Origin of the sequence: Staphylococcus simulans (genome assembly GCF_047037175.1) — a bacterium.
GTDB lineage: Bacteria > Bacillota > Bacilli > Staphylococcales > Staphylococcaceae > Staphylococcus > Staphylococcus simulans_C.
This window is the reverse complement of record NZ_CP178241.1, coordinates 173,015-230,685: the sequence shown is the minus strand read 5'-3', so window position 1 is coordinate 230,685 and position 57,671 is coordinate 173,015. Positions and strand designations below refer to the sequence as shown.

Genomic DNA, 57,671 nt, shown 5'->3' with positions numbered 1-57,671 from the left:
ATCTCTAAATTGAACCAAAACAAAGACATTCAGTGGCATCAAATTAAATCATCCATCATCGAAACATTACAACCTTACTTGTTTGAAAAAACAGCACGTAAACCGATGATTTTACCTGTAATTATGAAGGTTAATGAAAATGGTGAACAAATCGTTCCGACGAAAAAACCAAAATCAGCTAAACCTAAACGTTCTAATAAAAAACCAAACCAAAATCAAAACCAATCATCAAAACAACATAACAGTAAAGAAAATCATAAACATGCGACAAATAAACGCCCTTCTAACAATGGTCAGAAAGCGCGCAAACCTAGAAACCATAAGCCGCACCAAAGAAGAGAAGGCACCGCAAAACCAAAACAACAAGAAGAAAAGTCTAAACAAGACTAAGCTTCCAAACTATAAAATCAGCTATAAGCAAGCATAATAAAAGCACATTCCGTGAAGGAATGTGCTTTTATTTGTATAAGGTTGTGTTAGTGGACGAGTTTTTTCTCGAAGCGATTTAAGTCGTTATCATGTCCAATCATAATCAAGATATCGCCAAGTTCAATATTCATATTCGGATCTGGAGAAATAATTACATCTTTATCTCGCTTAATCGCGATGATATTGATACCGAAGTTTGCGCGGATATCTAAATCAACAATCGTTTGACCAGCAATACGTTCATTGGCTTTAGCTTCAACAATTGAATATTCATCCGCAAGTTCCAAGTAATCCAAAACACTGGCACTCGCGATATTATGCGCAATTCTGCGTCCCATATCTCGTTCAGGATGGACGACTAAGTCTGCACCGATTTTATTTAAAATCTTCGCATGGTAATCGTTTTGGGCTTTCGCAATTACCTTTTTAACCCCTAATTCTTTAAGAATCAGTGTAGTTAAGGTACTTGTTTGAATGTTTTCACCAATTGCGACAATCACTTGGTCAAAGTTACGAATCCCTAAACTTTTCATAACAGCTTCATCTGTTGTATCAGCCACGACCGCATGTGTCGCAATTTCACTATATTCATTTACGCGTGCTTCACTTAAGTCGATAGCCATGACATCCATGCCTAATGCATTTAATTCTCGGACGATACTGCCGCCGAAACGACCTAATCCTATCACAACGAATTCTTTTTCCATATCTCTTACAACCTCCGCAAAATAAAAGTGAGATAAGGCTCTGAGCAATCATAGTTGCCTATGATTGTGCCTCACCTCACCTTAGACTTAATATTAATGATAACCCTCATCATTCTTCCCTTCAACATAATCTTTATTGAAGATGAATAATCTCATTAAAAAGATGAGTGCCGGAATCAGCATGAATAATCCTACAAATGCGACAATCGTTAAGGCCCAAGCCATCGCATCATCTGTTTTGTGAATGTTTCCATTGATAAACGGATACAAGATGTACGGCCATTTACTTAAACCATAACCAGCTACAGCTGTTGCCATTTGAATAATCACAAATATAAATGCTGTTCCAGGTGATTTTTTAATTATAGATAATATCCAAGCTACTAACAAGCATAATATACTAATCAAGAACAGCCACCAATATTGATTGACCGCAATGTCAAAGTGCTGCTTGTTTTGTGCACGTAATGTGATGAAAGTAAATAATGACACTAAAGCCATTGGCGGACCCCAGAATATAAACCACATGCGAATAATATTATAAGCTTTCATATTTTCAGCTTTACGTGCGTAATACGCAAGGAATCCTGATGATATATACATCACTGAGATTAGTGCTAAGAAGACAACGGCCCAAGCAAATGGACTAAAGAATAAATCTGCCCAATTTAAATCAACACCTGTACCTGAGCTTGTCTTATGAATATAGCCGCCTTCTGAGATAACAAGTCCCATACTTAATGCCGCTGGAATAAATAATCCAGATACACTATGAAGAACAAGCCAAGATAACTTTGAATCCGGTCCATAGTTCTGGAACGCATAGAAACTACCACGTATAGTCAGTAGAATTAACGCAATAGAACCCGGTACCAAAAGTACAGTACCATAATAGTACGCGAAATCCGGGAAGAATCCGACAATACCAACTGTAAAGAATACTAAGAATACGTTTGTAACTTCCCAAATCGGATTCAAATAGCGTCCGATAAGCGGTACTAAGGTACTTTCAGTTCCTCTTAATTTCGATTGTAAAATGAAGATTCCTGCACCAAAGTCAATTGAAGCAATAACAATATACAAGAATAAGAATAGATAAAGGACTACCATTCCAAATGCTGTAATACTCATGATGCTTCACCTCGGCTCTCTTCTAATTTTTCCACATCTTTATACGGCGGGTTATTCTTGAACATACGAATTAATACATAAGTTGCTGTGAATATGATGATGAAATAAACTACACCGAATGCGATCGTAACGCCAGGTAAACCACCTGCACGTGTTGCTGCCTCAGAGACTCTCATGTAACCTCTTAAGATCCAAGGTTGACGGCCCATTTCTGTTAAGAACCATCCGAACTCAATCGCAAGCATTGCGGCAGGACCTGTTAATAATATGCCATAAAGCAAGATTTTATGTGTTGAGAACTTGCGCCATTTCTTAACTAATCGTGTTAATACATAAATACCTGATACAACGAAGCAGAAGATACCGCTAGTTACCATCAAGTCAAAGAAGTAATGGACAATTAATGGCGGTTGTTCATTTTTAGGGAATTCATTCAACCCTTGCACTTCTGTATTGATATTATTATCAGATAAGAAGCTTAAGAGTGCCGGTATTTTAATAGCGCCATGCACTTCTTGGTTTTTCTCATCTAAGACACCAAACAGAACTAAATCCGCGCGTTTTTCAGTATCATAATGCCATTCATAAGCAGCTAATTTTTCAGGCTGTTCTTGATGTAAGAACTTCGCTGATAAATCTCCTGCAAGCATAGAACCTAAGGTAAAGATTAAACCAACAGTCATCGTTAATTTCAAAGCTTTCTTATGATAATCTCTGTCTTGTTCAAATTTATTCTTCAAGAGTTTAAATGCAGCAATTGCCGCTAAAATAAAGGCCATTGTCATAATGGCTGTGGTAATCACGTGGAAAGCTCTGACACCAAATGAGGAGTTGAACATTGCGGCAACTGGATCAACGTGAATCATTTTGCCGTTTTTCAATTGGAATCCTTCAGGTGTATTCATAAATGAGTTGACTGAAGTAATAAAGAACGCTGATACCGTACCGCCTAATACTACCGGAATACCCATAATTAAGTGCGTCCATTTATTTTTGAATCGTTTCCAAGTGTAGAAATAAATACTAAGGAATATCGCTTCGAAGAAGAAAGCGAAGACTTCCATGAAGAGCGGTAATGCTATCACGTGACCTGCAATCTTCATAAATTCTGGCCAAAGCAATGACAACTGTAATTCAATAATGGTACCTGTTACAACACCAACCGCAACAGTTACCGCATAACCTTTGGCCCACCTTTTCGCTAATGTGATATATTTAGCATCATTTCTCTTAATCCCAAGAAATTCAGCAATTACGAACATAAGTGGCATCCCCACACCAATTGTCGCAAAGATAATATGCACAGCTAAGGTCATGGCAGTTAAAAATCTGCTCAGTTCTACTGCTTCCATAATATCACCCTATTTTTCTCTATATTTTTATTTCTGTCCATTGCCCGCACACTCTAGTTGAAATATGAAAAAATGAATCAAACAGCATCGTCTTACATTTAAAACATTCAATTTCAAAAATTGACTTGATTTTTAACTTTTCCTTTAATAAAGTAAACACATCAAAGAAAAGTAAAGGAAGATGAAACCATGACGAATGTAGTTATTTATACACAAAACGATTGTCCTCCGTGTCAGTTCGTGAAAAATTATCTCGATCATCATCAAATCTCATATACTGAGAAAAACATTTCCAATTCACAATATCGCAATGAAATGATTGATTTTGATGCATTTTCAACGCCATTTATCTTAATCGGTGAGACACCTATGTATCAAGTCGACATAGATAAAATCAACACGCTGCTTCACCTTGATCAAAACTAATTTAAAATTGAATGCACTCTATTTTCATTTACCATTAAGTTAAAGGGTCTAAACAATTCTGCTATCGGGTTTATAGACATAGTACCTTATATGTTACGCTCTCATATGCTAGTTTACAATCATTCTAATCAAGGTTTTCATTATATTTGTATAGAATTTAAATAACTGTCACAAATTCGTAAAAATGAACACTTTATAAGTAGTAATTAAATACAAACAAGTTAAATAGCACATCAAATGTTTTGTAAATGATCGCAAATAAATAAAACCGTGATGAACAAGAATCAGAGATTCATTTCATCACGGTTTTATTCATATTTCTAGTATTGATTATGCACGTTTCGTATAGTCTTCAACTAATGCGACAACTTCTTCAGAAGTTGCACAATCTACTGCTTTCGCTGCGAGTTCTTTCATTTGCGCTTCGCCTAAGCTTCTGATTAAGCGACGTGCTTTAAGGATTGATGTTGCACTCATAGAGAACTCATCTAATCCAAGACCTAACAATAATGGAATTGCAGTTTGGTCTCCGGCCATTTCGCCACACATACCTGTCCATTTACCTTCAGCATGAGACGCTTCGATAACACGGTGAATCAAGCGTAAAATAGCTGGGTTGTATGGTTGGTATAAATAAGACACACGTTCTGACATACGGTCAGCTGCCATTGTATATTGAATTAAGTCATTTGTTCCAATACTAAAGAAGTCTACTTCTTTCGCAAAGACGTCAGCAAGAGATGCTGTTGATGGAATTTCAACCATGATACCTAATTCGATATCATCTGAAACCTCAACGCCTTCATTTTTAAGGTTTTGACGTTCTTCTTCTAATAATGCTTTCGCATCACGGAATTCTTGAATTGTCGCAACCATTGGGAACATAATGTTTAATTTTCCGTATACTGATGCACGTAATAACGCACGTAATTGCGGTCGGAAAATTTCTGGTTGTGCTAAGCACAAGCGGATTGCACGATAACCTAAGAATGGGTTCATTTCTTCAGGCAAGTCTAAATATGGTAATTCTTTATCTCCACCAATATCTAATGTACGAACAACTACGCGTTTACCTTTCATTGCTTCAAGGACCGCTTTGTAAGCCTCAAATTGTTCGTCTTCAGTTGGCATTTGATCTCTACCCATATATAGGAATTCAGTACGATATAATCCGATACCTTCTGCACCGTTTTCGACAACACCAGGTAAATCGTTTGGTGTACCGATATTTGCAGCTAATTCTACATGATGGCCATCTTCTGTTACAGATTCAGCATCACGTAATTTTTGTAATTCTTGTTTATCTTTGAAGAAGTTATCACGTTTCTCTTGATATTGTGCCACTACTTCGTCACTTGGATTGACAATAACATCGCCTGTCATACCATCTACAATAATGATGTCGCCTGCTTCAACTTCCTCAGTAATCGTTTTAGTACCAACGACTGCTGGGATTTCTAATGAACGGCTCATAATTGCTGAGTGAGATGTTCTGCCTCCAATGTTAGTTACAAACCCTTGCACATATTGTTTATTCAATTGTGCAGTATCTGAAGGTGTCAAGTCATTCCCGATAATAACGACACTTTCATCAATGATACTTGGATTTGGTAAATCCACACCTAAGATGTGTGCTAATACACGTTTAGAAACGTCGCGGATATCAGCTGCACGTTCTGCCATGTATTCATTGTCCATTGATTCAAATATTGTGATAAATTGATTTGAAACATCTGTTAACGCTTGAGCAGCATTAACATTTTCATTTTTAATTTTGTCTTCAATAGGTTGGATAAGTTCTGGATCTTCAAGCACTAATAAATGTGCATCGAAAATAGCTGCTTTATCTGCACCTAGTTGTTTTTCGGCATTATTTCTGATTTTAGTCAATTCAACTTTTGATGTGTTAAGTGCGCCGTTAAATTTTGCAACTTCAGCTTCTGTGTCAGTCACTGTTCCGTTATCAAACGATAGGTCAGGTTCTACTAACAGATAAGCTTTTGCAATTGCGACACCGTCAGATGCCGCAATCCCTCTAATATTTTTAGTCATATTAGTTAGTTAAACCTTCTTTAGTTAAAACATCAGTGATAGCTTGAATTGCATCAGCTTCGTCGCTTCCGTCAGCATAGATAGTAATGTCAGCATCTTTACCTACACCTAAGCTCATAACACCCATAATTGATTTTAAGTTGACTTTTTTACCGTTGTATTCAAGTTGAATATCTGAATCAAATTTTGAAGCAGTTTGTACAAGCATTGTAGCTGGACGAGCATGAATACCTGTTTCGTCGATGATAGTGTATGATTGTTGTTCCATAATAATCTTTCTCCTTCGCATCCATTAATTGGTGAGTGACTCACCTGAACATTATTACACCTTAACATTACCAAAAAATGAAGGTAAATTCAATTTGTTTAACCCATACAGGGCCGTGATTTTAGCGTTTTTGTGAAAATATGCACAATTATTTGGCAACTTAATTGTTCAGTAATTTTTTGGCAACGCTTTCACATTTTTCGATATGTTCGTTACCCATTTTTTTCATGAAATAATAGCTGATTGATGCAGCGATTGCTTGACCGACAACTGGGAACCATCTCGTTTGTTTCGCAGCTGTACGTTTTGCTACATCTTTAACCACCATTTTTAAAATACCTTTTGAAACGGTGCGTCCGATAAATTGGCTCCCTTGAATAGATGCCGCAACGAAAATGCGTTCTTTCAAGTCATCACTCATGCGATTGACTTCTTTATGATCTAAACCGTAGATTTTATTTATATCTTCGATAATATCTTTCATCAGCTTTAAATCGACACCGAAATCCAATCCCGGAATCGGAACGATACTAGCTGAAGAGGAAAGCAATGCTTTCTTTCTCACGAGCTCTTCAGCACGTTCACGTCGTTTATTTAAATCTTCAATACTTGTAGGTAAATGTCCTTTTCCGACAACTGGGTCAATTTTCAATACTTTATTACCAATTTTATCGGTAGATTTTTTAATAAATTTATCTTTAAACCCCATGTTAGTCCTCCTCGTAGATTACTTCTTCCACTTTCTCTGATACCCGAACAAAGACTACTTTTAAATATTTTGATGGTTTATAGTGCGGATGTGTTTTGAAATCTTTTGGAAGCCCCATAGCTTCAATAATTTCAAAATCAACATCTTGTGCATCTAATGTCTTTTTAATCATATTTTTAAACGCTTTAGATGTTAATGCACTAGAATTTGTACTTAAAATCAATGTACCCCCATCATTTAAAATAGGTAAAGCTTCTTCAATCAACTTATGATAGTCTTTTTGGACCGTAAAGACTTTTTTCTTATTGCGCGCAAAACTTGGCGGGTCAATAACAATTGTGTCATAAACAATATTATGTCTCGCCGCATAATGATAAAAGTCAAATGTATCCATCACGTAAATGTATTGTGTTTTCGGGTCTATACCATTTACCCCAAAGTTCTCCTCTGTCAAACCTCTAGAACGATTCGCTAGGTCGACACTTGTTGTTTCTTTTGCTGTTTGTGCCGCAATCACAGAAAATGCACCAGTATAACTGAATAAATTCAAGACACTGCGATCTTGTGCATAGACATCTCGTAATTTTTTACGTACTTCTTTTTGGTCTAAGAATATCCCTGTCATCGGACCATCATCTAAATCTACATTATAGAATGTAAAGTTTTCTTCAATGATAATTGGAAATTCCGGTGCTTCCCCTGTTACAAAACCGCTAGATACTTCACTGTCTTTAAAACGTGTCTTCTCAAAAATTGACGTATAAGGAAAGACCGCTTCAACAGCTTTCAAAACATCATCTCTGAACGCGTAAATTCCTTTTGAATACCATTGAATTAATAAATGTTTATCATAATAGTCGATCGTTAAACCTCCGACACCGTCTCCTTCTGCATTAAACAATCTAAATGCATTCGTACCATCAATGTCAAAGTAATATTGACGATATGCTAAAGCATCTTCAAATAAAGCTTCGAAAAAACTTTGATTAATAGCCGCTTCAGCATCATAACTTAATACCCAGCCTAACCCTTTATGTTGGCGTCCAACATAAGCCGTCGCGATGTATTTGCCATCATCAGTGACAATATGAAAAATATCACCATCTTCTAAATGGCTATGTTCATAAATATCTTCTTCATCCACTAAAGGATACTGATTTAAATATTTTTGTTCTTTACCTTTATTTAATATTGCAGTCTTCATATTATTATTCCGCCTTCTATGTGTAGTTACTTTTATCTTAACGTATCAGACGCTTCCTTTCTAAAAAGAACGTCTTAAATCCATTAAAAAAAGCTGAGAAACTAAGTTTCTCAGCCTTTACGTGATTCTGCATTAACCGGTGTGCGTAATTGAATAATAAATGCAATCGTGATGGCCACAAGCATAATCAATAAGATTGGTGTAATGAAGATGGATAACAACAATCCATGAATCATGATGTTGATAAACTCTGTAAGCAATTTAAAGAATAAAATGCTGACCATAAACAACTGCACATAATACATTTTACCGCGTAAGAAATGCGTCAGTGTTGTGATAATATAAGCGATAATCACAAGCAATAACAAGAAGAGTGTAATCCACTCTATCACATAAGATGTTTGTGATAATTCCCAATCCCCTGACATAAACAGGGCGTTACGGTTATTTAACTCTAACAACGTAAATAGGAATAAAATCGCACCACAAATCAATTCAATGATGCCTGGTTTAATCCATTTCGGGCGACGCATCCAATTTGGAAAATCATCTTCTTGCAGATTCACTTTATCTTTGATTGATTTTTTAATGCTATCTCTTTTTCTTCTGATTTTTTCTAAATCAATACTTCTGCGTGTTCGATATGTTAATTCTTGCGTACGCTCTTGGAATTCACGCAATTGTTCTTTCGTTTGACTGATTGTGCCATTCTTATCCGTACGTGAATACAACATTTCTTCGCCTAGTTCTGCTTTTGTTAACGGCAACGATCTTCTAAGGAATAAGAAATTCCAAATCGACATTTGACCTAAGCACCACATCACAAGGAAGAATGCATTGACACTTAAAATATCAATTAACGCAATCTCATGACTTTCAATTCTTCCGTATAACGAAATTTGAGAAATTAAATAGCTGAATCCGTACGTACAGATAATCCATAAATAATGTTCTTTCTGATGCGCACTGTTCAACTCATCCTTGTACACAATGTAACCAATATGCACTATGAACGGAATCACGAATACAATCGCAAAGAAACCGTAAACTTGAGTCATAAAGACAATTGTGACGAGAAAGAAAAAGATTCCTATTATAAGGAAGAAAATTGAGATATCATAATCATATTTTGTAGTCATAAATAATAAGTAGCCAATCCACAGCAATGCAACACCAAATAAGATAATCAAAATGGCACTGACCACTGGAAAATGACCAATAAATTGACTCATAATCCGTATTATTTCAACAAAGAAAGCATTGATGAAATCCCACACATTACTAATATGTATGTCAACCTTGCTTCCTTTAGCAAGTTTATGGATAAATGATAAATTGAGTAAGACAATGATTCCAATGAAAAGTGAAACAATGCCAATAATCAAACTATAAATGATTTCAGCGTGCTTCTTTATATACGACATGTTTTTCACCTCATAGTTATTATATATGAACAATTCCATTGTGTCTTTAAAAATTAAAGCAAATCATTCTATGGTAGTATATTAGACTCAGACGCTATGCTCAATCCTTAAGACACAATTTAACTTAAACTTAATATGAACTTGCCATTTCCATACCCTTTCTGTTGTACTTAAATCTAAAACCACCTTGACAGAAACTATGAAAAAGCATACATTTAGTATAAATCTAATAAAGAAATACACTAGGGGTGTTTCGAACTGAGATGAAGCCATGAGCTTCAAACCCTTCGAACCTGATCTAGCTGAGACTAGCGTAGGAAAGTGTACTGATTAAACTGGTTTGTAAATTCAGGGTAGAACCAGGTTATTCTAATGCTCATTTTCACGCTGCTTGCTAGACAAGTTTGCGTGTTTTTTTTGTTTTTATAGGAGGAATTGACATCATGTCTAAAGGACTTAAGCTTTCAGATATCTTAGTTACTGTCTTAATCGCAGTCATCTTTGCTATCATTTACAACATTTGGAATCTCGTGTACAAAGCCATGCAAGTGAGTGGTTTACACATAGAGGAATTATCATACGGAATGTGGTTTGCTGCAGCAGTTGTCGCATACTTAATCATTCCTAAAGCCGGTATTGCCTTGTTAGCTGAATTTGCTGCAGGTGCCGGTGAAACAATTGTAATGGGACAATTTGATATCGCAACCATTATTTACGGCTTACTACAAGGTTTAGCTTGTGAGATTATTTTTGCGATTTTCCGTTATAAATCACGTACTTTAATGGTTGCTGTACTTGCTGGTTTAGCAGCCGCTTTAATTACATTCCCTATTGACTTCTACTACGGCTATTTAGGTGAAGTTGCGGGTTGGAACTTATTCTTATATGTATTCTTCCGTTGTATCAGCGGGATTGTACTTGCTGGGATTTTCCCATATTTTCTTGTCAAAGCTTTGGATCAAACAGGGGTTACAAAATTATTCCGCCCTGCTTCTAAAAAGGATTATGACAACTTGTAAGGAGACATAAACGTGTTACTTGCTCAAAATTTACGACTGAAATACCCAAATGCACCAGATAAAATATTTGATGGTTTAGATATAGAAATACCTGATAAGCAAAAGGTCTTATTACTCGGCCCTTCAGGCTGCGGTAAAAGTACTTTATTAAATGTATTAAGCGGCATTGTGCCAAATTTAATCGAACTTCCAATGAAATATGATGCATTGGAAGTCGATTTAAATAGCGGCGTCATCTTCCAAGACCCAGACACACAATTTTGTATGCCGAAGGTTTATGAAGAACTCGCATTTGTCTTAGAAAATAAGCAAGTGCCGAGAAAAGAGATGGATGCTTTAATTCAACAAGCATTAGCTTCTGTCGACTTAGAAGTTGGACCGAAACAAACGGTACATCAATTAAGTGGCGGGATGAAACAAAAACTGGCGATTGCAGAAACGGTACTTCAAGAAGCAGATACTTTATTCTTAGATGAACCGACTGCCATGTTAGATGTCGATGCGACAGAAGATTTATGGAATCAAATTAAAGACATGTGGCAAGACCAAACAGTTTTAATTGTAGAACACAAAGTAGAACATATTTGGGAACATGTTGATCGTGTCATCTTAATGAATCATCACGGAAATATTATTGCGGATAATACACCAGACGTCATTTTAAAACAACATGAAGATTTATTAACAGAATATGGTGTTTGGCATCCCAATGCTTGGAAACATGCGCCACAAGCGACATTGTCACCAAATAAAGACATTTCACCGCGCTTCAAGTATATAAACGGTGAAGTGATACGCGGTAAGAAAACACTAATACAAGTGCCTGAACTTGCGATTGGTGATGGTGAGTGGATTACCATTACAGGGAAAAACGGTGCAGGCAAAACCACGTTGCTTGAATCAATGATGCAGTTGATTAAATACCGTGGGGATATGTCATATGATGGCAAGGCGCTTCATAAAATTAAAGAAGCCGCCCAACATATGTACTTGGTCTATCAAAATCCAGAACTGCAATTTATTACGAATTCAGTTTATGAAGAAATTTTCATCAACTTCAGCGGTGATACTGCGAAAGCTGAAACGGAAAAACTTATCGCCCTTTTAAACTTAGAAGCTGTACACGACCATCACCCGTTCGAACTCTCTATGGGTCAAAAACGTCGCTTAAGTGTCGCAACTGCATTAAGTTCACGTGCAGACATTATCTTGTTGGATGAGCCGACATTTGGTTTAGACAGTCACAATACATTTAATTTATTAGACCTCTTCCAACAACGCGTTGCACAAGGTCAAACGATTATTATGGTAACACATGATCCAAACATCATTGAACGCTATCCAACAAGACGCATTGAATTACGCGACCATTTATTATGTGAAGAAGTGTTATTTGAAATGGAAGGTGAAACAAATGTATGAAGCATGGAAAAAGTATTTCACCTTCGTAGATGAAGTTAATATCATTACGAAATTAGGCTTAGGTATTTTCTTATTCTTCTTTGTGATTTTCATTCACAACTTTGATGTGATGATTTACTTAACCGCTTTGATGTTTTTATTCTTAATCATTTTCGGCGGGATGAAACTGAAAGTGACTGCCCTATTTGTGCTCTATACGGTCATCTTCAGTCTCATTTCTGCACTCTTCATGATTTTCTATGGAGATGGCACACATACGCTATTTAAATTAGGCTTTATCCATATCACGACAGAAAGTTTAGTTAGAGGACTACATTTATCTATGCGTACAGATACGGTAACCTTCTTGGGCATAGCCATAGCCTTTACGTCGCAGATTGTGATGATTTTCTATAGCTTGATGCAGCACCTACGTGTGAAACCAAAAGTTGCGTATGCCTTTATGGCCGCAATCAGAATGGTACCGTTGATTATCAGTTCATTTATTCAATTACGTAAATCATTGAAAATGCGTTATCGCATGGTTGATAAATCTAACTATCGTGGCTTCAAACGTATTAAACACTTAATCATTCCATTATTAAGTCAAAACATACGTAAAGCACATCAACTGTCAGTCGCAATGGAGAAAAAAGGATTTAAAGATGGCAAAAGAACCTATTATTACTATGCACCCTTTAGTTATCGTGATTTCTTATTTATCTTATTATTTGCGGCGATTTTAATTATTTCTGTAATGTTAGCTCATTATTTACCAATTACAGGAATAACTGACGTACGTGGTTGACACAAGCCGTTATAGTTCTTAAAATTTTCATCGGGCTGTGGTAGTCGAGCTGCAGCCCAACCAATATTTACATTTTCATTCATCCATATTTTTCCCAGCAGTAAACGGTCACCGATTCAACCGTTTGCTGCATTTTTTATACTTAACTCTTATCATTTGATTAAATCAAAAGTGTTATACATGTTATAATTAAAATAATCAGATTCACACAGAAAGATTGGGGGCAAAGTTTCATGAAAAAACGTAATGATGCATACGAAAAAGGCTATCAACAAGCCGTTAAAGAAATTGAGACCATGTCAAAACTTAAAAATAAAAAGCGCCGTTTAAACAACTACATTAAAAAACGTAAAAGAGCATGGAAATGGCGTCAAATATTCAATAAACATAGTTCACGCTTTATCGCAGGCTATAAACAAGCCTATATTGATATGGCGAAATCAATCCCTGAAGAGTAAGGAAGTCATCGCTTCCTTGCTTTTTTATTTTCTACACCTTACACATTCGTGATTAAAGGCACACCACTTAACAATAACTCATTTTATGTATTTTCACTGCATACCAAAAAACAGCCACTACACAATGTAGGGCTGTTTTTAAGACAATGTATATTTAATTATGCTTCATGTTTGATTGCTTTATCACTGATGTCACGACGATAGAATAAACCTTCACTGTCAATAGCATCTGCTTTTTTATAAGCATTCGCTTTGGCTTCTTTAACTGTTTTTCCCTCACCGATGACTAAGATAACACGACCGCCAGAAGTGACGTAATCGTCGCCTTCTTTTTTCAAACCGCTGACAAATGTTTGTCCATCTAATTCAAAGCCGCTGACTTTCACACCTTTTTCGTATGAACCAGGATAGCCTTTAGATGCTAACATCACACCTACAACTGCATCGTCTTTCCATTTGTATTCGATTGGTCGACGTGCTTCTAAGTCTAAGATATGTTGCATTAGGTCGCTTTCCATACGTGTTAATAATACTTGCGCTTCTGGATCACCGAAACGTGCATTGAACTCGATAACTTTCGGTCCTTCATCAGTTAAGATCGCACCGATATAAAGCACACCGAAGAATGGATAACCTTCTTCTTGCATGGCTTTCGCAATCGGTTGTGCAATTTCATCATTTGTACGTTTTAGTACATCTTCTGAAATATGAGGGACTGGGCAATACGCACCCATACCACCTGTATTTGGACCTTTATCACCATCATACGCACGTTTATGGTCTTGCGCGATTGTATCGAAAGGTACCGCATAATCACCGTTTACAAACGTCATCACAGAGTATTCTTCACCCTCTAAGAATTCTTCAAAGACAATTTTACCTTGTTCTTCAGGATAAAGTGTTTCCACTGCTTCTTTCGCTTCATCACGTGTCATCGCAATGATAACACCTTTACCTGCCGCAAGTCCGTCTTTCTTCAAGACAACAGGAATCTTACAATCTTCCACATAGTTTAAAGCTTCAGATTTAGAATTCACTTCTACATATTCCGCAGTTGGAATATCATATTTCTCCATGATACGTTTCGCAAATGATTTAGAGCCTTCAATTTGTGCAGCTTTCGCACCTGGACCGAAGACTTTAACACCTGCTTCACGTAATTTATCACCTAAACCTTCAGTTAAAGGTTGTTCTGGACCGATGACTGCCCATTCAACATCATGATCTACCGCAAATTTTACAATTTCATCATGTGCAGTTTCAGCAATTTCACCGTGCACTTCAGCGACAGTTTCCATTGCTGCATTTCCAGGAATTGCATACACTTGGTCAACAAGTTCAGATTGATTTAATTTGTGCGCAAGGACGTGTTCACGTCCTCCGCCTCCGATTACTAATACTTTCATCTTTAGCATTTTCCTCCTGAATGATTAATGTTTGAAGTGACGTACACCTGTCATTACCATCGCAATGCCGTGTTTGTCTGCCATATCAATAGAGTCTTGGTCTTTAATAGAACCACCTGGTTGGATGATTGCTTTGATACCTGCTTTCGCAGCTAATTCTACTGTGTCATCCATTGGGAAGAAACCATCTGAAACTAATGCTACATTGTCATTCATTTCAATCGCACGTTCAATTGCGATTTCTGCAGAACCGACACGGTTCATTTGACCCGCACCGATACCCACTGTTTGATGGTCGTTACTTAAGATGACTGCGTTACTTTTAACAGCCGCAACAACTTTCCAACCTAATTCCATTGCTTTCCATTGTGCTTCAGTTGGTTCAACTTTAGTCACAACTTTCATATCATCACGAGAAATTGTTTTTGTATCTTTATCTTGAACTAAATAACCGCCAGATACAGATACAAATTCTTGCTCATCATGATCAAGTGTCATATCCACTTCTAATAAACGGATATTTTTCTTTTGAGTCAAGATTTCAAGTGCTTCTTCAGTGAATGAAGGTGCAATGACAACTTCTAAGAAGATTGAATGTAATTTTTCAGCAAGTTCTTTTGATACTGGACGGTTCACCGCAACAATACCGCCAAAGATAGATTGGCTATCTGCTTCATACGCATTTTGATACGCTTCTTCGATAGATTCACCAACACCAACACCACATGGGTTCATATGTTTAACCGCTACTGCTGCTGGTTCTTCGAATTTCTTAACTAGTGCTAATGTCGCATCAGCATCTTTAATGTTGTTGAAGCTTAATTGTTTCCCGTGTAATTGTTTAGCGCCTGCAATCGTATTGTTCGCATCTGATGTACGTACAAAATAAGCTGTTTGTTGTGGGTTTTCACCATAACGTAAAGGTTCTTTATTTTCTTTGAAGAAGTTTACAATCGCATTATCGTAATCATTTGTATGTTCAAATACTTTGATCATTAATGATTTACGGAATGCTTCGTCTAATGTGTTGTTTTTAAGGTGTTCAATCACTGTGTCATAATCCGTTGGATCTACAACTGTTGTAACGTGTTTGAAGTTTTTCGCAGCTGCACGCAACATTGTTGGTCCACCGATATCGATGTTTTCAATCGCATCCATTTCAGTCACGTCCGGATTTGCGACAGTTTCTTTAAATGGATATAGGTTAACGACAACCATGTCGATAAGATCGATGCCTTTTTCTTTTAATTGTTGTAAATGTTCAGGTTTGTCGCGATCAGCTAAAATACCGCCATGCACTGCTGGGTGAAGTGTTTTTACACGACCGTCCATGATTTCATCAAATTGCGTCAAATCAGAAACAGATTTAACAGGAACGCCCGCTTCATCTAGCGCACGCTTTGTGCCGCCTGTAGAATACAATTCATAGTCTAATTCAACTAATGATTTCGCGAAGTCTACAATGCCAGTTTTGTCTGATACACTTAAAATTACTTTTTTCATGTTAGAAATTGCCCCTCTTATCGAATAATTTTTGCGATGACTCTAGGATAAAGTTCATATTCTAAATTTTTAATACGTTCTTCTAGTTGTGCTTTGGTATCATCCGGATAGATGTCACATTGACTTTGTTCAATGATTTCACCTGTATCCATTCCACTGTCTACATAATGAACAGTAGAACCTGTTACTTTATCGCCGCTTTCAAAAGCTTGGCCAATTGCGTCAATCCCTTTGTATTTAGGTAATAAAGCTGGATGAATGTTTAAAATACGGCCTTCATACGCATTCAATAAATCTGGACCGATTAAACGCATATAGCCTGCAAGTACAATCCATTCCACTTCTTCTTCTTTCAACAATTCTAATAAGCGTTGTTCATAATCACTTTTAGAGACAAATGTTTTAGGAAGTGTGACGTGTACAGGGATATTTAACTTCTCTGCACGTTCAATCGCGAACGCATCGTCGTGATCGACATAAAGTGCTGTGATTTCAATATTGTCTAGTCTGCCGTCTTGAACACGTTGTGCAATGTTTTCAAAGTTGCTGCCAGAACCTGACGCAAAGATCGCTACTTTAGTCACGCTTTAACCCCCGTTAATTCGATTGGTTCTTCTTTGCCTTCAACAATTTTGCCAATGTTGAACGCTTCAACATTTTGACCTTTTAAGATTTCTAATGTTTTTTCAGCATCTGCTTCATCTACAACTAATGTGAAACCAATACCCATATTGAAGATATTGTACATTTCTTCAGTCGCGATGCTGCCAGCTTCTTGTAACCAATCGAACACTTTAGGTGTGTTGAATGATTGTACATCAATTTCTGCTGTTACACCTTCTGGTAAAGCACGTGGAATATTCTCATAGAAACCGCCGCCTGTGATATGTGTCATCGCATGCAATTTCACTTGTTCTTTGACAGCTAATACAGGTTTAACATATAAACGTGTCGGTTCTAAGAAAGTATCTAAGTAAGTACGGCCATTGTCGAATTCAGCGTTTAAATCCACACCTGATTCATTAATTAAATGACGGACTAGGCTGTAACCATTTGAATGAATACCGCTAGAAGCTAAACCGATAATCACTTGTCCTGGTTTAACTGTTGAACCATCGATATATTCATCTTTTTCAACTGCGCCTACTGCAAAACCAGCTAAGTCATATTCGCCTTCATGGTACATTTCGCCCATTTCAGCTGTTTCTCCGCCGATTAAAGCAGTATTTGTTTCTTCACAACCATCGCTGACACCTTTAACAATTTGTTCGATAACTTCAGGTACAACTTTGTTTGTTGCGATGTAGTCAAGGAAATAAAGCGGTTCTGCACCTGTTGTTAAAATATCGTTTACACACATTGCCACTGCATCGATACCGATTGTGTCATGTTTATCATGATCTATCGCAAGTTTTAACTTTGTACCTACACCATCTGTACCAGATACTAAGACAGGTTTTTGCATGTTTAATTGTGATAAATCAAACGCTGCACCGAAACCTCCTAGTCCACCTAGTACTTCTTTACGCATTGTACGTTGCACATGGCTTTTCATACGCTCAACTGCTTCATATCCAGCATGAATATCCACACCGGCATTTTTATAAGAATCTGCTGCCACAGCTTTACACTCCTCTTCTTTTAAGTTCTTTAACTTCTGGTAATTGATGATCTACAATTTCAATTGGATAATTGCCTGTAAAGCAAGCGTCACACTCGCCTTTTGAGTCAAATTCTTTAAACACTTCATGCATGCCTTCAACAGATAAATATGTTAATGAGTCTGCACCGATCATGTCTTTGATTTCATCGACACTATGTTGTGCTGCCATTAATTCTGCATGTGTAGATACATCGATACCGTAATAACATGGATCCACTAATGGTGGTGAAGAAATACCCATATGTACTTCTTTCGCACCTGCAGATTTTAAAGCTTTCACAATATATTTACTTGTCGTACCACGCACAATAGAGTCATCAATGACAACGACACGTTTGCCTTCAATGACGTCTCTGATTGGTGAATGTTTCATACGTACTTGTTTTTCACGGACACTTTGATCTGGCGTGATAAACGTACGGCCGATATAACGGTTTTTAAGTAAACATTGTTCATTTGGAATGCCTGTATATTCAGAGAAACCTTTAGCAGCTTGTAAAGATGAATCCGGAACACCGATAACAATATCAGCATCAATGCCCATCTCGCTTGCTAGTTTCTTACCTAAGGCTTTACGCACATTATAGATAGAGTGCTTATGGAACTCTGAATCAGGACGTGCAAAGTAAACATATTCCATTGAACACATATTATGATGAATTTGATTGGTATACGTATCATAATCGATATCTTGATCACCGCTGAATGTGATTAATTCACCCGGTTCAATATCACGAATGTATGTTGCGCCAATTGCTTGGAATGCACATGTTTCACTTGCAACACAATACGCACCATCCACTTCACCTAACATTAATGGACGTACGCCATTATTATCTCTAACCGCAGCAAGTTGTTTCGTATTCAACATTACACAGCTGAAAGCACCTTTGACTTGGTTCAACGCTGCTTTTTGGTTTGATTTAATATTTGGAGATTTGCCTCTAATAAGTAAATGCGCTAATACTTCTGAATCACTTGTCGTTTGGAACACACTGCCTTCAGATTCTAAAGCCTTACGAATTTGAACAGCATTCGTTAAGTTACCATTATGCGCAAGTCCTAAATCACCTTTTGAGTGTTTAAATAAGAACGGCTGCACATTGGCAATTTCACTCGCACCTGTTGTCGCATAACGTACATGCCCAATTGCATGTTGATAGCCTTGTAGTGATTCTAATTGTGCATCTGATATCGCTTCAGTTAATAAACCCATGCCGCGTGCCCCAAACAGCGATTCGCCGTTTGAGCACACAATACCAGCACCTTCTTGTCCACGGTGTTGCAAACTATGCAATGCCATGTAAGTTAAAGTTGCCGCATGGGGGTGATTCCAAATTCCAAAGACTCCACATTCTTCATTTAATCCGCGGATGTCATACATTGAGGAATTGCTCCTTCCCACATTTCGTTTAACGTCGACACGTTTTCTTCTACAGTAGTTTGACCATTTGATACTTTGAACTTGCCATCCTCAGTGATTGTTCCGATTTCTTGTGCATTAGGAATATCTAATGATTGTCCTGCTTTCACTGCAACAATATAACGTCCTTGTGATTCACTGAATAATTGTGCATCAGTTACGTCTAATGTTGCATCTACACCTAAACCGTAGTGTGCACTGATTCTAGCTAATGAAATCAATAAGCCGCCTTTACCGACAGTTTGTACATGTGATGCTTTGCCGCTTCTGATTGCCGCTTTGATTTGTTCGCCTTTTTCAACTTCGTTTGATAAGTCAAGTGCTTCTGATTCGTGGTTGACTTTACCATATAATAATTTTTCAATTTGGCTGCCGCCGAAGTCATCGCGTGTTTCACCCACAACATATAATTTGTCGCCTGCATGTGGATGGAAATCATTTAAGTAATCGATATCTTCGATTAAGCCGACCATACCTACAACTGGTGTTGGGAAGATTGAAGTACCTTTAGTTTCGTTATAAAGTGAAACGTTACCTGAAACAACTGGTGTTTTCAACACTTCACATGCTTCTGCCATACCTTTTGTAGAGTCAGTTAATTGTTGATAGATTTCTTTTTTCTCTGGTGAACCATAGTTCAAGCAGTCAGTCATTGCAAGTGGTGTTGCACCAACAGCAATTAAGTTGCGGTAGGCTTCAGCAACGACCATTTTACCGCCTTCGTATGGTTGGTTGAATACATAACGTGCTTCACCGTCGATTGTTGAAGCAACCGCTTTGTTTGTACCCTCAACACGTACTACAGAGGCTTGTAAACCAGGTTTAATTACTGTGTTTGCACCTACTTGTTGATCGTATTGTTCGTATAAATAACGTTTAGATGCAATAGTTGGGTGTGTCAATAATTTATGGAATACATCTTTCACATCTACATTGCTGTAGTCGTTTTTAGATGTATTATATTCTTTTGCTTCACCTTCTAAGATATAAACAGGCGCTTCATCTGCTAATGGTTCTACAGGAATATCAGCATAAACTTCACCATCGTAAGTTAATACGAAACGATCTGTATCCGTAACTTCACCAATAATAGCACTGTCTAATTCACGTTTATCGAATAAGTCTAAGAATTTTTGTTCTGTACCTTTTTCAACTACAAGCAACATACGTTCTTGTGTTTCTGAAAGCATCATTTCATATGGAGAGATACCTTCTTCACGTACTGGAACTTGTTCTAAGCGCATGTGTAAACCACTGCCGCCTTTTGCTGCCATTTCTGAAGAAGATGATGTTAAACCAGCTGCACCCATATCTTGGATACCGACTAATTCTGGGTAAGTGATGGCTTCAAGTGTCGCTTCCATCAATTTTTTACCTACGAATGGGTCACCGATTTGTACTGAAGGACGTTTGCTTTCGCTTTCTTCACTTAATTCTTCTGATGCGAATGTTGCACCATGGATACCGTCTCGGCCTGTTTTTAAGCCAACATAAATGACTGAGTTGCCAACACCTTTCGCAGTACCTTTTTGAATTTTGTCATGATCAATGATACCCACGCACATTGCGTTAACTAATGGGTTGCCATCATAACGTTCATCAAATTCAATTTCACCAGCAGTTGTTGGAATACCGATACAGTTACCATATCCGCCGATACCCGCTACAACGCCGCGTAATAATGTACGGTTTTGGATTTCGTCTAATTCACCAAAACGTAAGCTGTTTAATAAGTTGATTGGACGTGCACCGATTGACACGATGTCACGAATGATACCGCCGACACCTGTTGCTGCACCTTGGTAAGGTTCAATCGCAGATGGGTGGTTATGTGATTCAACTTTGAATACAACCGCTTGGTTATCACCGATATCTACAACACCAGCACCTTCACCAGGTCCCATTAAGACATGTTCCCCTGTTGTCGGGAATTGTTTCAAGAATGGTTTAGAGTGTTTGTATGAACAGTGTTCACTCCACATTACAGAGAAAATACCAATTTCAGTAAAGTTTGGTTGACGACCTAAAATGTCAACTACTTTATCATATTCAGCATCTGTTAATCCCATATCACGGTATAAATGTTCTGATTTAATTTCTTCAATACTTGGTTCAATAAACTTAGGCATTTTGTTCCCTCCAACTATTTACCATTGACTCAAATAATTTCACGCCATCGTCTGTTCCTAAAATTGATTCTAATGCACGTTCTGGGTGAGGCATCATACCGCACACATTACCTTTTTCGTTCACAATACCAGCGATATCGTCATAAGAACCATTAGGGTTATCTGCATATTTCAAGATAATTTGATTATTAGCTTCTAAAGCTTCGTACATTTCTTTTGTGCAATAGTAGTTACCTTCACCATGTGCTACTGGATATACTACTGTTTCACCTTCAGCATATGCTTTTGTGAAAGGTGTGTTATTATTGACAACTTTCAACGCTTCATTACGGCTGACGAACAAGTGTGAATCGTTGTGTAATAATGCGCCTGGTAATAAACCGATTTCTGTTAAGATTTGGAATCCGTTACAAACACCTAATACAGGTTTGCCTTCATCTGCAAAACGTTTAACTTCTTTGATAACCGGTGCAACACTTGCCATCGCACCTGAACGTAAGTAGTCACCAAAAGAGAAGCCTCCAGGAATTAATACGCCGTCAAATCCTTCTAAAGATGTCACACGGTAATCAACATACTCTGCGTCTACACCTGTTTTCAAAGCTGCGTTCAGCATATCTCTGTCACAGTTTGATCCAGGGAATACAAGTACTGCGAATTTCATTATGCATTCTCCTTTTCGTCAACTACTTTATAGCTGTACTCTTCAATGACTGTGTTAGCAAATAATTTCTCACTTAATGTTGTAACGATATTATGAACCGCTTCATCTGTTGCTTCGTCCACTGTCATGTATAGTAATTTACCTACACGGATATCATTTACTTGGTTGTAGCCTAAGTCATGTACGGCACGGTTAAGTGCTTGTCCTTGTGTATCTAATACCTGTGGTTGTAATGTGATGTGCAATTCGATAGTTTTCATTATTTAAGATCCTCCAGTTTATTTAAGAAAGTTTGATATGTTTCGATAATTGAACCGCGGTCTTCACGGTATACGTCTTTGTCAAAGTTAGTGTCACTGTCTTTTTCCCAAATACGGCAAGTATCTGGAGAAATTTCATCTGCTAAAAGAATTTGACCCTCTTTTGTGCGGCCGAATTCCACTTTGAAATCAACTAAACGCAAGTTGATGCTGTCTAGCAATTCAACTAATGCGCGATTGACTTCTAATACCATTTGTTTTAATTGTTCAATTTCATCATGTGTTGCGATGTGTAATAATTTCACATGGTCTTCTGTTACTAAAGGGTCATTTAAATCATCATTTTTATAGAAAAATTCTACAAGCGGTTTTTCAAATTCACGGCCTTTGTCAAAACATAAACGTCTTGTGATAGAACCCGCCGCAATATTACGTTCGACCACTTCCAATGGAATAATTTCTACTGCTTGAACCAATTGTTCAGTTTCAGATGTTTGTTTAATAAAATGGCTGTTAATGCCTTTTTCTTTAAGGTGTTCAAAAATGATAGAAGTGATTTTGTTGTTTAAACGTCCTTTGCCGTCAATGTGGTCTTTTTTTGCACCGTTGCCGGCAGTCACTTCATCTTTGTATTCCACACGTAATACGCCGTCTTCGTCTGTTGAGAAAATTCGTTTCGCTTTACCTTCGTATAATAATGACATTATTTTGCTCCTCCTCTAAAGGTTGCCAACATGTCTTGTTCAGTTTTATCAATGTCATCAGTTAAAACTGTCATGTGACCCATTTTTCGTGCTGGTTTTCTAGATGCTTTGCCATAAATATGAACGTGCCATTCAGGATGATCACCGAAGTCATCTTCGAGTAAATCTAAATCTTTGCCAAGCAAGTTCATCATGACAGCGGGTTTTAAAATTTCAATGCGTTCTGGTAATTTTTGGCCAGTGACTGCAAGGATGTGTGTATCAAATTGTGAAAAGTCACAAGCTTCAATAGAATAATGGCCAGAATTGTGAGGTCTTGGTGCAATTTCGTTTACATAGAGATGGTTATCTTTATCGATAAAGAACTCTACTGTAAAGGTACCCACAAAATGCACTTTTTCTTTAATCTTATCTACTTCTGTGCGCGCTTCTGCTTCTTTATCAGAACGTGCAGGCACGATTGTTTTAAATAAGACTTGGTTGCGATGTTCGTTTTCTTGTAATGGGAAATAAACGATTTGACCGCCATTTCCGATTGTTACAGTTAATGACACTTCTTTATAAAGGTCTAAGAACTTTTCAGCGACACATTCTTGTACTTCGATTAATGATTCAGCTTCTGCTAAATCTTCTTTAGAACGTACAAGCACTTGACCTTTTCCGTCATAACCGCCGAAACGTGTTTTCACCATAAATGGATAACCTAATTTTTCAACAGCATGCTCTAAATCTTCAGCATTTGTAATTTGTGCATACGGTACGATTTTTGTACCTGCTGATTCAAGCGTTTGTTTTTCTGTTAAACGGTCTTGCAATAAATGAATGGCTTGATAGCCTTGAGGAACATTAAATTCTTTTGTGAGTGTTTCTAATTGATCTGCAGCAATGTTTTCAAATTCATATGTTACAACATCAGAAGCTTCACCAAGTTGTCTTAATGCATCTAGGTCATCGTAAGCTGCATTAATAAATTCATGTGCTACATATTGACATGGTGCTTCTTTGTCCGGATCTAAAACAATGACTCTAAAGCCCATTTTTTGAGCGGATTGCGCCATCATTTTACCAAGTTGTCCGCCGCCAATAATACCGACAGTTGATCCAAACTTTAATTTACTGAAGTTCACTTTGCATCTCTCCTACTTTATCTACTAGTGATTGTTGATAAGCTTCTAACTTTTCTCTCACTTCATCGCTTTGAATACTTAAGATTCTCGCTGCAAGGATTCCAGCATTTTTCGCTCCTGCTTTACCAATTGCAGTTGTCGCAACTGGAATTCCGCCAGGCATTTGGACGATTGAAAGTAATGAATCTAATCCTTTCAAACTCTTAGATTCAATCGGAACGCCGATGACTGGTAATGTCGTCATTGATGCAACCATACCAGGCAAGTGTGCGGCACCGCCTGCACCTGCAATAATTACGTCATACCCGTTTAATCTTGCTTCTGTCGCAAAATCAAACATTAGTTTTGGTGTACGATGAGCTGAAACTACTTTCTTATCGTACGGGATTCCAAATTGATCTAACATCTGACAACTTTCTGACATCATACCCCAGTCAGACGAGCTGCCCATAATAACTGCCACTTTCAAATTGAACACCCTTTCAATTATTTGAAATTTTAATCTAGTAAGTTGTATATTACAGATATAGCATAACAAATCAAGTCATGCTTTTTCAATCAAAAATCGAACTTTCACATGAAAATTCAATTAAAATTACGGATTTTAATGGTAAATTGTTGTTTTACACTTCAAAACGCCAATGAAAGTTCGAAAATTATTAGGAGGAATTTACACATGGTTGCAAAAATTTTAGATGGCAAACAAATTGCTAAAGATTATCGTCAAGGATTGCAAGATCAAGTTGAGGCGTTAAAAAAAGAGGGCTATACGCCAAAACTTTCTGTTATTCTTGTCGGTAACGACGGCGCAAGCATGAGCTATGTAAGATCAAAAAAGAAAGCTGCTGAAAAAATCGGCATGATTTCTGAAATCGTTCATTTAGAAGAAACAGCTACAGAAGAAGAAGTATTAAATGAATTAGAACGCTTAAACAACGATGACTCTGTGAGCGGAATTTTGGTTCAAGTACCACTTCCAAAACAAGTCAGCGAACAAAAAGTGCTAGAAACAATCAACCCAGCAAAAGACGTTGACGGTTTCAACCCAGCAAACATCGGTAAATTGTATATTGATGAACAAACATTCGTACCTTGTACACCACTTGGTATTATGGAATTATTGAAAAATGCAGATATTGATTTAGAAGGTAAAGAAGCAGTCGTTATCGGACGTTCACACATCGTTGGACAACCTGTTTCAAAATTATTACTTCAAGAAAATGCGACAGTTACAATTTTACACTCACGTTCAAAAGACATGAGCAAACACCTTAAAAATGCAGATGTTATTGTCAGCGCTGTAGGTCGTCCTGGTTTAGTAACTAAAGATGACGTTAAAGAAGGCGCAGTTGTCATCGATGTTGGTAACACACCAGATGAAAACGGCAAACTTAAAGGTGACGTTGAATACGACGAAGTAAAAGAAATCGCTGGCGCAATCACACCTGTACCAGGCGGTGTTGGCCCAATGACAATTACAATGGTGTTAAACAATACGTTATTAGCTGAAAAAATGCGCAGAGGCTTAAAATAAGACGCATATTTCAGTAAAGCTATACTGAGGGATATCTAATAAGAAAGCGGTCGGCTTGCTTACATGTGTAAGTAGATGCCGACCGCTCTTTTTTATACCGTTAATAATGAATTTGAAAGTACGAACAATCTTTAGATTACCAAATGATTTGTTCGATTGTATCATCATCTAATGTTTTGACGATTTCTGTCACTAACTCTACCGCTTTCAAATAATCTTGTTTATGCATGACAGAAACGTTTGAATGCATATATCTAAGTGGCACACCTACTACGATTGAAGGAATACCTTCGTGTGCTAAATGAATACTGCCGGCATCTGTACCGCCGCCTGGCGTTGTATCCCATTGAATGTCGATACCTTTGTCTTGCGCTACTTTTTTCACGTGTTTTCTGAAACCAGAGTGTCCGATTGCTGTGGCATCCATTAATACAACTAATGGGCCTTGGCCTAGCTCAGCTTCATGGTCTCCACCGGCCATCCCTGGTGTGTCATAAGCAACACCAACATCTACAGCGATTGCTAGATCAGGTTTAATTTTATTTGCGGCTACTTTCGCACCACGTAAACCGACTTCTTCTTGAACTGTCGCACCAGATACTAAATTGACTTGAATTGAATCGTCTTTAAGGTTATTTAAAGTATCTACCGCAAGTGCACAACCGAAGCGATTATCAAATGCTTTTGCTGTTAAGTAATTTTCATTTCCTAATACTTCAAATTCCGAATAAGGTGTAACCATGTCACCAATATCGATGCCTAGTTTTTCCGCTTCTTCTTTCGATGCTACCCCAACATCAATAAACATATCTTTAATATCGATTGGTGTTTTACGCTGTTCTGGCGTTAAAACATGCGGAGGTTTAGAACCAATAATTCCTCTGATTTCTTTATCATCATCAGTTGTTACTGTCACTTTTTGAGACAACATAACTTGGTTCCACCAACCACCGACAGGTGTGAATTTTAAATAACCGTTGTCATCGATTTTAGTCACCATAAAGCCGACTTCATCTAAATGACCCGCAAGCATTAATGTTTTTGACCCATTGCTTGCTTTTTTCTTACCGAAGATGCCACCTAAGTTATCTTCTACAAGTTCATCCGAAACGGGCGCTAAGTAATCTTTCATCAATTGTTTTACTTTGTATTCATGACCAGCAATCCCGTTCACGTCTGTTAAGTCTTTTAATAATTTCACTGTTTTATCCATAAATGTATCCCCTTTCTTTTTTATTATCATATCAATATTTAATACTTGTGCACACTTTTTATGTTTTATTTCAATTCCAAACAAAAAGAAGCTGTTCCCTCCGAAAGTTCGGAAAGAACAACTTCTTCTATTTGTACAAATTTATTTTCAGTTAAAATTAAACATCTACACTTAAACGTGGAATGAATGTTTCGAAATGAATTTGTGATTTATCTAAACCTAATTCATATAATTCATTAACGATTGATTTCAAGAATGAAATACCGCCACATACATAAACTTCCGTATCTTCAGTGACATATTGTTTTAAATCTTCTTGTGTAATATAACCATTCGCTTCACGATCATGAATTTCATAAGTGACATTTTCATTTTCTGCAGCATCGTTAGCTAAACGTTGTGCAAATGGTACATCGTTAACATCTGTTGCATTGTGAAGGAATTGAATGTTTGGTACACCAACTTCAATTGCTTTTTCATACATTGATACTAATGGTGTGACACCAATACCAGATGCTAAGAATAATTGATTTTTGTCAGTGTTGTGCAATCTGAATGCACCAACTGGCGCTGTTAAGTTGATATCATCTCCAACTTTCACTTCATCATGCAAGACAGTTGAAACTTCACCTTCACTATTTTCAGAAACATCACGTTTTACAGCGAATGTTAACGTATCTTCATCTCCGCCAACGATTGAATAGTGACGTTTTGCTCTGTATGGTAATTTATCGCTTGAAACATCAACTGTAATATATTGACCTGCTTCAAAGTTGCGTAAATCATATTTATCTGAAGAAACTGTGAATGCTTTAATATCTGATGCGACATTTTCAATGTTTGTCACAGTAAATGGTTGGAAACCATCCCATAACATATCAGCATACATATCTTTCTCTACTTGAATGAATACGTCTGCAATTTCCCAGTATGCGTTAATCCAAGCTTGGATAATTGGATCTTCTTCTTTTAAATCTAATACGTGCATAATTGCTGCGATTAAGTTTTCACCAACAATTTTGTATCCTGATTCAGGTACTTCTAATGCAACGTGTTTGTAAGCAATCTCTTTAACTACAGGCATAATTGCACCTAAATGTTCAATGTTTGCAGCTGCAGCTAAAACTGTTTGAGCTAAGGCTGTGGATTGCAAACCTTTTTTCTGGTTGGTTTGGTTGAACATATTGCGTAATTCTGGGTGTTCATTGAACATTCTATTATAGAAGAATGACGTAATTTCCACACCTTTTTCTTGAAGAACTGGTACTGTTTGTTTAATAATATCCATATCTTTTTCAGATAACATTTAACTTCACTCCCTCTTCGACTCAAATTCATCATAATACGTTTTTGACGAAATTAAAACAATTAAGAATTCAGTTCACATAATAGACAATTTTAAAGCAACTCATTTCAAATACTTTTCACAATTTTAAATAGACAATATGACAAAGTTTAAACGTTTTATAATTATTGCTATTTAGAAAGTACATAACAGCTGCGCGGGACTCAAAATCCCGCTCCTTTAATGAAATATGTATACGTATTCCTTCATTCCATGTTTTTTAATATTTCGCTTTTCCCTCCTAATGATAGTAGATATTTAATTATTGGTGGTTTTTTCGCTAAATATTTGACAAATGAGAAAACTTAACGTTATTTTAATCTGATTTTCATAATTATTCAGTAAAATTGGTCTTGTGATAAAGGATACGTCCATAGTAGGATGTAATAAAGTACGAAACACGATATATTGAACCTAATACAAAATTCAAGCGCTCAATGCGTAATTGATTTACTTAATTATGAAGCTTAATGATTAGCCATTGAATACGGAGGTCTAAACTAATGAACAAATTATTACAGTCACTTTCAGCACTTGGTGTTTCTGCGACACTTGTTACACCTAATTTAAATGCTGAAGCTACAGATAACTCTGTACCAAAGCTTAAAGGTGTTGAAGATGCGATTATTCAAAAAGGCGAAAATTACAACTTACTGAACGGAATCAGTGCTTATGATAAAGAAGACGGCGATTTGACAGATCAAATCATCGTAAATGGTTATGTTGACACAAATAAAATCGGTAAATATAAAGTCGAATATCAAGTCATTGATTCAGATGGAGCGAAAGATATTTCTGAACGCTACATAGAAGTCAAGTAACTTGTCATTAAAAACTATTTTAAAATATTTAATTTGTATTTTTGTGCTAGCGCTTTCAATTCTTTAATTGATAAGCATTCTCAACTACAACGCCTTTTTTTGTGGTTTCAGGCATTTTTGTCAGTATTCACAAAATGGACACATAAATTTAACAAATCTGTGAAAGCCCGTCAGGCCTAGTGTCTGTAAGGCTTTCTTTATTTTTATGTAAAAAATTTGCTTATACCCACTTGTAAATATTGCATAATAAACTAAAATTATTGTTAAGCCCTACAATTGTAGTATTAGGAGGTCAATAAAGTGTCAAAAATTAAGTCTTTGCTTCTATTGTTTGGCTCACTGATTTTACTCAGTGGTTGTGAACATATGGAAGTACTTAACCCAAAAGGGCCAATGGCAAGCAGTTTAAAATGGCTGATTATTTATTCAATCATCTTTATGCTTGTTATTGTTGCGGTTGTATTTATTCTATTCGCAGTATTTGCTTATAAATACCGTTACACAAATACAACACAATCAGGTAAAGTACATCACAGTGCTTTATTAGAAACTATTTGGTTCACCGTACCATTTATTATCTTACTTGCTTTGGCTATTCCAACAGTCAAAACACTTTATGAGTACGATGCACCGCCTGCAAAAGACAAAGACCCTGTCGTCGTTTATGCAACAAGCGCAGGTTTCAAATGGTTCTTTGCTTATCCAGAGCAAAAAATTGAAACAGTGAATCACATCACGATTCCAAAAGATCGCCCAATTGTATTCAAGTTGCAATCTATGGATACAATGACAAGTTTCTGGATTCCACAACTTGGTGGTCAAAAATATGCAATGACTGCTATGACAATGGAATGGACATTAGAAGCTGACCAAGAAGGTACGTTCCGTGGACGTAACTCAAACTTCAATGGTGAAGGTTTCTCTCGTCAAACATTCCCAGTACATGCAGTTAGCAACTCAGAATTCAACAAATGGGTAGAAAAAGCTAAGAAAGAACCTAAACTTTCTCAAGATACTTTCGATAAACAATTACTACCTACAACTAAGAATGAAGAGTTGACATTCAGTGGTACTCACATGGACTTTGTAGATCCAGCTGCTGACCCTGATTACATCTTCTATGCTTACAAACGTTTCCATTACACACCTAAAGATCCAAACTTCTATGATGTAACTGAAGGCGTATTAAGCGAACCAGATTCAAAATATCCTGCTCGTAAATCTCAAATTACAAATGCTATGTATAAGAGACACGGTATGGATGCTATGATCTTACCAAACGACAAACCATATAATAATGAATTCAAGAAAGAAGAATCTCATAATATGGACGAAATGGAAAAAGCTCAAAAAGGCGCTAAAGATGAAAAAGCTGAAGAGCTTCACAAGAAAAATCATGGAGGTGAACATTAATGAATTTCCCATGGCATGAATTACTCGTTCATGGTAACTGGATGATCACAATGGCACAAATTGGTGCGCCATTCTTAGTTATCGGGGTAATCGCAGTAATCACGTACTTTAAGTTATGGAAATATCTATACAGAGAGTGGTTTACTACAGTCGACCACAAAAAAATCGGATTAATGTATCTGATTTGTGCTGTATTAATGTTCGTCCGTGGTGGTATTGATGCAATTTTAATTCGTACGCAATTAACAATTCCGAACAACCCGTTCTTGGAATCAAACCACTATAACGAAATCTTTACAACACACGGTGTTATCATGATTATCTTCATGGCAATGCCATTCATTTTCGGATTATGGAACGTAGTTGTACCTTTACAAATCGGTGCACGCGACGTTGCATTCCCAGTAATGAACAACATTAGCTTCTGGTTATTCTTCGGAGCAATGTTACTATTCAACATGTCATTCATCATTGGTGGTTCACCTGCTGCAGGTTGGACAAACTACGCACCACTTGCTAACGAGTTCAGTCCAGGACCTGGTGTTAACTACTACCTATTAGCTATTCAGCTTTCAGGTATTGGTACATTAATGACAGGTATTAACTTCTTCGTAACAATCTTACGAATGAAAACACCAACTATGAAATTTATGGAAATGCCAATGTTCACAGTAACAACTTTCGTTACAGCATTGATTGTTATCCTAGTATTCCCTGTATTCACAGTTACATTAGCATTGATGACAATTGACCGTATCTTCGGTACTCAATTCTTCACAGTTGTTAATGGTGGTATGCCAATGCTTTGGGCTAACTTCTTCTGGGTTTGGGGGCACCCTGAGGTTTACATCGTTGTCCTTCCAGCATTCGGTATTTTCTCAGACGTTATTTCAACGTTTGCACGTAAACACTTATTCGGTCATAAGAGTATGATCTGGGCAACATCAGCAATCGCATTCTTGAGTTTCTTAGTATGGGTTCACCATTTCTTCACTATGGGTAATGGTCCTTTAATCAACTCATTCTTCTCAATCTCAACAATGTTAATCGCTGTGCCTACCGGTGTTAAAATATTCAACTGGTTAGCTACGCTATACCAAGGTCGAATTTCATTCGAATCGCCAATGCTATTCTCATTAGCTTTCATCCCAACGTTCACAATCGGTGGGGTTACAGGGGTAATGTTAGCAATGGCATCAACAGACTATCAGTACCATAATACGTACTTCTTAGTAGCCCACTTCCACTACACATTAGTTTGTGGTGTTGTGTTCGCTTGTTTAGCAGCACTTATCTTCTGGTATCCTAAGATGATGGGTTACAAATTGAATGAACGCTTGAACATTCCTTTCTTCTGGTTATTCGTAATTGGATTTAACGTATGTTTCATGCCACAATTCATTCTTGGTTTAGATGGTATGCCACGTCGTTTATACACTTACATGCCATCAGATGGTTGGTTCATGTTAAACGTAATTTCTACAATCGGTGCACTATTAATGTCAGTCGGCTTCTTATTCTTAGTAGCTAACATTGTATACAGTCACCTTAAATCACCACGTATCGCTTCAGGCGACTCATGGGGTATCGGTCGTACGCTTGAGTGGACTACTGCTTCATCAATCCCACCAGTGTACAACTTCGCAATCACTCCAGATTGGGATGATTTAGACACATTTGTAGATATGAAAAAACAAGGTCGTCATTATTTAGATAACCATAATTATAAAGATATCCACATGCCGAACAACACACCAGTTGGTTTCTTCATGGCTATCTTCTTAACTGTTGGTTCATTCTTCTTAACTTTCGAAACTATCGTACCTGCAATTATCTGCTTAATCGGTACATTAGGTACAATGGTTTACAGAAGTTTCCAAGTCGACCATGGTTACTATATCCCAGCTTCTGAAGTAGCTGCTACTGAAGCAAAACTTCGCGAAGCTCGTGAAAAAGAACGGGAGGCTGAAAGTCATGCATGATACAAAAACAATTGATGCGCAATCGCATGAAGGTAATTTGAACAAGTTTGGCTTCTGGATCTTCCTAACAGCTGAATTCTCTTTATTCGGTACACTATTTGCGACGTTGCTTATCATGCAACACGGCGGTGATTACGCTGGTAAGTTAACAACTGATTTATTCGAAATGCCTTTAGTATTATTAATGACATTTGCGTTATTAATCAGTTCATATACATGTGGTATTTCAATTTATTACATGAGACAAGAAAAGCAAAAATTAATGATGATCTGGATGATTATCACATTATTGCTAGGTGTCTTATTCGTAGGTTTAGAAATTTACGAGTTCGCTCACTATGCACATGAAGGTGTAACACCAAAAATCGGTTCTTACTGGTCAAGTTTCTTCATCTTGTTAGGAACACACGGTGCCCACGTATCGTTGGGTATCGGTTGGGTCATTTGTCTATTAATCCAAGTTGCAAGACGTGGACTTAATAAAGACAATGCACCAAAATTATTTATCGTAAGTTTATACTGGCACTTCTTAGATGTTGTTTGGGTCTTCATCTTTACTGCAGTATACATGATAGGGATGGTGTATAGCGGATGAATACAATAGCAAAACATACAGTTGGCTTTATTGCCTCAATTGTCTTGACACTATTAGCAGTATACGTGACGATTTACACATCTTTAGCACTTAACGCTAAGATTACAATTATCTTTGGATTTGCTTTCATCCAAGCTGCCCTTCAATTATTAATGTTCATGCATTTAACTGAAGGTAAAGATGGACGTACGCAACTATTCAAAGTTATCTTCGCCATTATCATTACTCTAATTACTGTAATCGGTTCTTACTGGGTTATGGTCGGCGGACACAGTGCTCATATGTAATTCATTTTTAATTGCGTGTGACGCACAAAAACTGGCTGGGGTTCTCCCCTGCCAGTTTTTTTATACATAAATTTAGACTATTTTGCTGAAGGATTATAGAATATATAAGTAGCGTATTTTATCAATACAATAAAGGAGGAAGAAATAGATATGAAAACCCCTATCATCATAGATACTGATCCAGGTATTGATGACGCAGCAGCAATCAGCATTGCGTTGAATCACCCTGAGATTGATGTAAAAATGATTTCAACCGTACACGGTAACGTCAATATAGATAAAACAACGCGCAATGCGTTGCAACTGAAAGCATTCTTTGACAGTGATGTACCTGTACATCGTGGTGCAGCTGCACCATTAATTAACGCACCTATTGATGCATCTCACGTACATGGTGAAACAGGTATGGGCGGTTATGAACTTCCAGAACCCTCACCAGAATTACTTGCCTCTAATCAAGCGATAGAAGCAATGCATCAAACAATCTTAGATGCGGATGAGCCTATTACTCTTGTCCCCATCGGACCTTTAACTAATATTGCATTGTTGTTTAAGACGTATCCTGAAGTTAAAGCAAATATCAAAGCCATTGTCTTAATGGGCGGCAGTGCTGGACGTGGTAATGTCACTCCCGCTGCTGAATTTAATATTTACTGTGATCCTGAAGCAGCAGCTATTGTCTTTCATGCTGGTTTGCCAATTACAATGGTTGGTTTAGATGTTGCACGCGGTGCAAGTTTATCAAGTACGGCAATTGATGAATTAAAATCAATTAACCACACAACAAACATGCTGTATCATATGTTCAATCATTATCATGGTGATGAATTCGATTCGGGCATTGCTGTGTATGATGCATACACGATGCTTTACTTACTGCATCCAGAACACTTTAAAACTGCAAATGCTAAAGTCGATGTAGAATTAAATGGTGCATTCACACGTGGCGCAACGGTTGTAAATTACAATACACAAGAAAAACCAGTGAACGTCGTTTTAGCTGTCGATAAAACACGCTTTAAACAACTCTTCTTTGAGGCACTTGCCCATGCCAAATAACTCTAGAACACAAGACATTATAAAATTTTCACTATGTTATAATAATTATGAAATCAAAAATTATCCGGGTTGTGATTTATGTTGAATTTAAAAGAATCTCGTCATCAAAAAATATTAACGATCTTAAAAAACAATGGAAGTGTCAGTGTTAGTTATTTATCCAATGATATGGATGTTGCGGCAATGACTGTCAGACGTGATTTAAAAGAACTTGAACAAAAAGGCTTACTCGTACGTGTTCATGGCGGTGCTGTATTACCGCATACGTTTTATAATGAACTTGCGAATGATGAAAAGCAGCAGCTTAATAGTGAGCAAAAACGTGTTATTGCTGAAAAAGTAAGTCATCTGATTCAAAATGAAGATACGATTTTCATTGGTTCTGGTACGACCAATGAAGCTATTTATCCTTTCATTAAAGACATGCGTCTACATATCATTACGAATTCGCTGTATATATTCCAACAATATGAAGCATTAGAACATATGGATATTGTATTAATCGGAGGACGTTACCGTAAGAAAACAGGATCATTCATTGGACGTCTCGCTAACTCAATGTTGAAATCATTACATATTGATAAAGCTTTTATCGGTGTGAATGGTATTAGCGAGAATGATGCGACAACCGCAAATGAAGAAGAAGGTAAAGCCAATGAAATTATTTTGAACCAATCTTCAAAGAAATACCTTGTTTCTGACAGTTCAAAATTCAATACACGTGCTTTCTCTGTTTTCTATCCAATTGATCAGTTAGATGCGATTATTACAGATGACGCTATCCCGCATTCAACCAAAGAAGCCTATCAAAAGTACACTGATATTTTATAAACCAATACGAACATTAACGCACACAAAACGTGTGCGTTTTCTTTTTGTCCAATTATTGAAATATCCCCGCTTACTCTCTCTAAAATCCCCTATTCTCAATAGATTTACCTATTTTTTACAATCTATCAAATTGACAAATTACCCTATGGAGTGTATATTCTAGATAAGAACAAAATCAAACATTTTCGAACAGGAGGGTTTATTATGTCTATTGTTATTCATAGTGATTCACAGTCAAAAGAATTAAAAGATTTCATTTTAGAATCTTTAGCAGATGCTGAGTATGAAATTGAGGACTTATCAGTAAACAGTAAAGCAACTAACATTGCTGAAATTACTTTCGAGGTTACTAAATACGTCCAAGAGCACGAAGGTACGAAAGCCATTGTCATCGACAATTACGGTATTGCACCTTTCAACTTTGCAAACAAACAAAAAAATATTATTGCTGCAACCGTTTCTGATGAGCAATCAGCAAAAATGACTCATAGACACAATAATACAAACGTTATCGTATTAGGTAGCGAAGTTGTAGGTAAATTAAACGCATTAAACTGCGTAAAAGCATTCTTAAAAGCAGGCTACGACGCTGGACGTCACCAAATCAGAGTAGATATGTTGAATTCTTTATGTTAATGGGAGGATATTAAATTATGAAAATTGCTATTGGTTGTGACCATATTGTTACAAATATTAAAGCAGAAGTTGCTACTTATTTAAAAAATAACGGACATGAAGTTATTGATGTCGGTACTTATGACTATGTACGTACACACTACCCTATCTATGGTACTCGTATCGGTCATTTAGTAGCTACAGGAGAAGTAGACTTTGGTGTTGCATTATGTGGTACTGGTGTAGGTATCAGCGCAAGTGCTACTAAAGTTCCTGGAACTCGTGTTGCATTAGTACGTGATGCTACAAGTGCACGTTTAGCAAGAAGCGAATACAACTGTAATATCATCGCTGCCGGCGGTATGGTTACAGGTGTTGACTTAATCAAAAACATCGTTGATACATTTGCAGAAACAGAATATGAACCAACTCCAGAAAAAGAAGCAATCATCAAAGCAATGGATGAAACTTTAAAACCTGAAGATGTTCATTACTCTCCAGATATGTTCGATGATTTCCTTACTAAATGGAATAATGGAGAATATCACGACTAATGACATTCAAATTATTAACCGTTACATTAAATCCTGCAATTGATATCAATTACCCTTTAGAACACTTTGAAATCAATTCAGTTCAACGTGCAACCGAAGATTACAAATCAGCTGGCGGTAAAGGCATCAACGTAGCACGTGTTGCGAGTGAACTAGGAATTGATGTTACATGTACAGGAATTATCGGCGGTAAATTCGGCGAGTGGTTGACAAACAACTTAGATGAAACAAAAATCCAACATGATTTTACAATTTCACCAGCTTCAACTCGTTTATGTATCGCCGTTACAAGTGAAAATAGTCAAACTGAAATTCTAGAAAGCGGTGCATTACAACCTGAAGAAATTCAAGATCGTTTCCTAGAACACTTCAATACGATTATTTCTAACTTTGACTTAGTTACGATCTCAGGCAGCTTACCTAAAGGCTTCCCTGAAGATTATTACGTCAAATTATTAGAAGTCGCAAATAAACAGAATGTACCTGTTTGCTTAGATACTTCTGGCCAAGTACTAAACTATACTGTTAATCATTCTAAACATTGCCCTCCTCTCTTAATTAAACCAAATGATGAAGAGATTAAAGCAATTACAAACTCAGATAATTTCGATTTAGCAAATCAATTATTAGACGAAAGCTTAGCGCATATTCCATATATCTTATTATCTTTAGGTAAAAATGGAGCATTGCTACGTCATCAAGAACAAGTCTATAACATTGATATTCCTAAAGTCGTTGCGATTAACCCAGTAGGTTCTGGAGACAGCAGTTTAGCTGGTTTCAGCTATGGTATCTCTAAAGATGCTTCTATCCAAGACTCAGCAACATTTGCGATGGCTGCTGGTATTTCAAATGCATTAGAAGCACGAACTGGACATATTGATTTAAACAACTTTGAGAAATTCAGTAATCAAATAACAATTGAAAAGGTGGAACATTCATCATGACAAAATCAATTAAACCTTTATTAAACGACAAAAACTATATCGCTGCATTAGCAATCGACCAACGTGGCGCTTTAAAACGCTTATTAGGTGCAGATGCTAAAACAGAAGATTTAGAACAATTCAAAGTACATGTATCTGAAGAATTAACTCCATATGCATCAAGCATCTTATTAGACCCTGAATATGGTCTTCCAGCAACTAAAGTTCGTGCTAAAAATGCTGGTTTATTATTAGCTTATGAAAAAACTGGTTACGATGCTTCAGAACCAGGTCGTTTACCTGACTTATTAAACGTTTGGTCTGTTAAACGTTTAAAAGAAGCTGGCGCAGATGCAGTTAAATTATTAGTATATGTTGACATCGACGAAGACAAAGCTATCAATGATCAAAAAGAAGCTTTCGTTGAACGTGTAGGTGCTGAATGTGTAGCTGAAGAATTACCATTATTCTTAGAAATCGTTTCTTATGACGCTAACAACGCTGACAGCGGTTCTGAAGAATACGCTAAAGTAAAAGCACACAAAGTAAACGAAGCAATGAAAAAATACTCTGAACCTCGTTTCAACGTAGACGTATTAAAAGTAGAAGTACCTGTAAACATGAACTATGTTGAAGGATTTGGTGAAAAAGCATTATTCACTAAAGAAGAAGCTGCTCAAGCATTCAAAGAACAAGCTGCTTCAACTAACTTACCTTACATCTACTTAAGCGCAGGTGTATCTGCAGACTTATTCCAAAAAACTTTATACTTCGCTAAAGAATCTGGTTCTACATTCAATGGTGTATTATGTGGCCGTGCTACATGGAGAGGCGCTACTGACCACTTCTCTGAAGGCGAAGACGCTGTAGTAGAATGGTTCCGTACTGAAGGTAAAGCTAACATCGAAGGTTTAAACAAAGTATTAGATGAAACTGCTAACCCAGTTAAATAATAAATTGAATCACTACCTTGCCTAGCAACTTTTTGGTTGCTAGGTTTTTTTGCGCATCTATATAGACAACTCTCTATATAGTTGGTAATCTGTTAATGAAAGGATGATTCAATGGATTATCAAATACTCTCACATTATTTAAAAGCTATCTCAAATCCTATTCGATTAGAGATTCTCAATATACTCTCTTGCGGTGAATTATGCGCAAATGATTTATTGACTCACTTTCAAGTCACTCAACCTACGCTCAGTCATCATATGAAGGCACTCGTCGATAATCATTTAGTTACGAAACGACAGGATGGTAATAAACATTATTACCGCTTAAACACACAGACTTATACGTTGCTGTTAGATCAACTTCATGACATCGGTACATCCCAAGCAGATTGTGTCTGTCATACCATACATAAAGGAGTAGAACCACAGTGACTTTTCTAGCAATTTCTATTTTTATATTGACTTTAATCTTCGTCATTTGGCAGCCTAAAGGACTAGATATCGGTATGACTGCGCTTGTCGGCGCATTGCTTGCCCTACTGACTGGTGTTGTCTCAATGAGCGATGTCGGTGAAGTAACGAACATTGTCTGGAATGCGACGTTAACCTTTGTCGCACTGATTATTATTTCTTTAATCTTAGATGAAATCGGCTTCTTTGAATGGGCTGCCTTACACATGGTGAAAGCTTCTCAAGGCAATGGGATAAAGATGTTTGTCTATATCATGTTATTAGGTGCTGTAGTTGCTGCACTCTTCGCAAATGATGGTGCTGCACTGATCTTAACACCGATCGTACTTGCGATGGTCCGCCACTTGAACTTTAATCAACGCGTGATTTTCCCATTCATTATCGCAAGTGGCTTTATCGCTGATGCTACATCCCTGCCTTTAGTCGTCAGTAACTTAGTGAATATCGTTTCTGCTGACTACTTTAATATTGGTTTCGTTGAATATTTGATGCATATGATACTCCCTAACCTCTTTTCACTTGGGGCCAGTATTTTAGTGCTATATCTTTACTTTAGAAAGGCCATTCCGAAACAATTCGATGCGACTACTTTAAAATCACCACGCAGCGCAATTAAAGATGATAAATTATTTAAAATAGCCTGGGTTGTATTGTCCGTTCTACTCATAGGCTATGTTATCAGCGAGTCTTTCAATATACCTGTATCATTTATCGCAGGTATTGTCGCAGTGGTCTTCTTACTGCTTGCGAAAGGTTCAAAAGCGGTTCACACCAAAGCAGTAATTAAAGGCGCACCCTGGAATATTGTGTTATTTTCTATCGGTATGTATTTAGTCGTCTTCGGACTTAAAAATGTAGGTATTACAGCACTATTAGGAAATATCATAGATCTTTTCTCTCAACACGGCTTATTCAGCGGTGTGATGGGCATGGGCTTCTTATCGGCTGTTTTATCAGCGATTATGAATAATATGCCGACCGTCATGATTGATGCGATTGCGATTAATCAAGCACACGCATCAGGCATTATTAAAGATGGTTTAATTTATGCGAATGTCATCGGATCTGATTTAGGCCCTAAAATGACACCTATCGGTTCCCTTGCGACCTTACTCTGGTTACATGTACTGTCCCAAAAAGGCGTTAAAATCTCTTGGGGTGTTTACTTTAAAACAGGTGTAATTGTGACGATACCTGTCCTATTTATCACACTGATTGGTTTATATCTATCACTATTACTTATTTAGAAAAGAGGAACTTAATATGGAAAAACCTATCATTTATTTTATCTGTACAGGCAACGCTTGTCGCAGCCAAATGGCTGAAGGCTTTGGGAAAGTTATTCTTGGAGATGAATGGACAGTCATGTCTGGCGGTATTGAAGCACATGGGGTAAATCCCCTAGCTATAAAAGCTATGGAAGAAGTAGCTATTGATATCAGTAACCAGACATCTGATAAAATTGATACTGAATTATTAAATCGCGCTAAACTTGTGGTAACATTATGCGATCATGCGGATACACACTGCCCTGCAGTACCAAAGCATGTTCAAAAGGTTCATTGGGGCTTCGAAGATCCTGCTGGCAAAGACTGGTCTGTCTTTCAACGTGTTAGAGATCAAATAGGTCAACGCATTTTACAGTTTAAAGATACAAAACAATAATATACTTTCTATGAATCAGTCAGATGCATCATAATCAGATGTAATTAAATTAAATGTGAAAAGCAAAACCCCCTCAGGATTTCCTGAGGGGGTTTGTCTTACTTAATTACTTTCCATAAATATCTTCTGATAATTGTTTATACCATTTCGCACTGTCTTTAACATAACGTTTTTGAGTTTCGAAATCGATATAGAATAAACCATAACGTTTATTATAGCCGTTTGACCAGCTGAACATATCTTGTAGTGACCAGATGAAGTAACCTTTAACGTTGATACCGTCTGCGTATGCACGTTCGATTGCTTCAATGTGTTGTCTTACATAATCAATACGTTCGTCATCATGTACTTCTCCGTTTTCTTCAAGTACATCTTTGTAACCTAAGCCGTTTTCAGTAACATAGATTTTTTTGTAGTCTGGATAGTCTTGTTTAACACGTTCCATCATGTCGTATAGACCTTGTGGATAGATGTACCAATCCCAGTCATTTGTAGGGATTGCTTCGTTTTTAACAACTTCACCGATACCTTTAACACGGAAGACAGAAGTTCCTTTGTCACCAGTACCATTATGATGGATATAGCTTTCTTCATTATGGTATTTGATCCAGTTACTTTGATAATAGTTAATACCTAAGAAGTCTAATTGTGGTGCAGCTTTACGGATTTCTTCTAATTCGTTTTCACGAATATCTAATTGTTCGAATTCATCACCTAAGATTTCTTTTACTACAGCTAATTTAGCTGGTGTGTAGTAACCTAGGAATGTACCATCTAACATGAAACCATTCATGAATACATCATGTTTGTATGCAGCAATTTGGTTTAGTAGTTGATCGTCGATGCTGTAGAATTGTGTTAATGCATGAACTAAACCGATTTCACCTTCGTAACCTTTTGATTTGAATAAGTTTACGATACGGCTATGTGCAGCGATTTGGTTATGTTGTGCTTGTAAACATTTTAAAGTGTTGTACTGTTCACCAGGAGGGAAAGCACCTGTGATGTTTCTACCAATACAGAATTTGTAGATGTTCGGCACGATGAATGCGACTAAGAATGCTGCGATTAATCCTTTAGTACCTAATAATTCAATGCTGATACCATCTTTGATTGGTTTAACTGCTAAAATTAATAATGAAGCTTCAGCAGCTACGAATGTTGAAATTACGTTGATTTGGTTCGTTTTAGGTAATTTCAAGTTTCTGTTGTCGGTAAGTGATTTAGTTACAGTACCTGCCATGAAGACGGCTAACATACCCATCGTGAAGTTATAAACTTTCATGATGATGTCTTCAATATTTTTAGGCCAGTGGAATCCCCATACGTTTGGTACATATGCTACCAAGATAAATAAAAATGAGAATAAAACGACTGGCATTAACGCTACGAAACCATCACGGATTGCAGTTAAATATGGGTTAGATGCAATCTTTTCAAAGAAAGGTTTCATTTTTTCAATCATTTTAATAATTTTATTCATGCTGTCACCTGCTTATTAGTGTTTTAAGTCACGGAGTTGTTCATATAAGTCGATCATGTAGTTTGCTGCGTCTCTTAAGGCCATTGTAGTCATCAAATGGTCTTGACCGTGAACCATGATAAAGCTAATATCAGATGCTTCTCCTGCTGCTTCTTTCGCTAACATTTGTGTTTGTTCCTTGTGTGCTTCAGTGATAAAGTTGTTGGCTTCAACAATATGTTGACGTGCTTGCTCAAACTCGTTTTCTTTAGCAGCGGCTAATGCTGCCATTACTTCTCTACGTGCATCACCTGCAATCGCAACGATTGTGAAACCAATCATCATGTTTTCTTCTTTGTTGCTCATGGTGTTTCCCCCTTAGGTTGAATTAAAATGTGTAATTTACAATTATCAACGCCAACGATACAAAGAGAACATAAAAAAATTATCGCAGCTTTTATGTTCGTTATTGTTCGTTTTTGTTCACAATAATAATGTAACTTTTTAACTCGTCCTAGTCAATTCAAATTTTAAAAATTATAGTCGTTTCACGCTATTTTTGACAAATAAGTTACATAATCTACATAGAATTGACAGCGCTTTACAAATTTGAATGAATTCCCTTACATTTTGACGTAAAAAAAAGACTACCTAGGAAAATCCTAAGTAGCCTATCTCAACATTTGAGATTAATCATCTTTTTCTTGTTTTAAAACTTTAGCTGTTTTCGCATCAAAGCTGAACTCTTGTTTAGCGTTGCCTTTTTGTAAGTCTACATCGTAGACAAATTTACCTTCGTCACTATCTCTTGATAATGACCATTCATGGATATCACCATTATAACTGTCTTGTGCTTTTTTGATGATTTCATCATAAGGTTTGAAGTCTTCATATTTGAATGATTTTGCTTTGTCATAGTCATCTTCTTTTTCAGTAGACTTATTCATGACTTTACCATCTTTATTGTTGATGATAACTTCCGCTTCTTCACCTTGTTTTTGTAAATCGATTTTATATGCCCATTTGCCTTGTTCTTTTTCAAATGAGATTTCTTTTAATTCACCATCGTATTCTTTCTTAGCAGTTTTCACTGCATCCTCAGGTTTTGTTTTAATATCTTCTAGTTTAATCACATTACTGTTTTTACCAGTTTCACTTGTACTAGAAGTATCCCCTTTTTGTGTTTGCTCAGTATCTGCTTTTTGTTCTGAACCATTTTTGTTATCATCGCTTGATCCACCTTGTCCACATGCGGCAAGGACTAATCCTGAAGCGACTAATAAAGAAAGCATTTTTTTCTGCATATCGATTCCTCCTTATTTTAATATACCCGCTTGGCTATGAATTATTTAAATTATTCACAATATTTCGTGTTAATATACATTAATATAATTTCTTTTCGCTTTATTTAACTATTTATCAAAAGAAAACAGACTGGCTTCCTGTACACATTTGTACAGGTTAGACAGTCTGTTACTTTATAGTCTTATTAGCTTGTTAATTTTTTATAGGTGTCGGATCAGGTTGTTTAAGATAATTCATAAATATATCTCTCATATATGTTTCATTTTTACCTGTTGGCTTTTGATAGTTTGTACCCATAACCAAAATATAATCTCTATTGAAATAACAAGTAAATTGTTGCCCATAAAAGATACCATTCGTCCGTCCACTCTCACCATAACTATAAAAGCCATAGCGGTATGCATGTGGAAATTCTTTCGTACCTAGCTCATGCAGGATTTGATTCGTGGTACGTGCATCAAACATCTTATCCTGTTGTAAGGCTAAAACATATTTCCCCATATCTCTAGGTGCCATATATAAATTACCTGCACCATAATATTGATCTAAGTACAGCGGCAATTCTGGTATTTTAAAATCATTATAGCCTTTAGCCATATATGGTCGATATGCATTATTGTTATAAAAAGCCGTTTGATTTAAGTTAAACGGTTGTGCAAAATTACGGTTTAAATAATCTGCATAAGACATTTTTGTGACCGCTTCTATCACTCGTGCTAACACGATATAATTCGCATCATTATATTGATGCTTTCTGAACATATTCGGCTGCAAACCTTGTTCCTGCAACATGTGTACCGCACCATCAATACTATGAATACTGGCTTTCGGTCGAAACATTTGTATACCGCTTTGATGCATCATAAAATCACGTAAAATCAATGGTTCATCCGTGTGAAACCATGGCAAATATTTTGTCACAGCATCATGAATATCCAGCTTGCCTTCACTTTCTAGTTTCTTAAGCATCATACCGGTCATAAACTTTTGTGCTGATCCGATTAAATACATAGAATTAGGATTTGACTTTTTACGATTGATAAAGTCTTGATACCCATACCCTTTATCCATCACTAATTGGCCTTTGTAGTAGAGTGCAAGATCACCATTAAATTTTTCATTGTTTAAATACGCATCAATTGCTTTATAACGTATATTCTTTTCATCCATCACTGTTTTATAACTGCCAATATCTTTTGCTGGATGATGCGGTTTAGATTTTGGAAGGTCTTGCAAGTGTCCGTATTGTTGTATATGTTTTCTGTTTAAATAATAGGTCATCACACTGACTAGCAGTGCGACGATAACTATAAATAGGATTAGCTTTGCTAGTTGTATTTTCATTGTTGTCCTCTTCAATTGATGTCTCTATTTGAGAAATAATAGATTGCTATAACTTTCCTTACTTAATCATTGGAATCTTGATAACACGTAAATCATATTGTTTTAGGTTTCTTGGTTGGATCTAACTGATGTAGTTGTTTCACAAATATATCTTTCATATACTTTTCGTTTACATATCTAGGATATTGATAATTCGTACCCATCACGACGATATAATCTTTATTAAAATAACAAGTCATTTGATGGCCGGCAAACATACCATTAATACGGTTGCCATTGTCGAAACTATAAAATCCATAACGATAAGGATCATTGTAATTAGGTGTGTGCAGTTCATATAATAGCCCTTGTGTATCATTAGGAGAGAGTACTTTGTTTTCTTGCAAAGCAAGAACGAGTTTCCCCATATCCCTCGTGGACATAAATAGATTGCCTGCCCCATAGTAGTGATCCATATACTTTAAAGCTGCCGGTTGTTTCTCTATAGTATAACCTTGTGCCATAAAGGGTTGGTATTGTGGTTCATTATAGAACGCTGTTTTGTATAATTTATTAGGATTTTTCAAAGTTTCATCAAAATACTGACTAAATGGCTTTTTCGTTACTTTTTGAATAACATCAGCTAAAATAATATAGTTTCCATCATTATATTGATGTTGATGATATTTTCCTGGTTGAATTCCTTCACGTTGTAACTCTCTTGCGACATCCTCATTACTATGCGCAGTATCACTGCCTGTAAATTTCTTCAAACCGCTTCGATGCAACATTAAATCTTTCAAATAGATAGGCTGCTCTGTTTTAAACCATGGTAAATATTTATCCAAACGATCATTAATATTTAACTTACCTTGCTCTTCTAGTTGTTTCAACATCAATCCTGTTGTGAACTTTTGAGAAGAACCAATTAAATACATAGAATTAGACGTGTTTTTCTTGTTCTCTTCAAAATTTTGATATCCATATCCTTTATCCATAATTAATTGGCCTTTATGAAAGATGGTGATGGTACCGTTGAACCCTTTTCCTTTTAAATATGCATCGATATTAGAATCTACTGTATTCTCTTTCATAACAGTATGGTAATCTACCATTTCTTTTGATTGTGCCTGTTTATTGATTTTTGGCAATTGATTGTGACTATTACTTTGCTGATGTCTCCAATTTAAGAAATAGGAGAATGTGCTGACTAATAATGCGACAGTGACGACAAATAGTATGCTTTTGGCTATTCTTTTATTCATTCATTTCCTCTTTTATTGATAGGTCTTTCTTTGTTATTTTATTTTAAATAGGCTTGTTCAAATTGTGTAACGACAGCATCTAAATCCTCAACATTTAATGAGAAATAGACTTTAACTTTAGGTTCTGTACCTGAAGGTCTTAACGCAATAAAGCCCTCATCCAATATAAAACGGATTAAGTTGCTTTGCGGTAAAGTGGTTTCCATTGTTATATTTTGAACTAAATCAGTAATCGTTTTCGTCTGATAATCTTCAATTTGTTTTACTTTCAATCCAAGCAGTGTTTTCGGTTGTTCTTTTCTGAATCCTTCTAATAAGGAATTAATTTTTTCTCTGCCTGCTGCACCTTCGAATTTAGGTGAGATTGTTTTATCTTTGAAGACACCGGTTAAGTTATAAACTTCATCCAAGATATCTTTAAATGTCTTACCTTGTTGTGCAAGTTCATTTTTATATTTTACTACTAATGGAATCATTTGAATCGCATCTTTATCTCTTGAAAATGGCGCCGCAAGATAACCATGGCTCTCTTCATAACCTAATACCAATTGCGCATCCGTATCTTGTTTGTTTTGTAAGATTTCAGAGATAAATTTGAATCCTGTCAGTACTGTATTGCTTTCTAATTTTAGTGCTTGTGCTAAACGATCACTGGCTGCACTGCTGACGATGGATTTAACCATGTAAAGTGGTTGGTTCACACCTTCTGCTTTTAATTGATCATAGCGCAACTTCAGTAAGATTAAGCCAATTTCATTCCCATTGAAATATCGGTGGCTGCCATTATTGTAACGTTCAATCATTCCAAAACGATCAGCATCAGGGTCAGTGGCTAAAATCAACTGCGCATTTTCCTGATCAGCCAAGCGCAAGCTATACGTAAACGCTTGTTCTTCCTCTGGATTCGCATACGCAACAGTTGGGAAGCTGCCATCTGGTTTAGATTGTTCTGCTTCAATGACATAATTACTGTAATTCAGTTTTTCAAATATTTCCGATAAAATCGGCAAGCTTGTACCATGCAAGCTCGTTAATGCAATTTTTTCAGTTTGCGTTGGAATGGAATCTACCAATTGAATCACTTCAGCTTTATACGCATCTGTCACATCCTCAGATAAGTATGTAATTAATCCTTTGTCCAATCCTTCTTCAAAATCTCCGCCTTCAATTTCTAATGGATCTTCAATTTGATTAATATAACCGCTTAACATTTCAGATGGTTTCGGCAACAATTGTCCACCGTCTGCACCATAAATCTTAATACCGTTATATTCTTTTGGATTATGACTCGCAGTAATCATGACACCTGCATCTGCTTCTAAATAACATACCGCAAATGATAACTCAGGGGTAGAGTTGTAACGTTTACCTACAACTGCTTTCACACCAAATCGTGCTAATACAGCAGCGATTTCATGCGCAAATTCTTCTGATAAAAAACGTGTATCAAAGTGAATCACGACTAATGATTCTGGTTTATGTTCACTCAAATATTTAGCTAAGCCTACTGCAACTTTACGTACTGTAAATGCATTTAATCGACCAGGTCCTAAACCAATCAATCCTCTGATACCTGCTGTACCAAAAGCGAGTGTATCTTCAAACCCTTCATGCTTCACACTTTCAGTCTGCTCATCATAAAATGCTGAAACTAAACTTTCTTCTATCTTATTTTCCCAATTCAATTTCATACTTAAGCTCCTCTCTATCATTTAAACCTATCATAAGTCTATAGCGCTCAATAATAGATATTATTACTTCACTTCAATAGTTTTATTATAACTTATGTTTTTCAGAATGACATACATCTATGGACTAATTATCCTCACAAATTCATAATATTTAATTGGTTATATAGTTGTAGACTCTAGTGGTAGTTAAAATTAAATTTTCACCTTGGAAAAAATCACTCTACTCACTTTTTTATTCAGCGTAAGTGTGAAATAATAAGTGGGATGCAAAATTTGTAATTTAGCCATATTAGTATTAAAATATATGGTTATAATGAGTTAATTTATGAGCAGTCCATCGGGCGTGCATCAGCTGCCTAATTATAGGATTGCAACATCTTAAAATTGAAACCGGGAGCAAGACTAATGAATAAAATTTTCAAGTATTTTTTAATACTTCTTTCACTCGTCCTGGTCATTATTCCTATTATATTCGCAGTGATGTTATATAAAACTTCAAGAAGCGCAATCGATTCATCTTTCAGCGATAATTCCAATAGAGTATCGAATTTACGTGATAGTAAAGTCAATCCTGCAAAGGAACCGATTTCTATACTTTTTTTAGGAATAGATGATAATAAAGGTAGACGAGAAGGCGGTCAAGCCACTGAGAAGTCACGCACAGACGCAATGATCCTTTCAACATTCAATCCTGATAAGAAACAGGTCAGAATGTTAAGTATTCCACGAGACACTATCAGTTATATTCCTAAAGTCGGTTATTTTGATAAAATCACACACGCGCATGCATTTGGCGGACCAAACGCTTCAATGGATGCGGTAGAAGCTACATTAAATATACCTGTCGATTATTACGTACGTATAGACATGGATGCTTTCGTAGAAGCAGTAGATGAACTTGGCGGCATCTATTATGATGTGCCTTACGATTTAAATGAACCTAATACAGGTGATGACGGTCGTATTAAAGTTAAAAAAGGCTATCATAAATTAAATGGTGACCAAGCACTTGCTGTAGCACGTACAAGATATCATGATTCCGATTTAAAACGCGGACAACGTCAAATGGATTTAATCAAAATTCTCGCAACTAAAGCGCAAAAGTTAGATAAAGTAAATAAGCTTGATAGCTTAATTAAAATTGTAGGTAAAAACTCAAAACATAACTTATCCAACAAAGATATCCAGAAATTACTTACGACTTACCTTCCTGCTGATTTAGATATTAAAACAGCTCAAATTGAAGGTGAAAATGAATTACTTAATGGCATCTATTACTACAATCCAGATATGAAGAGCATCAAGAAATATGCAAACTTACTACGTTCAGATTTAGGGTTATCTAAAATCAAAGATAAAGATGAATTCTTAAATGAACGTGTCATCAAACAATATGGTGAATTGATACCACTTACACCGATTGATGAAAGTTTGTTACGGGATAATCAAAAAGATACAACTGAATCAGACGATGAAAATTCTGATGATCAGTCACAATCAGATAATAATGAACAATACAATAATTCGGGTAATGAACAATGGAATAACCAACAAAACCCTAACAATGGCTTTAACCAAAATCAGAACCCTAACAATCAACAAAATCCGAATATGAATATGAACCCAGCGCAGCAACAAGCGCCTTCTGGTCAAGACTTTTATTAAAAGAGGAGCGATAACGTATGCCACGTAAAACCTATGAAAAATTAAATAATATCAATGGTATGTTCGGTATTTTAGAGCAGCAAATCATCCACAGTAAAGATATGGCACATTTCAGAAATGAATTCTTCTATGTGAACCATGCACATAGAGAGAATTACGAAGCGTTACTGCTTTACTACAAAAATAGTGTTGAAAATCCATTTATTGATGGTGCTTGTTATATTGTTGCTTTACCTGAAATCTTTGATCGTGTAGACGTATTTGAATCTGAACTGCCCTTCTCTTGGGTTTATGATGAAAATGGGATTACTGAAACGATGAAATCAATCAGTGTTCCGATTCAATATTTGATTGCGGCTGCACTAGAAGTGACAGACGTTAATATCTTTAAACCTTCAGGTTATACTATGGGAATGAACAACTGGAATATTGCACAAATGCGCATATTCTGGCAATACACAGCCATCGTACGTAAATACGCTCAATAATTTAAAAATCGTTACAGCGCATGATTACATGCATCTGTAACGATTTTTTTGTACACTTTTATCATATCTAAAAATAAATATGAGGATGATGACTATGTTTAAAATCGCTCAAAGTAAACAAGAATTACAAGATGTGTTTGACGTAAGAATCGAAGTCTTTGTGCATGAACAAAACGTACCTTTAGAAAATGAATTAGATGAATTCGAAGATGTTTCTACACATATTATCGGCTATGACGAAAATAACCGCCCTATCGCGACTGCACGTTACAGAGATTACAATGGTGTTGCAAAAATGGAACGTGTTGCAGTTTTGAAAGATTACAGAAAACATGGGATTGGTCGCGAATTAATGAAATATATTGAAACAATTGCGAAAAATAATGGCTATTCAAAAGCAACTTTAAATGGTCAAATTCAAGCACAACCCTTTTATGAATCATTAGGATATAAAGCTGAAGGTGACGTGTTCCTAGAGGAAAATATAGAACATGTGACGATGAAAAAAACGTTATAATTCTTTTGAAATTCACAATTTTTATTGGCGCTAAGATAAATTAATGTAACCTTTAGTAACTATTTACTTTATAAACAATTGAGCAATCACATTAAGGTTTGATTACAAAACGATTAAAAACCTCTCTATCCGACTTTAGTCGTATTATAATATATGAAAATGATATATTACATAGTTTTGACATAGTGTCATATTCATTCAGTCTGCTAGTAGCTTTGTGTGTAGAAATGATATGACCTGGATAAATGTTAATAATGCGTTTCAAAAACTATCAATGTGTTAATAACATCATCAAGTCATCTATTTTCTAACGTCACCCACAGACTTATACTTCACTGACGTTAAGAATCAAACATCTAGGAACTAGAACTGCGGATTTACTAATCTAGACGTTTATCTACAGACTGTAATATATTCAAAATAATATATTGTTAAAAGGAGTATCATTTTATGTCTAAAAAGTTTCATTACAAAACCCCAGCAATCATTGCATTAACCATCGCAGGATCTGCTATTACAACGCACCAAGCATTCGCGCAAAGTAATTCAGAAACTACAGAAACAACGAATTCTACAAGCAATGTGAACCAGAATCAACAGCCTACTGGAAATCAAGCGGCTCAAAACCAAAAAGCAACGCAAAATACGGCTAACACTATTGCAGGTACACAACAATACAAAGACCCAACACAAGTACAGCCAAAAGAAAATACACAGAATTTGAGTTACGATTCTAAACTTGATCAATTAAATACGCAAGCAGAAAAAAGTAATGAAGCCAATCCACAACCGGCTGCTGACGCTCAAAGTAATCCAACTACGCAACAAGTTTCAGCTCAAAACAATGTACAACCTAAAACTAATGGCACAACTGAACAAAACAACCAAGTTGCTCAAAACCAAGCGCAAACTAATTCACAAGTTCAACAACAACAAGTTCAACAACAAGCTCAAGCTGCTGCTCAAAAACAATCTGCAACTGCACAAACAGCTAAACAAGCTTCAACACCAACAACAGTGAATCAAACAACTCCAAAAACTGTTGAACAACCAAAAACAGCAACATATGCTGCGCGTTCAGCTCAACAACCAACAACATACACAGCACGCTCTGTACAACAATCAGCACAAACTGCGACTCGTTCAGTTCAACAACCAACAACGCGAACAGCGCAACCTGCACAAACAACAACATATAGTGCACCTAAGCCATCATTGCCAAAATATACACCAAAAGTAAATTCATCTATCAATGATTACATTCGTAAACAAAACTACACAGTACCAACATATGAACAAGATTACTCTTCTAATATTCCTAAATATAACTACCGTTACGGTAAACCAGAAGGTATTGTTATCCATGATACAGCAAACGAAAATTCAACATTGAATAATGAAGTTGCTTATATGAAAAACAACTGGCGAAATGCCTTTGTTCATGGTTTCGTAGATGGTAATCGTATCGTTGAAACAGCGAATACAGACTACCTTGCATGGGGTGCTGGTCCAGTTGCAAACGAACGTTACATTCATATGGAATTAGTGCATACGCATGATAGAGATTCATTTGCGCGACAAATGAACAATATCGCTGACTATGCAGCAACTAACTTACAATATTATGGTTTAAAACCTGATAGCGCTGAATATGATGGCCGCGGTACAGTTTGGACACACCGTGCTGTTTCAAACTTCTTGGGTGGTACAGACCATGTCGATCCTCATGGTTACTTACAATCACGTGGTTATAACTATGATGCATTATATGACTTAATCAATGAAAAATATTTAATTAAACAAGGTGTTGTAGCTCCTTGGGGTACTGCTTCAAGTACTACAACAAAACCTTCACAACCAACAACTAAACCGACAACAAAACCTAGCACGAATACATCACAATTAAAATTAATTCCTGTTGATTCACTAGGTCGATTAAATAATACAAATCACGGTTTATATAAAACAGTTTACGATAATGCAGGCGTTCAAAACGCAGCATTAAACAACCAAACTTACCGCTTAACTAAAAAAGCATTATTAGGCGATAAATCTTTCTACCTAATCAGTGACTACAATAAAGGTACAAACTATGGTTGGGTTCAATCTGGTGATATCACTTATAAAGTTGGTCACCCTGTGACAACAAACACAAAAACTTATGGTGTGAAAACAGGCACTAAATTATACAGCACACCTTGGGGTACTGATAAACAATCAGTTGCGACTGTTTCTGGTACAGGTACACAAGCATTTAAAGCTTCTAAACAAACAGAAGTCAGCCCTACACAATATGTATACGGTACAGTAAATGGTAAATCTGGTTGGGTAGATATCGCTAAATTATCTAATTACACTGCACCAAAAACAACTGTCAGCAAACCAACTACACAAGTGAAAGGTGTAAGCACAACAACACCTTCTAAAACAACGACAACAAACAAAGTTGCAAAACCTGCGACTAAGCCGTCTACAACAACTAAGACAGCAGTAAAACCAACAACTAAGCCGTCTACAACAACTAAGCCGTCTACAACAACTAAGCCGTCTACAACAACTAAGGCTACTGTAAAACCAACTGCAAAAGCAGCTACAACTACAAAAACTGCAGTAAAACCTGTAGCGAAAAAAGTTGTAAACACAGTGAAATCAGTTGCGAAAACAACTGCAAATAAAGTTCAACCAACTGCGAAAGCGGCAACAACTACAAAAGCTGTTTCAAAACCAGCAGCTACTAAAGCAACAACACAAACAGCGAAAGCACCATTAAATCAAACAATTACTGTAAACAAATTAGGTCAATATGTATCTGATAACTACGGTTTACGTGCAAGTGTTTATGATAAAAAAGGTGCAAGCGCAGCGAAATTCTTAGGTTACACTTACAACATCACAAGAGAACGTAACCAAGATGGCACATTGTACTACTTATTACAAAATATCGGTTTAACTACCCCACTTGGCTGGGTTAACGCAAAAGACGTTCGTGTTGCTGAAAAAGGACTTGTAACACCTACATCACAACAATACACGGTTAACACTAAAACAAATGGTCTTTATACAACACCATGGGGTACAGCTAAACAATTAATCGATCCATTAACAAAACAAAATGGTACATTTAAAGCGATTAAACGTACTTTAGTGAACAAAACACCTTATGTATACGGTACAGTAAATGGTAAAACAGGTTGGACAGCTGAAAAAGCATTAACACCTAAAACAACTGCGAAAGCAGCAACAACAGCAACACAAAAACAACAACCTGCAGTGAAATATGATCACGACTATATCGTGACAAGCAATAAAGGTTATTACTACAAAACACCTAATGGCGAAGTATTAGGATCATTAAAAGACCAATTCGGCAACATTATCACTGTCTTTGAAAGACAAGTTGTCAATGGCGTAACTTGGTATCATGGTGTATTAGCAAATGGTAAAACGGCTTGGGTTAAATCTGCAGACGTGCGCAATACATTAACACGCACAAACGTATCTGATTACTCATTCAATCAAGCAGTTGCTAAACAAATGAACTTACCTTGGTCACCAAAAGTTCAACACGTGCCTGGTCAATGGGACGATGCATCTGAAGATGAAGTTAGAACAGCAATGGATCCAAGAACAATTACTGAAGATGCGACACAAAAATATCAATTCTTACGATTAGATAAAGCACAAGCCCTTTCAGCAAGCAGTGTGAATAAATTGCTTGAAGGTAAAGGTATTTTAGAAGGACAAGGTGCAGCCTTCACACAAGCAGCTAAAACTTATGATATTAATGAAATTTATTTAATTTCACATGCCTTACTTGAAACAGGTAATGGTAAATCAGCTTTAGCAAATGGCGGCTATGTCAACAGCGCTAACAAAGTTGTGACGAATGAACCTAAAAAATACTACAATATGTTCGGTATTGGCGCTATTGATACAGACGCAGTACGCGGCGGCTTCAAAACTGCAGCAAACTACGGTTGGGATACTGTAGAAAAAGCTATTATCGGCGGTGCTAAGTTCATCACAAGTGATTACTTAGATAGAGGCCAAAACACACTTTACCGCATGCGTTGGAACCCAAGTGCACCAGCTACGCATCAATATGCGACTGACATCAACTGGGCAAGCCATAATGCGACAAGAATGAAACAAATGTATGATAAAATCGGTGAAACTGGTAAATACTTCGATACAGATATTTATCGCGTATAATCCAAATTATCATTGATATACTTGAAAAGGACCTGCAGCGTGTATGTGCTGCAGGTCCTTATTCATTAAAAAAACGGTATACAGAAAAGGTATACCGCATGCTTATTAAATATAAAAGCTTTTCTTATTGAGTTTTACGAGTAAATCATATAATTTTTCCACATCTTCAGCGGATAATTGGTCACAGTGTGTTTCTAACCATTCTTCACGAGCACGATTAATTTGATTGATTAGTTCTTCAGATTTCGGCGTGACCGTTAATTCTTTACAACGTAAGTCATGGTTTGATTGAACACTAACCACATATCCTAAATTAACGAGTTTTTTAATCCATCTAGAAACAATAGATTGTTCCTTACCGATTTTCATCGTTAAATCATATTGTGATAAACTATGATGTTCATTTAAAATTCGTAAAAGGTCAATTTGTTCGGTCGTTAAGTTAGCACGTTGTCCAAAATATTTATTAACGACAATCAAATCATTATGCGTCAATGTAATTTGTTGTTCAAGTTGTTTAAACATAGATGTTATACCCCGCTAGTTTTAATACACATATTATAAGTTTTTTTCGAAAAATATACAACAAAAACTTGTAAAAGTTGTTTATCTTGCATTTAAGCCTTTAAATATAATACGTTAAGAATATCGAAAATCTCAAAAGGAGTTTACATATGCATAAATCACTATCCCATAGAGATTATTATTTTGATAATGCCCGTGCCTTTTTAATTTATTTAGTAGTATTCGGACATTTATTGAACCCTTATGTAGAAGGACACAAGTACTTGGGTGCACTGTATTTATTAATCTACAGTTTTCATATGCCCTCTTTCCTATTTATAAGCGGTTACTTTGCGAAAAATATCGGTAAGCCGGATCATTTAGAAAAAGTGGCGAAAAAACTATTAGTGCCTTACTTCATATTCTTTAGTTTTTTCTCAATCTATTACTATCTGACAGGTAAAAGCAGTCACTTGCAGTTGGATCCATTCGATCCTGTCTTTGCGTTATGGTTCTTGATTACACTCTTTATCTTCCATGTCGTATTAATCATTGTAAAGAACTATAAACCTTATTATGTGCTGCCTATCGCTATCATCGTGTCATTACTTGCAGGCTTTTCATCTGATATCGACGGCTATATGAGTTATTCAAGAACCATTGTATTCTTCCCTATTTTTTACTTAGGGTACTTAATGAACAAGCATCAATCTATGATACTTAGGAATAAAAAATTAATTCCTATCTCATTATTGATATTAGTTGGATTCTATATCGTGTATATGATTCATCCTATTAATTCTGATTGGCTGCTTGGCAGTTCACCATATAGCTCATTAGATGGTCCAGATGTTTATAGTCCGTTAAAACGTTTATTACTCTATCTGATTATTTGTGCCACCATGTTTTCATTCCTGAACTTAATCCCTTCAGGACTACATTGGTTTACGTATATTGGCCAACGTACGATGTACGTTTACCTCTTGCATGGCATTGCGATTGGATTGATTAGAGGCTTTAAACTCTATCCATTCCAAGATCCAGTCACATTGTGGACTTATCTTTACTTAATTGGCTTATCAGCACTCATTGTCTATTTATTATCGACAGACATTATAGCCAAATGGACCAATCCAGTCATTAATCTCAAGTCACCATCCAAATTCAAAGCTAAATCTTAATGTAAAGTGAGGCAAATTGATTTTGTCTCACTTTTCTTTTTTGATTATCATCTTAAAATTAAAGCAATTCAGACTTTTTAGCACTGTTCAGTGTTACAATATGATAAGATAGCATTTACTTACATATCGTAGTAATCAATTGAGGTGTTAACAGAGTGAAATTATCTTTAAATACAAATTCTAAATTTTTACGTGCGCCAAGCATCAGACAATTTTCAAGTCGAATTAAAAACATACCAGATTGTATCAATTTAACGATTGGCCAACCTGACTTCCCGATGCCTGATGTAGTTAAGGACGCTTATATTCAAGCCATTGAGCATGATAAAACCAGCTATTCACATAATAAAGGCTTAATGGAAACAAGAAGCGCCATTCGACAATATTTCAACCTTCGCTATGATGTCGACTATACAGAAGAAGAAATCATTGTGACAAACGGTGCGAGTGAAGCGATTGATACGGCTTTACGCAGTATCTTAGAACCTGGAGATGAAATCATTATTCCTGGTCCTATTTATGCAGGTTATATCCCATTAATCGAAACATTAGGTGGTCATCCTGTATATGTTGATACCACACAAACAGATTTTAAAATTACACCTGAAGCCATTCGCGCACATGTGACTGATAAAACGAAAGCAATTCTCTTAAACTACCCTACCAACCCAACAGGGGTTATTTTAAATCGTGCAGAAGCTGAAGCGATCGCTGATGAATTACAGCAACATGAAATCTTCGTCTTGAGTGATGAAATTTATGCTGAAAATACATTTAAAGGCAAACATACATCTCTTGCAGAATTTGAAGGATTGCGTGATCAATTATTATTAATCAGCGGTTTAAGCAAATCACATTCAGCAACAGGCATTCGTATTGGCTTTTTACTAGGCCCTGAGTACTTGATAGAGAAATTGACATTCATGCATGCCTATAATACCATTTGTGCCAATGTACCCGCTCAAATCGCTTGTATTGCTGCGCTAACAGATGGCATTGATGCACCTAAAGCAATGAACCAAGCCTATAAAGAACGATTGAGTTATTTAAAACAACGTTTATTAGCTATGGGCTTTAAAATTGATGCAGAACCAGAAGGTGCTTTCTATATCTTCCCTAGCCTCGCACCATTCGGTATTGAAGATGACTTTAATTTCTGTGTCGATGCATTAGAAAAAGGTCATGTTGCAATGGTTCCTGGCTCTGCTTTCACAGATTCGGGCCAAGGTCACATCCGTATTTCATATGCTTATGATTTGGATACGATTAAAGAAGGAATGGATCGTCTTGAACATTATTTAAATCAGTATGTAAAATAAAATCGCATTAAGAAAGTGAGATAGACTTACCTGTTAGGTCTACCTCACTTTCTTTTTTAAGTATAATTGTTGTGCACGCTAACTTAATACGATTCCTAAATGAATTATCCTCTTTAGTGAGCATAACATTCCCTCTTTTATCCTCAGTATTTCTTGTTGCCTTAGTTAAACTTCTGGTTGACTCAGATTTTTTTCAGCGAAACCAAGC

General features: G+C 36.4%; 56 protein-coding genes and 1 riboswitch (2 of these 57 running past the window's edge). Of the genes, 27 read left to right on the top strand and 29 right to left on the bottom strand.

Going from position 1 to position 57,671, the window contains the following annotated elements; translation table 11 throughout:
• Positions 1-390: the 3' end of a ribonuclease J1 gene (gene rnjA / locus ACFCT9_RS01050; RefSeq protein WP_412520115.1), read on the top strand. 1,536 nt of this gene lie to the left of the window's left edge; only the last 390 of its 1,926 coding nucleotides appear in the window; its start codon lies beyond the left edge, outside the window; the stop codon is at positions 388-390.
• An 86-nt stretch (positions 391-476) separates the two neighbouring features.
• On the opposite strand, the gene ACFCT9_RS01045 is transcribed toward rnjA, so the two are convergent.
• From ACFCT9_RS01045 to ACFCT9_RS01035, 3 genes are all read right to left on the bottom strand, one after another.
• Positions 477-1,136: a potassium channel family protein gene (locus tag ACFCT9_RS01045; protein ID WP_002480517.1), complete on the bottom strand. Its 660-nt coding sequence runs from the start codon at positions 1,134-1,136 to the stop codon at positions 477-479.
• Positions 1,137-1,229: 93 nt separating this feature from the next.
• Entirely contained in the window at positions 1,230-2,267 is a 1,038-nt protein-coding gene (locus tag ACFCT9_RS01040) for a cytochrome d ubiquinol oxidase subunit II (protein WP_412520112.1), read from the bottom strand.
• Positions 2,264-3,619, bottom strand: a complete 1,356-nt coding sequence (locus ACFCT9_RS01035; protein WP_412520110.1) for a cytochrome ubiquinol oxidase subunit I — start codon at positions 3,617-3,619, stop codon at positions 2,264-2,266. The genes ACFCT9_RS01040 and ACFCT9_RS01035 overlap by 4 nt, the downstream gene beginning before the upstream one ends.
• Positions 3,620-3,808: 189 nt before the next feature.
• Between ACFCT9_RS01035 and ACFCT9_RS01030 the strand changes: the two genes are divergently transcribed.
• A complete protein-coding gene (locus ACFCT9_RS01030; protein ID WP_412520108.1) occupies positions 3,809-4,045 on the top strand; it encodes a glutaredoxin family protein in 237 nt (78 codons plus the stop codon).
• A gap of 330 nt (positions 4,046-4,375) precedes the next feature.
• On the opposite strand, the gene ptsP is transcribed toward ACFCT9_RS01030, so the two are convergent.
• The 5 genes from ptsP to auxA form a co-directional block, all read right to left on the bottom strand.
• Positions 4,376-6,097, bottom strand: coding sequence for a phosphoenolpyruvate--protein phosphotransferase (gene ptsP / locus ACFCT9_RS01025; RefSeq protein WP_412520106.1), 1,722 nt, complete (start codon positions 6,095-6,097; stop codon positions 4,376-4,378).
• 1 nt (position 6,098) lies between these two features.
• Positions 6,099-6,365 carry a phosphocarrier protein HPr gene (locus tag ACFCT9_RS01020; protein ID WP_412520104.1) on the bottom strand — a complete coding sequence of 89 codons (267 nt, stop codon included), beginning with the start codon at positions 6,363-6,365 and terminating at the stop codon, positions 6,099-6,101.
• A gap of 160 nt (positions 6,366-6,525) precedes the next feature.
• Positions 6,526-7,074 (bottom strand): DUF697 domain-containing protein, encoded by a 549-nt coding sequence (locus ACFCT9_RS01015; RefSeq protein ID WP_412520102.1) that lies wholly within the window; start codon positions 7,072-7,074, stop codon positions 6,526-6,528.
• Position 7,075: 1 nt separating this feature from the next.
• Complete coding sequence (locus ACFCT9_RS01010; RefSeq protein ID WP_412520101.1) at positions 7,076-8,278, bottom strand: class I SAM-dependent rRNA methyltransferase; 1,203 nt, start codon at positions 8,276-8,278, stop codon at positions 7,076-7,078.
• A gap of 110 nt (positions 8,279-8,388) precedes the next feature.
• Positions 8,389-9,702 carry a lipoteichoic acid stability factor AuxA gene (auxA, locus tag ACFCT9_RS01005; protein WP_412520099.1) on the bottom strand — a complete coding sequence of 438 codons (1,314 nt, stop codon included), beginning with the start codon at positions 9,700-9,702 and terminating at the stop codon, positions 8,389-8,391.
• A gap of 234 nt (positions 9,703-9,936) precedes the next feature.
• Positions 9,937-10,039, top strand: a riboswitch (TPP riboswitch).
• Between the two features lie 106 nt (positions 10,040-10,145).
• Between auxA and ACFCT9_RS01000 the strand changes: the two genes are divergently transcribed.
• The 4 genes from ACFCT9_RS01000 to ACFCT9_RS00985 all read left to right on the top strand — a co-directional run bounded on the left by ACFCT9_RS01000 (position 10,146) and on the right by ACFCT9_RS00985 (position 13,388).
• Positions 10,146-10,721: an ECF transporter S component gene (locus ACFCT9_RS01000; RefSeq protein ID WP_412520098.1), complete on the top strand. Its 576-nt coding sequence runs from the start codon at positions 10,146-10,148 to the stop codon at positions 10,719-10,721.
• 12 nt (positions 10,722-10,733) lie between these two features.
• Complete coding sequence (locus ACFCT9_RS00995) at positions 10,734-12,143, top strand: ABC transporter ATP-binding protein (RefSeq protein WP_412520096.1); 1,410 nt, start codon at positions 10,734-10,736, stop codon at positions 12,141-12,143.
• Positions 12,136-12,930, top strand: a complete 795-nt coding sequence (locus tag ACFCT9_RS00990; protein WP_412520094.1) for an energy-coupling factor transporter transmembrane component T family protein — start codon at positions 12,136-12,138, stop codon at positions 12,928-12,930. Before ACFCT9_RS00995 ends, ACFCT9_RS00990 begins: the two co-directional genes overlap by 8 nt.
• Before the next feature lie 233 nt (positions 12,931-13,163).
• On the top strand, positions 13,164-13,388 hold the full coding sequence (locus ACFCT9_RS00985; RefSeq protein WP_412520092.1) for a hypothetical protein: 225 nt from the start codon (positions 13,164-13,166) through the stop codon (positions 13,386-13,388).
• 158 nt (positions 13,389-13,546) lie between these two features.
• On the opposite strand, the gene purD is transcribed toward ACFCT9_RS00985, so the two are convergent.
• Genes purD through purE form a run of 11 tightly spaced genes read right to left on the bottom strand, consistent with a single transcriptional unit; the run spans position 13,547 to position 24,736 of the window.
• Positions 13,547-14,794, bottom strand: coding sequence for a phosphoribosylamine--glycine ligase (purD, locus tag ACFCT9_RS00980; protein ID WP_412520090.1), 1,248 nt, complete (start codon positions 14,792-14,794; stop codon positions 13,547-13,549).
• A 24-nt stretch (positions 14,795-14,818) separates the two neighbouring features.
• On the bottom strand, positions 14,819-16,297 hold the full coding sequence (gene purH / locus ACFCT9_RS00975) for a bifunctional phosphoribosylaminoimidazolecarboxamide formyltransferase/IMP cyclohydrolase (RefSeq protein ID WP_412520089.1): 1,479 nt from the start codon (positions 16,295-16,297) through the stop codon (positions 14,819-14,821).
• 17 nt (positions 16,298-16,314) lie between these two features.
• Positions 16,315-16,881: a phosphoribosylglycinamide formyltransferase gene (gene purN / locus ACFCT9_RS00970; RefSeq protein WP_412520087.1), complete on the bottom strand. Its 567-nt coding sequence runs from the start codon at positions 16,879-16,881 to the stop codon at positions 16,315-16,317.
• Complete coding sequence (gene purM / locus ACFCT9_RS00965; RefSeq protein WP_412520085.1) at positions 16,878-17,918, bottom strand: phosphoribosylformylglycinamidine cyclo-ligase; 1,041 nt, start codon at positions 17,916-17,918, stop codon at positions 16,878-16,880. Before purM ends, purN begins: the two co-directional genes overlap by 4 nt.
• 4 nt (positions 17,919-17,922) lie before the next feature.
• Positions 17,923-19,344, bottom strand: a complete 1,422-nt coding sequence (gene purF, locus ACFCT9_RS00960; RefSeq protein WP_412520083.1) for an amidophosphoribosyltransferase — start codon at positions 19,342-19,344, stop codon at positions 17,923-17,925.
• A complete protein-coding gene (gene purL / locus ACFCT9_RS00955; RefSeq protein ID WP_412520082.1) occupies positions 19,323-21,512 on the bottom strand; it encodes a phosphoribosylformylglycinamidine synthase subunit PurL in 2,190 nt (729 codons plus the stop codon). Before purL ends, purF begins: the two co-directional genes overlap by 22 nt.
• Complete coding sequence (gene purQ / locus ACFCT9_RS00950; RefSeq protein WP_412520080.1) at positions 21,505-22,176, bottom strand: phosphoribosylformylglycinamidine synthase subunit PurQ; 672 nt, start codon at positions 22,174-22,176, stop codon at positions 21,505-21,507. The genes purL and purQ overlap by 8 nt, the downstream gene beginning before the upstream one ends.
• Positions 22,176-22,436 (bottom strand): phosphoribosylformylglycinamidine synthase subunit PurS, encoded by a 261-nt coding sequence (gene purS, locus ACFCT9_RS00945; protein ID WP_002480497.1) that lies wholly within the window; start codon positions 22,434-22,436, stop codon positions 22,176-22,178. The genes purQ and purS overlap by 1 nt, the downstream gene beginning before the upstream one ends.
• Complete coding sequence (gene purC, locus ACFCT9_RS00940) at positions 22,436-23,140, bottom strand: phosphoribosylaminoimidazolesuccinocarboxamide synthase (RefSeq protein WP_412520078.1); 705 nt, start codon at positions 23,138-23,140, stop codon at positions 22,436-22,438. Before purC ends, purS begins: the two co-directional genes overlap by 1 nt.
• The gene (gene purK / locus ACFCT9_RS00935; RefSeq protein WP_412520076.1) at positions 23,140-24,267 is read right to left on the bottom strand and encodes a 5-(carboxyamino)imidazole ribonucleotide synthase; all 1,128 of its coding nucleotides are present in this window, start codon (positions 24,265-24,267) and stop codon (positions 23,140-23,142) included. The genes purC and purK overlap by 1 nt, the downstream gene beginning before the upstream one ends.
• Positions 24,254-24,736, bottom strand: coding sequence for a 5-(carboxyamino)imidazole ribonucleotide mutase (gene purE, locus ACFCT9_RS00930; RefSeq protein ID WP_412520074.1), 483 nt, complete (start codon positions 24,734-24,736; stop codon positions 24,254-24,256). Before purE ends, purK begins: the two co-directional genes overlap by 14 nt.
• Before the next feature lie 207 nt (positions 24,737-24,943).
• Here purE and folD point away from each other — a divergent pair, with 207 nt between their 5' ends.
• Complete coding sequence (gene folD, locus ACFCT9_RS00925) at positions 24,944-25,801, top strand: bifunctional methylenetetrahydrofolate dehydrogenase/methenyltetrahydrofolate cyclohydrolase FolD (protein ID WP_412520072.1); 858 nt, start codon at positions 24,944-24,946, stop codon at positions 25,799-25,801.
• Positions 25,802-25,937: 136 nt separating this feature from the next.
• Here the strand turns inward: folD and ACFCT9_RS00920 are convergent, their stop codons facing one another.
• On the bottom strand, positions 25,938-27,014 hold the full coding sequence (locus tag ACFCT9_RS00920) for a M42 family metallopeptidase (RefSeq protein ID WP_412520070.1): 1,077 nt from the start codon (positions 27,012-27,014) through the stop codon (positions 25,938-25,940).
• 157 nt (positions 27,015-27,171) lie between these two features.
• A complete protein-coding gene (locus tag ACFCT9_RS00915) occupies positions 27,172-28,320 on the bottom strand; it encodes a globin domain-containing protein (RefSeq protein WP_412520069.1) in 1,149 nt (382 codons plus the stop codon).
• A 542-nt stretch (positions 28,321-28,862) separates the two neighbouring features.
• Between ACFCT9_RS00915 and ACFCT9_RS00910 the strand changes: the two genes are divergently transcribed.
• The 14 genes from ACFCT9_RS00910 to arsC all read left to right on the top strand — a co-directional run bounded on the left by ACFCT9_RS00910 (position 28,863) and on the right by arsC (position 40,531).
• Positions 28,863-29,180 carry a DUF5011 domain-containing protein gene (locus ACFCT9_RS00910; protein ID WP_412520068.1) on the top strand — a complete coding sequence of 106 codons (318 nt, stop codon included), beginning with the start codon at positions 28,863-28,865 and terminating at the stop codon, positions 29,178-29,180.
• 300 nt (positions 29,181-29,480) lie between these two features.
• Positions 29,481-30,593 (top strand): cytochrome aa3 quinol oxidase subunit II, encoded by a 1,113-nt coding sequence (gene qoxA, locus ACFCT9_RS00905; RefSeq protein ID WP_412520066.1) that lies wholly within the window; start codon positions 29,481-29,483, stop codon positions 30,591-30,593.
• Complete coding sequence (qoxB, locus tag ACFCT9_RS00900; RefSeq protein WP_412520064.1) at positions 30,593-32,575, top strand: cytochrome aa3 quinol oxidase subunit I; 1,983 nt, start codon at positions 30,593-30,595, stop codon at positions 32,573-32,575. Before qoxA ends, qoxB begins: the two co-directional genes overlap by 1 nt.
• Positions 32,568-33,170, top strand: coding sequence for a cytochrome aa3 quinol oxidase subunit III (qoxC, locus tag ACFCT9_RS00895; RefSeq protein WP_412520063.1), 603 nt, complete (start codon positions 32,568-32,570; stop codon positions 33,168-33,170). The genes qoxB and qoxC overlap by 8 nt, the downstream gene beginning before the upstream one ends.
• Entirely contained in the window at positions 33,167-33,457 is a 291-nt protein-coding gene (gene qoxD, locus ACFCT9_RS00890; RefSeq protein ID WP_070848692.1) for a cytochrome aa3 quinol oxidase subunit IV, read from the top strand. The genes qoxC and qoxD overlap by 4 nt, the downstream gene beginning before the upstream one ends.
• Positions 33,458-33,607: 150 nt before the next feature.
• Positions 33,608-34,516 carry a ribonucleoside hydrolase RihC gene (rihC, locus tag ACFCT9_RS00885; protein ID WP_412520062.1) on the top strand — a complete coding sequence of 303 codons (909 nt, stop codon included), beginning with the start codon at positions 33,608-33,610 and terminating at the stop codon, positions 34,514-34,516.
• Between the two features lie 78 nt (positions 34,517-34,594).
• Complete coding sequence (locus ACFCT9_RS00880; RefSeq protein WP_412520060.1) at positions 34,595-35,347, top strand: DeoR/GlpR family DNA-binding transcription regulator; 753 nt, start codon at positions 34,595-34,597, stop codon at positions 35,345-35,347.
• Positions 35,348-35,551: 204 nt separating this feature from the next.
• Complete coding sequence (locus tag ACFCT9_RS00875) at positions 35,552-35,983, top strand: RpiB/LacA/LacB family sugar-phosphate isomerase (protein ID WP_412520058.1); 432 nt, start codon at positions 35,552-35,554, stop codon at positions 35,981-35,983.
• A 17-nt stretch (positions 35,984-36,000) separates the two neighbouring features.
• Positions 36,001-36,516, top strand: a complete 516-nt coding sequence (lacB, locus tag ACFCT9_RS00870; RefSeq protein WP_412520056.1) for a galactose-6-phosphate isomerase subunit LacB — start codon at positions 36,001-36,003, stop codon at positions 36,514-36,516.
• Positions 36,516-37,463 carry a 1-phosphofructokinase family hexose kinase gene (locus ACFCT9_RS00865; RefSeq protein WP_412520054.1) on the top strand — a complete coding sequence of 316 codons (948 nt, stop codon included), beginning with the start codon at positions 36,516-36,518 and terminating at the stop codon, positions 37,461-37,463. Before lacB ends, ACFCT9_RS00865 begins: the two co-directional genes overlap by 1 nt.
• Positions 37,460-38,395 carry a tagatose-bisphosphate aldolase gene (gene lacD, locus ACFCT9_RS00860; protein ID WP_412520052.1) on the top strand — a complete coding sequence of 312 codons (936 nt, stop codon included), beginning with the start codon at positions 37,460-37,462 and terminating at the stop codon, positions 38,393-38,395. Before ACFCT9_RS00865 ends, lacD begins: the two co-directional genes overlap by 4 nt.
• Positions 38,396-38,506: 111 nt before the next feature.
• The gene (locus ACFCT9_RS00855; RefSeq protein WP_412520050.1) at positions 38,507-38,827 is read left to right on the top strand and encodes an ArsR/SmtB family transcription factor; all 321 of its coding nucleotides are present in this window, start codon (positions 38,507-38,509) and stop codon (positions 38,825-38,827) included.
• Positions 38,824-40,113: an arsenite efflux transporter membrane subunit ArsB gene (gene arsB / locus ACFCT9_RS00850; RefSeq protein WP_412520049.1), complete on the top strand. Its 1,290-nt coding sequence runs from the start codon at positions 38,824-38,826 to the stop codon at positions 40,111-40,113. The genes ACFCT9_RS00855 and arsB overlap by 4 nt, the downstream gene beginning before the upstream one ends.
• A 16-nt stretch (positions 40,114-40,129) precedes the next feature.
• Positions 40,130-40,531 carry an arsenate reductase (thioredoxin) gene (gene arsC, locus ACFCT9_RS00845; protein ID WP_412520048.1) on the top strand — a complete coding sequence of 134 codons (402 nt, stop codon included), beginning with the start codon at positions 40,130-40,132 and terminating at the stop codon, positions 40,529-40,531.
• A gap of 106 nt (positions 40,532-40,637) precedes the next feature.
• On the opposite strand, the gene ACFCT9_RS00840 is transcribed toward arsC, so the two are convergent.
• From ACFCT9_RS00840 to ACFCT9_RS00815, 6 genes are all read right to left on the bottom strand, one after another.
• The gene (locus ACFCT9_RS00840; protein ID WP_412520046.1) at positions 40,638-42,014 is read right to left on the bottom strand and encodes a family 1 glycosylhydrolase; all 1,377 of its coding nucleotides are present in this window, start codon (positions 42,012-42,014) and stop codon (positions 40,638-40,640) included.
• A gap of 15 nt (positions 42,015-42,029) precedes the next feature.
• Positions 42,030-42,359 carry a PTS lactose/cellobiose transporter subunit IIA gene (locus ACFCT9_RS00835; protein WP_412520045.1) on the bottom strand — a complete coding sequence of 110 codons (330 nt, stop codon included), beginning with the start codon at positions 42,357-42,359 and terminating at the stop codon, positions 42,030-42,032.
• Between the two features lie 323 nt (positions 42,360-42,682).
• Positions 42,683-43,297 carry a PepSY domain-containing protein gene (locus ACFCT9_RS00830; protein ID WP_412520043.1) on the bottom strand — a complete coding sequence of 205 codons (615 nt, stop codon included), beginning with the start codon at positions 43,295-43,297 and terminating at the stop codon, positions 42,683-42,685.
• A gap of 193 nt (positions 43,298-43,490) precedes the next feature.
• Complete coding sequence (locus tag ACFCT9_RS00825) at positions 43,491-44,642, bottom strand: serine hydrolase domain-containing protein (protein WP_412520042.1); 1,152 nt, start codon at positions 44,640-44,642, stop codon at positions 43,491-43,493.
• A gap of 92 nt (positions 44,643-44,734) precedes the next feature.
• Complete coding sequence (locus tag ACFCT9_RS00820) at positions 44,735-45,886, bottom strand: serine hydrolase domain-containing protein (RefSeq protein ID WP_412520040.1); 1,152 nt, start codon at positions 45,884-45,886, stop codon at positions 44,735-44,737.
• 38 nt (positions 45,887-45,924) lie between these two features.
• Positions 45,925-47,577 carry a phospho-sugar mutase gene (locus tag ACFCT9_RS00815; protein WP_412520038.1) on the bottom strand — a complete coding sequence of 551 codons (1,653 nt, stop codon included), beginning with the start codon at positions 47,575-47,577 and terminating at the stop codon, positions 45,925-45,927.
• Positions 47,578-47,982: 405 nt separating this feature from the next.
• Here ACFCT9_RS00815 and ACFCT9_RS00810 point away from each other — a divergent pair, with 405 nt between their 5' ends.
• The 4 genes from ACFCT9_RS00810 (at position 47,983) to ACFCT9_RS00795 (ending at position 54,459) form a co-directional block, all read left to right on the top strand.
• The gene (locus ACFCT9_RS00810; protein WP_412520036.1) at positions 47,983-49,242 is read left to right on the top strand and encodes an LCP family protein; all 1,260 of its coding nucleotides are present in this window, start codon (positions 47,983-47,985) and stop codon (positions 49,240-49,242) included.
• Positions 49,243-49,259: 17 nt separating this feature from the next.
• A complete protein-coding gene (locus ACFCT9_RS00805) occupies positions 49,260-49,730 on the top strand; it encodes a DUF2538 family protein (RefSeq protein ID WP_412520034.1) in 471 nt (156 codons plus the stop codon).
• Between the two features lie 94 nt (positions 49,731-49,824).
• Positions 49,825-50,247: a GNAT family N-acetyltransferase gene (locus ACFCT9_RS00800; RefSeq protein ID WP_412520032.1), complete on the top strand. Its 423-nt coding sequence runs from the start codon at positions 49,825-49,827 to the stop codon at positions 50,245-50,247.
• A gap of 450 nt (positions 50,248-50,697) precedes the next feature.
• Positions 50,698-54,459 carry a glucosaminidase domain-containing protein gene (locus ACFCT9_RS00795; protein ID WP_412520031.1) on the top strand — a complete coding sequence of 1,254 codons (3,762 nt, stop codon included), beginning with the start codon at positions 50,698-50,700 and terminating at the stop codon, positions 54,457-54,459.
• A gap of 105 nt (positions 54,460-54,564) precedes the next feature.
• Here ACFCT9_RS00795 and ACFCT9_RS00790 read toward each other — a convergent pair whose 3' ends face one another.
• Entirely contained in the window at positions 54,565-54,984 is a 420-nt protein-coding gene (locus tag ACFCT9_RS00790) for a MarR family transcriptional regulator (protein WP_412520029.1), read from the bottom strand.
• A 149-nt stretch (positions 54,985-55,133) separates the two neighbouring features.
• Here ACFCT9_RS00790 and ACFCT9_RS00785 point away from each other — a divergent pair, with 149 nt between their 5' ends.
• Together ACFCT9_RS00785 and ACFCT9_RS00780 are read left to right on the top strand one after the other, a co-directional pair.
• Positions 55,134-56,144, top strand: a complete 1,011-nt coding sequence (locus ACFCT9_RS00785) for an acyltransferase family protein (protein WP_412520028.1) — start codon at positions 55,134-55,136, stop codon at positions 56,142-56,144.
• Positions 56,145-56,299: 155 nt separating this feature from the next.
• Positions 56,300-57,463 (top strand): aminotransferase class I/II-fold pyridoxal phosphate-dependent enzyme, encoded by a 1,164-nt coding sequence (locus ACFCT9_RS00780; protein ID WP_412520026.1) that lies wholly within the window; start codon positions 56,300-56,302, stop codon positions 57,461-57,463.
• Positions 57,464-57,628: 165 nt separating this feature from the next.
• Here the strand turns inward: ACFCT9_RS00780 and ACFCT9_RS00775 are convergent, their stop codons facing one another.
• Positions 57,629-57,671 carry the 3' end of a MarR family winged helix-turn-helix transcriptional regulator gene (locus tag ACFCT9_RS00775; protein WP_412520024.1) on the bottom strand. 404 nt of this gene lie beyond the right edge of the window, so 43 of the gene's 447 nt are visible here — the last part of the coding sequence; the start codon falls outside the window, past its right edge; its stop codon occupies positions 57,629-57,631.

What these genes read in the sequence shown, in the direction of transcription:
- qoxC (WP_412520063.1), top strand. Translation starts at nt 32,568, where the DNA reads ATGCATGATACAAAAACAATTGATGCGCAATCGCATGAAGGTAATTTG.
- ACFCT9_RS00855 (WP_412520050.1), top strand. Translation starts at nt 38,507, where the DNA reads ATGGATTATCAAATACTCTCACATTATTTAAAAGCTATCTCAAATCCT.
- qoxB (WP_412520064.1), top strand. Translation starts at nt 30,593, where the DNA reads ATGAATTTCCCATGGCATGAATTACTCGTTCATGGTAACTGGATGATC.
- ACFCT9_RS00875 (WP_412520058.1), top strand. Translation starts at nt 35,552, where the DNA reads ATGTCTATTGTTATTCATAGTGATTCACAGTCAAAAGAATTAAAAGAT.
- ACFCT9_RS01015 (WP_412520102.1), bottom strand. Translation starts at nt 7,074, where the DNA reads ATGGGGTTTAAAGATAAATTTATTAAAAAATCTACCGATAAAATTGGT.
- ACFCT9_RS01000 (WP_412520098.1), top strand. Translation starts at nt 10,146, where the DNA reads ATGTCTAAAGGACTTAAGCTTTCAGATATCTTAGTTACTGTCTTAATC.
- ACFCT9_RS00790 (WP_412520029.1), bottom strand. Translation starts at nt 54,984, where the DNA reads ATGTTTAAACAACTTGAACAACAAATTACATTGACGCATAATGATTTG.
- purL (WP_412520082.1), bottom strand. Translation starts at nt 21,512, where the DNA reads ATGCCTAAGTTTATTGAACCAAGTATTGAAGAAATTAAATCAGAACAT.
- ACFCT9_RS00820 (WP_412520040.1), bottom strand. Translation starts at nt 45,886, where the DNA reads ATGAATAAAAGAATAGCCAAAAGCATACTATTTGTCGTCACTGTCGCA.
- purH (WP_412520089.1), bottom strand. Translation starts at nt 16,297, where the DNA reads ATGAAAAAAGTAATTTTAAGTGTATCAGACAAAACTGGCATTGTAGAC.
- ACFCT9_RS00910 (WP_412520068.1), top strand. Translation starts at nt 28,863, where the DNA reads ATGAACAAATTATTACAGTCACTTTCAGCACTTGGTGTTTCTGCGACA.
- ACFCT9_RS00815 (WP_412520038.1), bottom strand. Translation starts at nt 47,577, where the DNA reads ATGAAATTGAATTGGGAAAATAAGATAGAAGAAAGTTTAGTTTCAGCA.
- purQ (WP_412520080.1), bottom strand. Translation starts at nt 22,176, where the DNA reads ATGAAATTCGCAGTACTTGTATTCCCTGGATCAAACTGTGACAGAGAT.
- lacD (WP_412520052.1), top strand. Translation starts at nt 37,460, where the DNA reads ATGACAAAATCAATTAAACCTTTATTAAACGACAAAAACTATATCGCT.
- ACFCT9_RS00825 (WP_412520042.1), bottom strand. Translation starts at nt 44,642, where the DNA reads ATGAAAATACAACTAGCAAAGCTAATCCTATTTATAGTTATCGTCGCA.
- arsC (WP_412520048.1), top strand. Translation starts at nt 40,130, where the DNA reads ATGGAAAAACCTATCATTTATTTTATCTGTACAGGCAACGCTTGTCGC.
- ptsP (WP_412520106.1), bottom strand. Translation starts at nt 6,097, where the DNA reads ATGACTAAAAATATTAGAGGGATTGCGGCATCTGACGGTGTCGCAATT.
- purD (WP_412520090.1), bottom strand. Translation starts at nt 14,794, where the DNA reads ATGAAAGTATTAGTAATCGGAGGCGGAGGACGTGAACACGTCCTTGCG.
- ACFCT9_RS00920 (WP_412520070.1), bottom strand. Translation starts at nt 27,014, where the DNA reads ATGGATAAAACAGTGAAATTATTAAAAGACTTAACAGACGTGAACGGG.
- ACFCT9_RS00785 (WP_412520028.1), top strand. Translation starts at nt 55,134, where the DNA reads ATGCATAAATCACTATCCCATAGAGATTATTATTTTGATAATGCCCGT.
- lacB (WP_412520056.1), top strand. Translation starts at nt 36,001, where the DNA reads ATGAAAATTGCTATTGGTTGTGACCATATTGTTACAAATATTAAAGCA.
- ACFCT9_RS01045 (WP_002480517.1), bottom strand. Translation starts at nt 1,136, where the DNA reads ATGGAAAAAGAATTCGTTGTGATAGGATTAGGTCGTTTCGGCGGCAGT.
- ACFCT9_RS01010 (WP_412520101.1), bottom strand. Translation starts at nt 8,278, where the DNA reads ATGAAGACTGCAATATTAAATAAAGGTAAAGAACAAAAATATTTAAAT.
- ACFCT9_RS01030 (WP_412520108.1), top strand. Translation starts at nt 3,809, where the DNA reads ATGACGAATGTAGTTATTTATACACAAAACGATTGTCCTCCGTGTCAG.
- ACFCT9_RS00840 (WP_412520046.1), bottom strand. Translation starts at nt 42,014, where the DNA reads ATGAATAAAATTATTAAAATGATTGAAAAAATGAAACCTTTCTTTGAA.
- ACFCT9_RS00865 (WP_412520054.1), top strand. Translation starts at nt 36,516, where the DNA reads ATGACATTCAAATTATTAACCGTTACATTAAATCCTGCAATTGATATC.
- ACFCT9_RS00835 (WP_412520045.1), bottom strand. Translation starts at nt 42,359, where the DNA reads ATGAGCAACAAAGAAGAAAACATGATGATTGGTTTCACAATCGTTGCG.
- ACFCT9_RS00915 (WP_412520069.1), bottom strand. Translation starts at nt 28,320, where the DNA reads ATGTTATCTGAAAAAGATATGGATATTATTAAACAAACAGTACCAGTT.
- ACFCT9_RS00990 (WP_412520094.1), top strand. Translation starts at nt 12,136, where the DNA reads ATGTATGAAGCATGGAAAAAGTATTTCACCTTCGTAGATGAAGTTAAT.
- purS (WP_002480497.1), bottom strand. Translation starts at nt 22,436, where the DNA reads ATGAAAACTATCGAATTGCACATCACATTACAACCACAGGTATTAGAT.
- ACFCT9_RS00810 (WP_412520036.1), top strand. Translation starts at nt 47,983, where the DNA reads ATGAATAAAATTTTCAAGTATTTTTTAATACTTCTTTCACTCGTCCTG.
- purF (WP_412520083.1), bottom strand. Translation starts at nt 19,344, where the DNA reads ATGTATGACATCCGCGGATTAAATGAAGAATGTGGAGTCTTTGGAATT.
- purC (WP_412520078.1), bottom strand. Translation starts at nt 23,140, where the DNA reads ATGTCATTATTATACGAAGGTAAAGCGAAACGAATTTTCTCAACAGAC.
- ACFCT9_RS00800 (WP_412520032.1), top strand. Translation starts at nt 49,825, where the DNA reads ATGTTTAAAATCGCTCAAAGTAAACAAGAATTACAAGATGTGTTTGAC.
- ACFCT9_RS00880 (WP_412520060.1), top strand. Translation starts at nt 34,595, where the DNA reads ATGTTGAATTTAAAAGAATCTCGTCATCAAAAAATATTAACGATCTTA.
- ACFCT9_RS01035 (WP_412520110.1), bottom strand. Translation starts at nt 3,619, where the DNA reads ATGGAAGCAGTAGAACTGAGCAGATTTTTAACTGCCATGACCTTAGCT.
- folD (WP_412520072.1), top strand. Translation starts at nt 24,944, where the DNA reads ATGGTTGCAAAAATTTTAGATGGCAAACAAATTGCTAAAGATTATCGT.
- ACFCT9_RS01020 (WP_412520104.1), bottom strand. Translation starts at nt 6,365, where the DNA reads ATGGAACAACAATCATACACTATCATCGACGAAACAGGTATTCATGCT.
- rihC (WP_412520062.1), top strand. Translation starts at nt 33,608, where the DNA reads ATGAAAACCCCTATCATCATAGATACTGATCCAGGTATTGATGACGCA.
- auxA (WP_412520099.1), bottom strand. Translation starts at nt 9,702, where the DNA reads ATGTCGTATATAAAGAAGCACGCTGAAATCATTTATAGTTTGATTATT.
- ACFCT9_RS00805 (WP_412520034.1), top strand. Translation starts at nt 49,260, where the DNA reads ATGCCACGTAAAACCTATGAAAAATTAAATAATATCAATGGTATGTTC.
- ACFCT9_RS00795 (WP_412520031.1), top strand. Translation starts at nt 50,698, where the DNA reads ATGTCTAAAAAGTTTCATTACAAAACCCCAGCAATCATTGCATTAACC.
- ACFCT9_RS01040 (WP_412520112.1), bottom strand. Translation starts at nt 2,267, where the DNA reads ATGAGTATTACAGCATTTGGAATGGTAGTCCTTTATCTATTCTTATTC.
- ACFCT9_RS00985 (WP_412520092.1), top strand. Translation starts at nt 13,164, where the DNA reads ATGAAAAAACGTAATGATGCATACGAAAAAGGCTATCAACAAGCCGTT.
- ACFCT9_RS00830 (WP_412520043.1), bottom strand. Translation starts at nt 43,297, where the DNA reads ATGCAGAAAAAAATGCTTTCTTTATTAGTCGCTTCAGGATTAGTCCTT.
- qoxD (WP_070848692.1), top strand. Translation starts at nt 33,167, where the DNA reads ATGAATACAATAGCAAAACATACAGTTGGCTTTATTGCCTCAATTGTC.